Annotated in this window: 47 protein-coding genes (2 of these 47 only partly in view); 22 read left to right on the top strand and 25 right to left on the bottom strand. The window is 70.5% G+C overall.

Annotated features, from left to right (window positions below; all coding sequences use genetic code 11):
• Both AC068D_RS30935 and AC068D_RS30930 read left to right on the top strand, forming a co-directional pair.
• Nucleotides 1-1461 carry the 3' portion of a Pls/PosA family non-ribosomal peptide synthetase gene (locus tag AC068D_RS30935; RefSeq protein ID WP_478826413.1) on the top strand. The gene continues 2985 nt to the left of window position 1, outside the view, so the window shows 1461 of its 4446 coding nt (coding positions 2986-4446); its start codon lies off the left edge, out of view; it ends in the stop codon at nt 1459-1461.
• A 94-nt stretch (nt 1462-1555) separates the two neighbouring features.
• Complete coding sequence (locus tag AC068D_RS30930; RefSeq protein WP_478826412.1) at nt 1556-2863, top strand: M1 family metallopeptidase; 1308 nt, start codon at nt 1556-1558, stop codon at nt 2861-2863.
• A gap of 193 nt (nt 2864-3056) precedes the next feature.
• Here AC068D_RS30930 and AC068D_RS30925 read toward each other — a convergent pair whose 3' ends face one another.
• A complete protein-coding gene (locus AC068D_RS30925) occupies nt 3057-3323 on the bottom strand; it encodes a hypothetical protein (RefSeq protein WP_478826411.1) in 267 nt (88 codons plus the stop codon).
• A 252-nt stretch (nt 3324-3575) separates the two neighbouring features.
• Between AC068D_RS30925 and AC068D_RS30920 the strand changes: the two genes are divergently transcribed.
• The 4 genes from AC068D_RS30920 to AC068D_RS30905 are packed head-to-tail and all read left to right on the top strand — an operon-like array spanning nt 3576 to nt 9949.
• Entirely contained in the window at nt 3576-5102 is a 1527-nt protein-coding gene (locus AC068D_RS30920) for a DUF4331 domain-containing protein (protein WP_478826410.1), read from the top strand.
• Nucleotides 5102-6406 carry a tetratricopeptide repeat protein gene (locus AC068D_RS30915; RefSeq protein WP_478826409.1) on the top strand — a complete coding sequence of 435 codons (1305 nt, stop codon included), beginning with the start codon at nt 5102-5104 and terminating at the stop codon, nt 6404-6406. The genes AC068D_RS30920 and AC068D_RS30915 overlap by 1 nt, the downstream gene beginning before the upstream one ends.
• Nucleotides 6403-8187, top strand: coding sequence for an urease accessory protein UreH domain-containing protein (locus AC068D_RS30910; RefSeq protein WP_478826408.1), 1785 nt, complete (start codon nt 6403-6405; stop codon nt 8185-8187). Before AC068D_RS30915 ends, AC068D_RS30910 begins: the two co-directional genes overlap by 4 nt.
• A 58-nt stretch (nt 8188-8245) precedes the next feature.
• A complete protein-coding gene (locus AC068D_RS30905; protein WP_478826407.1) occupies nt 8246-9949 on the top strand; it encodes a serine/threonine-protein kinase in 1704 nt (567 codons plus the stop codon).
• Here AC068D_RS30905 and AC068D_RS30900 read toward each other — a convergent pair.
• A complete protein-coding gene (locus tag AC068D_RS30900) occupies nt 9933-10742 on the bottom strand; it encodes an SGNH/GDSL hydrolase family protein (protein WP_478826406.1) in 810 nt (269 codons plus the stop codon). The two genes, AC068D_RS30905 and AC068D_RS30900, sit on opposite strands and share 17 nt — an antisense overlap.
• A 765-nt stretch (nt 10743-11507) precedes the next feature.
• Here AC068D_RS30900 and AC068D_RS30895 point away from each other — a divergent pair.
• From AC068D_RS30895 to AC068D_RS30880, 4 genes are all read left to right on the top strand, one after another.
• Complete coding sequence (locus tag AC068D_RS30895; RefSeq protein ID WP_478826405.1) at nt 11508-12353, top strand: glycosyltransferase family 2 protein; 846 nt, start codon at nt 11508-11510, stop codon at nt 12351-12353.
• 8 nt (nt 12354-12361) lie between these two features.
• Nucleotides 12362-13393 carry a glycosyltransferase family 2 protein gene (locus AC068D_RS30890; RefSeq protein ID WP_478826484.1) on the top strand — a complete coding sequence of 344 codons (1032 nt, stop codon included), beginning with the start codon at nt 12362-12364 and terminating at the stop codon, nt 13391-13393.
• Between the two features lie 20 nt (nt 13394-13413).
• A complete protein-coding gene (locus tag AC068D_RS30885) occupies nt 13414-14190 on the top strand; it encodes a polysaccharide deacetylase family protein (protein ID WP_478826483.1) in 777 nt (258 codons plus the stop codon).
• Nucleotides 14191-14264: 74 nt separating this feature from the next.
• Nucleotides 14265-15359, top strand: a complete 1095-nt coding sequence (locus AC068D_RS30880) for a DUF5925 domain-containing protein (protein ID WP_478826404.1) — start codon at nt 14265-14267, stop codon at nt 15357-15359.
• Nucleotides 15360-15486: 127 nt separating this feature from the next.
• Here AC068D_RS30880 and AC068D_RS30875 read toward each other — a convergent pair whose 3' ends face one another.
• Nucleotides 15487-15861 carry a GntR family transcriptional regulator gene (locus AC068D_RS30875; RefSeq protein WP_478826403.1) on the bottom strand — a complete coding sequence of 125 codons (375 nt, stop codon included), beginning with the start codon at nt 15859-15861 and terminating at the stop codon, nt 15487-15489.
• 334 nt (nt 15862-16195) lie between these two features.
• Here AC068D_RS30875 and AC068D_RS30870 point away from each other — a divergent pair, with 334 nt between their 5' ends.
• Both AC068D_RS30870 and AC068D_RS30865 read left to right on the top strand, forming a co-directional pair.
• A complete protein-coding gene (locus tag AC068D_RS30870; RefSeq protein ID WP_478826402.1) occupies nt 16196-17125 on the top strand; it encodes an N-acetyltransferase family protein in 930 nt (309 codons plus the stop codon).
• Nucleotides 17106-17597, top strand: a complete 492-nt coding sequence (locus AC068D_RS30865; RefSeq protein ID WP_478826401.1) for a ribonuclease FAU-1 family protein — start codon at nt 17106-17108, stop codon at nt 17595-17597. The genes AC068D_RS30870 and AC068D_RS30865 overlap by 20 nt, the downstream gene beginning before the upstream one ends.
• Nucleotides 17598-17623: 26 nt before the next feature.
• On the opposite strand, the gene AC068D_RS30860 is transcribed toward AC068D_RS30865, so the two are convergent.
• The 4 genes from AC068D_RS30860 to AC068D_RS30845 are packed head-to-tail and all read right to left on the bottom strand — an operon-like array spanning nt 17624 to nt 21068.
• Complete coding sequence (locus tag AC068D_RS30860; RefSeq protein WP_478826400.1) at nt 17624-18070, bottom strand: GNAT family N-acetyltransferase; 447 nt, start codon at nt 18068-18070, stop codon at nt 17624-17626.
• Nucleotides 18067-19563 (bottom strand): tripartite tricarboxylate transporter permease, encoded by a 1497-nt coding sequence (locus AC068D_RS30855; RefSeq protein WP_478826399.1) that lies wholly within the window; start codon nt 19561-19563, stop codon nt 18067-18069. The genes AC068D_RS30860 and AC068D_RS30855 overlap by 4 nt, the downstream gene beginning before the upstream one ends.
• A 3-nt stretch (nt 19564-19566) precedes the next feature.
• Nucleotides 19567-20088, bottom strand: a complete 522-nt coding sequence (locus tag AC068D_RS30850) for a tripartite tricarboxylate transporter TctB family protein (protein WP_478826398.1) — start codon at nt 20086-20088, stop codon at nt 19567-19569.
• Nucleotides 20085-21068, bottom strand: coding sequence for a Bug family tripartite tricarboxylate transporter substrate binding protein (locus AC068D_RS30845; protein WP_478826397.1), 984 nt, complete (start codon nt 21066-21068; stop codon nt 20085-20087). The genes AC068D_RS30850 and AC068D_RS30845 overlap by 4 nt, the downstream gene beginning before the upstream one ends.
• 230 nt (nt 21069-21298) lie before the next feature.
• Here AC068D_RS30845 and AC068D_RS30840 point away from each other — a divergent pair, with 230 nt between their 5' ends.
• Nucleotides 21299-21979, top strand: a complete 681-nt coding sequence (locus AC068D_RS30840) for a response regulator (protein ID WP_478826482.1) — start codon at nt 21299-21301, stop codon at nt 21977-21979.
• 283 nt (nt 21980-22262) lie between these two features.
• On the opposite strand, the gene AC068D_RS30835 is transcribed toward AC068D_RS30840, so the two are convergent.
• The gene (locus tag AC068D_RS30835; RefSeq protein ID WP_478826396.1) at nt 22263-22706 is read right to left on the bottom strand and encodes a MarR family winged helix-turn-helix transcriptional regulator; all 444 of its coding nucleotides are present in this window, start codon (nt 22704-22706) and stop codon (nt 22263-22265) included.
• Nucleotides 22707-22757: 51 nt separating this feature from the next.
• On the opposite strand from AC068D_RS30835, the gene AC068D_RS30830 reads away from it, so the two are divergent.
• The 3 genes from AC068D_RS30830 to AC068D_RS30820 all read left to right on the top strand — a co-directional run bounded on the left by AC068D_RS30830 (nt 22758) and on the right by AC068D_RS30820 (nt 24631).
• On the top strand, nt 22758-23411 hold the full coding sequence (locus AC068D_RS30830; protein WP_478826395.1) for a TIGR03086 family metal-binding protein: 654 nt from the start codon (nt 22758-22760) through the stop codon (nt 23409-23411).
• A gap of 3 nt (nt 23412-23414) precedes the next feature.
• Nucleotides 23415-23966, top strand: coding sequence for a GNAT family N-acetyltransferase (locus AC068D_RS30825; RefSeq protein ID WP_478826394.1), 552 nt, complete (start codon nt 23415-23417; stop codon nt 23964-23966).
• 380 nt (nt 23967-24346) lie between these two features.
• On the top strand, nt 24347-24631 hold the full coding sequence (locus AC068D_RS30820; protein WP_478826393.1) for a DUF7336 domain-containing protein: 285 nt from the start codon (nt 24347-24349) through the stop codon (nt 24629-24631).
• A 239-nt stretch (nt 24632-24870) separates the two neighbouring features.
• Here the strand turns inward: AC068D_RS30820 and AC068D_RS30815 are convergent, their stop codons facing one another.
• Entirely contained in the window at nt 24871-25269 is a 399-nt protein-coding gene (locus tag AC068D_RS30815; protein WP_478826392.1) for a DUF7919 family protein, read from the bottom strand.
• Between the two features lie 168 nt (nt 25270-25437).
• A complete protein-coding gene (locus tag AC068D_RS30810; protein ID WP_478826391.1) occupies nt 25438-25671 on the bottom strand; it encodes a hypothetical protein in 234 nt (77 codons plus the stop codon).
• A 1109-nt stretch (nt 25672-26780) separates the two neighbouring features.
• Between AC068D_RS30810 and AC068D_RS30805 the strand changes: the two genes are divergently transcribed.
• Nucleotides 26781-27794 (top strand): lytic polysaccharide monooxygenase auxiliary activity family 9 protein, encoded by a 1014-nt coding sequence (locus tag AC068D_RS30805; RefSeq protein ID WP_478826390.1) that lies wholly within the window; start codon nt 26781-26783, stop codon nt 27792-27794.
• 43 nt (nt 27795-27837) lie between these two features.
• Here AC068D_RS30805 and AC068D_RS30800 read toward each other — a convergent pair whose 3' ends face one another.
• The 3 genes from AC068D_RS30800 to AC068D_RS30790 form a co-directional block, all read right to left on the bottom strand.
• Nucleotides 27838-28701 carry an esterase/lipase family protein gene (locus tag AC068D_RS30800; RefSeq protein WP_478826389.1) on the bottom strand — a complete coding sequence of 288 codons (864 nt, stop codon included), beginning with the start codon at nt 28699-28701 and terminating at the stop codon, nt 27838-27840.
• 184 nt (nt 28702-28885) lie between these two features.
• On the bottom strand, nt 28886-29869 hold the full coding sequence (locus tag AC068D_RS30795) for a DNA polymerase Y family protein (protein WP_478826388.1): 984 nt from the start codon (nt 29867-29869) through the stop codon (nt 28886-28888).
• On the bottom strand, nt 29866-33522 hold the full coding sequence (locus AC068D_RS30790) for a DNA polymerase III subunit alpha (protein WP_478826387.1): 3657 nt from the start codon (nt 33520-33522) through the stop codon (nt 29866-29868). Before AC068D_RS30790 ends, AC068D_RS30795 begins: the two co-directional genes overlap by 4 nt.
• 352 nt (nt 33523-33874) lie before the next feature.
• On the opposite strand from AC068D_RS30790, the gene AC068D_RS30785 reads away from it, so the two are divergent.
• Nucleotides 33875-35020 carry an AI-2E family transporter gene (locus tag AC068D_RS30785; protein ID WP_478826386.1) on the top strand — a complete coding sequence of 382 codons (1146 nt, stop codon included), beginning with the start codon at nt 33875-33877 and terminating at the stop codon, nt 35018-35020.
• 34 nt (nt 35021-35054) lie between these two features.
• Here AC068D_RS30785 and AC068D_RS30780 read toward each other — a convergent pair whose 3' ends face one another.
• A complete protein-coding gene (locus AC068D_RS30780) occupies nt 35055-36140 on the bottom strand; it encodes a S1 family peptidase (RefSeq protein ID WP_478826385.1) in 1086 nt (361 codons plus the stop codon).
• 397 nt (nt 36141-36537) lie between these two features.
• Between AC068D_RS30780 and AC068D_RS30775 the strand changes: the two genes are divergently transcribed.
• The gene (locus AC068D_RS30775) at nt 36538-37410 is read left to right on the top strand and encodes an alpha/beta fold hydrolase (RefSeq protein ID WP_478826384.1); all 873 of its coding nucleotides are present in this window, start codon (nt 36538-36540) and stop codon (nt 37408-37410) included.
• A 157-nt stretch (nt 37411-37567) separates the two neighbouring features.
• Here the strand turns inward: AC068D_RS30775 and fxsT are convergent, their stop codons facing one another.
• The 5 genes from fxsT to AC068D_RS30750 all read right to left on the bottom strand — a co-directional run bounded on the left by fxsT (nt 37568) and on the right by AC068D_RS30750 (nt 46127).
• Entirely contained in the window at nt 37568-41497 is a 3930-nt protein-coding gene (gene fxsT, locus AC068D_RS30770; protein WP_478826383.1) for an FxSxx-COOH system tetratricopeptide repeat protein, read from the bottom strand.
• Nucleotides 41481-42869 (bottom strand): FxsC protein, encoded by a 1389-nt coding sequence (fsxC, locus tag AC068D_RS30765; RefSeq protein WP_478826382.1) that lies wholly within the window; start codon nt 42867-42869, stop codon nt 41481-41483. Before fsxC ends, fxsT begins: the two co-directional genes overlap by 17 nt.
• Nucleotides 42870-42942: 73 nt before the next feature.
• Nucleotides 42943-43719 (bottom strand): AAC(3) family N-acetyltransferase, encoded by a 777-nt coding sequence (locus tag AC068D_RS30760; protein WP_478826381.1) that lies wholly within the window; start codon nt 43717-43719, stop codon nt 42943-42945.
• Nucleotides 43700-45922 (bottom strand): radical SAM/SPASM protein FxsBH, inactivated beta-hydroxylase extension form, encoded by a 2223-nt coding sequence (fxsBH, locus tag AC068D_RS30755; RefSeq protein ID WP_478826380.1) that lies wholly within the window; start codon nt 45920-45922, stop codon nt 43700-43702. Before fxsBH ends, AC068D_RS30760 begins: the two co-directional genes overlap by 20 nt.
• Before the next feature lie 40 nt (nt 45923-45962).
• The gene (locus AC068D_RS30750) at nt 45963-46127 is read right to left on the bottom strand and encodes an FxSxx-COOH cyclophane-containing RiPP peptide (RefSeq protein ID WP_478826379.1); all 165 of its coding nucleotides are present in this window, start codon (nt 46125-46127) and stop codon (nt 45963-45965) included.
• Nucleotides 46128-46358: 231 nt separating this feature from the next.
• Here AC068D_RS30750 and AC068D_RS30745 point away from each other — a divergent pair, with 231 nt between their 5' ends.
• Nucleotides 46359-47261, top strand: a complete 903-nt coding sequence (locus AC068D_RS30745; protein ID WP_478826481.1) for a DUF4231 domain-containing protein — start codon at nt 46359-46361, stop codon at nt 47259-47261.
• Between the two features lie 180 nt (nt 47262-47441).
• Here AC068D_RS30745 and AC068D_RS30740 read toward each other — a convergent pair whose 3' ends face one another.
• From AC068D_RS30740 to AC068D_RS30730, 3 genes are all read right to left on the bottom strand, one after another.
• Nucleotides 47442-47921, bottom strand: coding sequence for a hypothetical protein (locus AC068D_RS30740; RefSeq protein WP_478826378.1), 480 nt, complete (start codon nt 47919-47921; stop codon nt 47442-47444).
• 153 nt (nt 47922-48074) lie between these two features.
• Nucleotides 48075-48980 carry a S1 family peptidase gene (locus AC068D_RS30735; RefSeq protein WP_478826377.1) on the bottom strand — a complete coding sequence of 302 codons (906 nt, stop codon included), beginning with the start codon at nt 48978-48980 and terminating at the stop codon, nt 48075-48077.
• 1860 nt (nt 48981-50840) lie between these two features.
• Nucleotides 50841-52085, bottom strand: a complete 1245-nt coding sequence (locus AC068D_RS30730) for a DUF5685 family protein (protein ID WP_478826376.1) — start codon at nt 52083-52085, stop codon at nt 50841-50843.
• A 298-nt stretch (nt 52086-52383) separates the two neighbouring features.
• On the opposite strand from AC068D_RS30730, the gene AC068D_RS30725 reads away from it, so the two are divergent.
• Complete coding sequence (locus tag AC068D_RS30725; RefSeq protein ID WP_478826375.1) at nt 52384-52818, top strand: cell division protein SepF; 435 nt, start codon at nt 52384-52386, stop codon at nt 52816-52818.
• Between the two features lie 83 nt (nt 52819-52901).
• On the opposite strand, the gene AC068D_RS30720 is transcribed toward AC068D_RS30725, so the two are convergent.
• Both AC068D_RS30720 and AC068D_RS30715 read right to left on the bottom strand, forming a co-directional pair.
• Entirely contained in the window at nt 52902-54092 is a 1191-nt protein-coding gene (locus tag AC068D_RS30720) for an acyl-CoA dehydrogenase family protein (protein WP_478826374.1), read from the bottom strand.
• A gap of 79 nt (nt 54093-54171) precedes the next feature.
• Complete coding sequence (locus AC068D_RS30715) at nt 54172-55869, bottom strand: MFS transporter (protein ID WP_478826373.1); 1698 nt, start codon at nt 55867-55869, stop codon at nt 54172-54174.
• A gap of 422 nt (nt 55870-56291) precedes the next feature.
• On the opposite strand from AC068D_RS30715, the gene AC068D_RS30710 reads away from it, so the two are divergent.
• Nucleotides 56292-57332, top strand: a complete 1041-nt coding sequence (locus tag AC068D_RS30710) for a phosphatase PAP2 family protein (RefSeq protein WP_478826372.1) — start codon at nt 56292-56294, stop codon at nt 57330-57332.
• A 138-nt stretch (nt 57333-57470) separates the two neighbouring features.
• Here AC068D_RS30710 and AC068D_RS30705 read toward each other — a convergent pair whose 3' ends face one another.
• Nucleotides 57471-57671, bottom strand: the 3' portion of a protein-coding gene (locus tag AC068D_RS30705) for an I78 family peptidase inhibitor (protein ID WP_478826371.1). Its footprint extends 15 nt past the window's final position; 201 of the gene's 216 nt are visible here — the last part of the coding sequence; its start codon lies beyond the right edge, outside the window; its stop codon occupies nt 57471-57473.

Raw genomic sequence — 57671 nt, 5'->3', positions numbered from 1 at the left:
CGGTGGGCAGGTGCCCCCGCGTCCCGGAAGGGCAAGGCCAACCGTCGTCTCCCCGAGGGCCGACCGGTGCGCAGACATCGCTGGACCCTTCTCTATTCGGTGACCTCGCTGGTGCTCGGGTTGCTGCCCGCGCTCGCCGCCCTGCCCGGTCTGCTGGTGACCGGCGCCTTCGTGAGCGGCCGCTCCGGATTCGCCGATGTGCTGACGGCCGCGCTGACCGCCGTCCCGGTCGCGACCGTCACCGCGCTGATCGCCTATGCGCTGCTGATCCTCCTCGGTGTCCGGGCACTCGGTATCGGGCTGCACGAGGGCTATCACCCGGTTCACGGCCGGGTCGCCTGGCAGGCCTGGGCGACCGAACGTCTCATGGACATGGCACGGGTGCACCTCTTCCCGCTGTACGCGAGCCTGTTCACCCCCGTGTGGCTGCGGGCGCTCGGTATGAAGGTCGGGCGCGGGGTCGAGGCGTCGACCGTCCTGGCACTGCCCGCGATGACCACGGTGGGCGACGGGGCGTTTCTCGCCGACGACACCATGGTGGCGTCGTACGAGCTCGGCGGGGGCTGGCTGCACATCGCCGAGGCGCGCGTCGGAAAGCGTGCCTTCCTCGGGAACTCCGGGATGACCGCCGCGGGCCGCAGGGTGCCGAAGCGAGGTCTGGTGGGCGTGCTGTCGGCCGCCCCGAAGCGGGCCAAGGCGGGCTCCTCGTGGCTCGGCATGCCGCCGATGAAGCTGCCGCGGGCTGCGGAGGAGTCCGACCAGAGCCGTACCTTCGCCCCGCCGCTGCGGCTGAAATGGGCGCGGGCCGGAGTCGAGCTCTGCCGGGTGGTGCCGGTCATGTGCAGTGTCGCGCTGGCCGTGCTGGCCGTCGTGGCCTTCACCGGGCTGGCGGGGCGGTACGGGTTAACGCTCGCGGTGCTGCTCGGCGGGCTCGTGATGCTCACCGCCGGTCTGGTGGCATGTCTGGTGGCCCTGACGTTGAAGTGGCTGCTGGTCGGCCGGTTCAGGGCCGTCGAACATCCGCTGTGGTCCTCGTTCGTGTGGCGCAACGAGCTGGCCGACACGTTCGTGGAGGTGCTCGCCGTGCCCTGGCTGGTCGGCTCGATCGCCGGCACGCCGCTGATGAACCTGTGGCTGCGCGGGCTCGGTGCCCGTATCGGCCGCGGTGCCTGGTGCGAGTCGTACTGGCTGCCGGAGCCCGATCTGGTCACGGTGGGCAGCGGCGCAACCGTCAATCGGGGCTGTGTCGTGCAGACCCACCTCTTCCACGACCGGATCATGCGCATGGACAATGTCGTCCTCGGAGCTGGTGCGACACTCGGTCCGCACGGCATCGCGCTGCCCGGTGCGGTGATCGGCGACCGGGCGGCGATCGGTCCGGCCTCGCTGGTGATGCGAGGCGAGCGGGTGCCCGCGGGCACCCGGTGGCTGGGCAACCCGATCGCGGCGTGGAACCGGTGAGCGCGGGCGCGGCCACCGGAGCACACGACAGCGCGGCGGACATCGGCACCGGACAGCAGGGCACGGGACGGGCAAGACCGGAGGACGCACCACGGTGACGGATTCGTATCTGCCGCAGCACGGCGACGGTGGCCACCGGACGACGGCGTACGACCTGGAGCTGGACTACCGTCCGCACTCCGGCCGGCTCGCCGGCCGGGCCATGATCCATGCCGTCGCCGAGCGCACGCTGCCCGAGGTCGTCCTCGACCTCGGGCAGTTCCGCCTCAACAAGGTCCTCGTGGACGGCGGCCGTCCGGCGCGGTACACGCATCGCGGCGACAAGCTGCGCATACGTCCGGCGCGGCCGCTGCGCGCCGGAGCGTCCTTCACCGTGGAGGTTCGCTACACCGGCGTCCCGCACCCCGTCCGCACCCGCGACTGGGGAGATCTGGGCTGGGAGCAGCTCGACGAGGGGGCGCTGGTGGCCTCGCAGCCGAGCGGCGCGCGGTCGTGGTTCCCGTGCAACGACCGCCCCGACGACAAGGCCGCCTACCGGATCGCGGTGACCGCGCCGTCGCCCTTCACTGTGGTCGCCAACGGCTCACTGGTCTCCCGTACGATCAACGCCTCCACCACCACCTGGGTGTACGAGCAGCCCGCTCCCATGGCGAGCTATCTCGCAACCGTCCAGATCGGCCCCTACGAGCTGGTCGACGTGGCGCATGCGGGTACGGTGCCGCAGCCCGCCGCGGTGCCGCAGGCCCTGCTCGGCCGGTTCGAGCACGACTTCGCCCGGCAGCCCCAGATGATGACCTTGTTCTCCGACCTCTTCGGCCCCTACCCCTTCGACGACTACGCGGTGGTGGTGGTCGACGAGGAGCTGGACGTGCCCGTCGAGGCACAGGGACTTTCGATCTTCGGTGCCAACCATGTCGACGGCCGGCGCGGGAGCGAGCGCCTGATCGCGCACGAACTGGCCCACCAGTGGTTCGGCAACAGCCTGACCGTTGCCGACTGGCGGCACATCTGGCTGAACGAAGGCTTTGCGAAGTACGCCGAGTGGCTGTGGTCGGAGATGTCCGGCGGTCCGTCGGCGACGGCCATGGCGGTCAAGTCGCGGGCCCGGCTCGCGATGATGCGGCAGGACGTGCGGATCTCCGACCCGGGACTGCGCCGCCTGTTCGACGACCGGGTCTACGAGCGGGGCGCCCTCACCCTGCATGCGCTGCGCACCGAGATCGGCCACGCGGCCTTTGTGCGGATCCTGAGGGAGTGGGCCGCGGCCCACCGGCACGGTGTGGTGACGACGGAGCAGTTCACCGCACTCGCCCAGCGGCACTCCGCGCAACGACTGGACAGGCTCTTCGCCATGTGGCTCCACGAGACGAGGCTGCCTCCCCTACCGGTCCGGCGTCGCTGATCCGGGTGGGTGCTCCGGGGGTACGGGGTACGGGTGCGGGCCCCGCACACACCGGGGACTCGGGAACCGGTACGGGTCTCGGGAAGGGGACACGTCAGGGGTGGTCGGGCCTCCGGACCGGACGGGCGCGGGGGACGGGTGCGCGTGAACGGTCACGCGAGCCCGGCACCGGCGGCCGGCCACCCCACCGGGGCTACTGGCGGCGGCTGCCGAACAGCGAGCGGCGCAGCCGGCGCAGCGGTGCGAAGAGCGAGACGCGCGCGCTCTTGCTCCCCCGGGTGTGCGCAACATCACGTGTCGTCAGCTCGAGCATCAGTGAAGTCGCCTCGGCTGCCTCGCGCTGCGGAACGGCAGGGCCGCCCAGCACCGCCAGATGGCGGTCGAGACGTGTGCTGGTCGCGCTGTTCCCGCATGTGATCGCAGGCACTCGTGGCCTGCTGCGCACTGTTATCTGTTCCATTTCACTCCCCACCCGTACGAGGGCACCCGGCCCGGGCAGATTAACCCTATCGCCCCTCGGTGACACCCGTGTATCCCGGCCACAGGATTCACCACCCCTGTACGGGTGTTGACGGTCACTCAGCGAATCCATCTGATTCCAGGGCGAGTTGGACAACTTTGAATTCAGGCCAATCCACGGGCCCCGCCGCCCCGAACACCTGTCACCAGGCAGTGCTGAAAGAACCTCTCAGGACAGGACGGGATGGACGCGATGACCGCTATCAAGTGGAGCGCGCGGGGGCGCAGGAGTCTCACCGCGCTCGTATGTGGCGCGCTGGCAGCCGGGGGGCTCGCGGCCGCCGGTGTCACCACCACGCTCGCGCCGGAATCGGCGAACGCCTCCAGCCACCGTGAGGCCCCGCTGATCTCGGGGCAACCCCAGTTCGACAACACCGATGTGTACGCGTTCGTCAGCCCGGACCGGCCGGACACCACGACGATCGTCGCCAACTGGCTGCCGTTCGAGGAGCCCGCGGGAGGGCCGAACTTCTACCGCTTCGCGAAGGACGCCCGCTACGAGGTCAACATCGACTCCGACGGGGACGCCCAGGCCGATCTGCTCTACCGCTGGACCTTCCACGACCAGATCAAGAACGGCGACACGTTCCTGTACAACACGGGTCCGGTCACCAGCATCGACGACCCGGACCTCAACATCACGCAGACCTACGACCTCGAACTGATACGGATGCAGAAGCATCATGTGATCTCGCACACGAAGATCGCCGACAACGTCCCGGTCGCCCCGTCGAACGTGGGCAAAGCATCCATGCCGGACTATTCGAAGCTTCGTGCCCAGGCGATTCACCGCATGGAGGACGGCAGTTCGGTGTTCGCCGGCCAGGCGGACGACCCGTTCTTCCTCGACCTGCGCGTCTTCGACCTGCTGTACGGAGGCGATCTCTCCGAGGTCGGCCGGGACACGCTCAAGGGGTACAACGTCAACAGCATCGCGCTGCAGGTGCCGTCGGAGCACATCCGGCAGTCGGCCGGACAGCCGGTGGTCGGCATCTGGTCGACCACGCAGCGCAAGAACGCGAGCGGCGACTGGACCCAGGTGTCGCGGCTCGGGATGCCGCTGGTGAACGAGGTCGTCGTACCGCTCAAGGCCAAGGACAAGTTCAATGCGTCGTCGCCGTCCGACGACGCGCAGTTCCTGCCGTTCGTCACCGAGCCCGAGCTGCCGAAGCTCATCGAGGCCATCTACAAGATCGACGCTCCGAAGGAACCGCGGAACGACCTGGTGTCGGTGTTCCTGACCGGGGTGAAGGACCTCAACCAGCCGCCGAACGTCAAGCCGGCCGAGGCGCTGCGCCTCAACACCTCCATCCAGCCCACGCACGAGCCGAAGCGTCTGGGCGTGCTCGACGGGGACAACGCGGGATTCCCCAACGGCCGGCGGCTGAGCGACGACGTCATCGACATCTCGCTCCAGGCCGTCGAGGGCGAACTGCTCGGACAGAAGAACGACCTGGGTGACGCCGTGAACGCCAACGACCAGGCCTTCGAGAAGAAGTTCCCGTACGTGGCGCTGCCGACCTCTGGTTCGAACGGCCCGCTGGCGGAGGGCCAGGCCGGCGGCAACCGCAGCCAGCTGAAGGGCGGCGCGGCCGAGCTGACGTCGGCCACCGGCGGCAACGGCAGGCTGGTGGCCGTCTCGCTCGCGTCCGCCGGCGCAGGAGTCGTGCTCGTGGGCCTCGGTCTGGGGTGGTGGCGCATGCGCCGCCGCAGCCTGTGATGCCGGAGGCACGCGGCCGCACATGGCGGCTGGGTGCCGGAGTGGCGGGTCTCGCACTCGTTCTGACGGCCGTGGGAGCGGTCGTCGGTGACGGGGGCGAGGTGCCCGCCGCCCCGGCGGCCGCCGCCGGAGCAGTGGTGGGCGAAGGCGTGCGTCCGCTGCAGGCACATCTCAGAGCGCAGCCCAAGGACGCGAGCTCCTGGGCGGCGCTCGGCTCCGCGTACGTCGAGGAGGCGAGGACCAGCGGCGACCCGTCGCGGTATCCCAAGGCCGACGAGGCGTTCGCGCGTTCCCTCCGGCTGCGCCCGGACGACAATGCCGAGGCGCTCGCCGGACGTGCCGCCCTGGCCGCCGCCCGGCACGACTTCCCGGCGGCCCTCCGGGACGCACAGCGCGCTCTCGGCATCAACGCCTACAGTGAGCGCGCACTCGCAGTGAGGGTCGACGCGCTCGTCGAACTCGGCCGCTACTCCGAGGCGTTGTCCGCGGTGAAGCAGGCCGATGCGCGTCGGCCCGGCCTTCCGGTCTTCATGCGTTTCGCCTACGTGCAGGAGCTGCGCGGCAATGTGCCGGAGGCGCGACGGGTGCTGGAGCTCGCCCGGGGTTCGGCGGCCCGCCGCGCCGACATCGCGTACACCTCCACCGCACTGGGCCAACTCGCATGGAGCCAGGGTGACTACGCGGAGGCGCTGCGGCGCTGCGAGCATGCCCTGAAGGCCGAACCGGGCAATCTGGAAGCCGGTGAGTGCCGGGCGCGCGCCCTCGCCGGCAAGGGCGATCTACCGGGCGCGATCAAGGAGTTCGAAGGCGTCGTCGAGCGGTCGCCGCTGCCGGGCAGACTCGTCGCACTGGGCGAGCTGTACGAGGCGAGCGGACAGCGGAAGCGGGCCGACGAGCAGTACGCCGTCGTCGGCACCTGGACCGGACTCGCCCGCGCGGGAGGAGTCAATGCCGACCTGGACACCGCACTCGCCGCCGCGGACCACGGTGACCGTACCGAGGCGCTGCGGGCCGCCCGGGCCGAGTGGCAGCGCCGCCGGACCGTCCACACGGAGGACGCCCTCGCCTGGGCTCTGCACCGCTCCGGCAAGTCCGAGGAGGCGCTTGCCCATGCCCGCCGGGCCACCGCGACCGGCTACCGCAGCGCCGTGTTCCTGTACCACCGCGGAATGATCGAACGGGCGGCCGGCGACGCCACCGCCGCACGGGACTCACTCTCCCGTGCACTTCAGCTCAACCCCGGTTTCTCGCCGGTTGGTTCACGCGAGGCGCGACGCGCGCTGGATGCGTTGGAGGGGTCATGAGAAGGCGCATCGGACACGGTGCCGCGTCGGTGTCCACGTTCACCCGGATCGAGGAGGTGGCGGCCGGGGCACTGGGCTGTATGTCGCCTGCCCGGCGGTTCGACGTCCGTTCCCTCAGGCGTGTTCGGCGAACACCGCGGGCCTGCGGGGGGCGAGGCCTTGCACGCACCGCGGTCGCCCTGTGCCTCGCCGTCCTCGCACTGCTGGCCGCCGGTGCGTCACCCGCTGCGGCGCACCCGCTGGGGAACTTCACGGTGAACCGCTACGACGGACTCGTGGCCGGTGAAGGTGAGTTGAGGATCGATCATGTCGAGGATCTGGCGGAGATCCCGACCGCGCGGATCCGGCCGCAGAAGCTGCCGGCGGGCGGACTCGAGGCATGGGCGAAGGAGCGGTGCGCAACAGCCGCACGTGAGTCACTGCTGCGCGTCGACGGACGGCCGGAGGCGCTCGATGTGGCGTCCGCGCGGGCCGATGTCCGTCCGGGGCAGGCGGGGCTGCCGACGCTGCGCGTCCAGTGCGCCCTGACCGCTGCGCTGCCGGACCGCAAGGTCGCTGTCGACTTCCGGGCCGGTGGTGCGGACGGACCTGGGTGGCGGGAGATCACGGCACTGGGCGACCGCAGGACCCTCACGTCGTCGGACGTTCCCCGGGACTCGGTGTCACGCCGGCTGACCGCGTACCCGGAAGGCCTGCTCGACTCGCCGCCGGACCGTACGACCGCGGCTCTCACCGCAGTGCCGGGCGGTCCCGCCCTGGCCGAGGACTCCGGTGCGGCGGCGCCCGCGTCCGTGCTGCCACGGGGCGTCGACCGCTGGACGCAGGCGCTGACCGAGCTCGTCGAGCGGCGCGAGCTCACGCTCTCCTTCGCCGCGCTCGCCCTCGCGATCGCCGTCGGTCTCGGCGCCCTGCACGCTCTCGCCCCGGGGCACGGCAAGACCCTGATGGCCGCGGCAGCGGCGGCGGGCGGCCGGAGCTCGCTGCGGGACGTTCTGGCTCTGGGCGCCTCCGTGACCGTGACCCACACCCTCGGTGTCTTCGCCCTGGGTGCTCTCGTGGCGACGGGTTCGGCCGTCAGCCCGTCCGTCGTGGGCTGGCTCGGGGTGGCGAGCGGGTCCCTGGTCACGGTGGCAGGGGCGCTGCTCGTGCGCCGGGCGTGGCACAACCGGGCGCATGCGCAGGGGCACACCCACACCCACTTCCCCTGGCCGGGCAGGCACGGCCACAGCCACGGCCATACCCATGAGCACGGCCACGGCCATGCCCACGGTCACAGTCACAGTCACAGTCACACCGACGGTCACAGTCACACCGACGGCCATGGCCACACCCACGGCCGTACCCACAGCCACGAGCCGGCCGGAGAACCGGAGGAGCCCGCACTCGAGCATCCTCACGAGCACCGGGGCGCCCCCGCGCCCAAGCGTCTCCAGCCGCTCCGCCGCACCGTCCTCCTCGGCTTCGCCGGTGGACTGGTCCCCAGTCCCTCCGCCGTCGTCGTGCTCGTGGGCGCCGCTGCCCTCGGGCACGCCTGGTTCGGGCTGCTGCTCGTCGTCGCGTACGGCGTCGGCCTGGCCCTCACACTCGCCGCCGCGGGCTTCGCCGTCGTACGGCTCGGGGCACGTGCGGCCGAGTGGCTGACCCGTCGGCGGACCGAAGGCCGCCGGAGCGGGCGGCTCGTCGGCTTCATCCATCGCACCGCTCCGCTGAGCACCGCGGTCGCCGTTCTCGTGCTGGGATGCGGATTGGTGTTCAGGGGGGCCGCAGGAGCCATCAGTTGAGCTAGCTTGGAGGGGTTTCCACCGTGATGGTCGCTCTGCTGCGGATGGGGGGCTCGTCATGAGCGTAGTGCCGGGCGACGATCGGGACGACGGAATGCTGGTCGCCGGGCGGTACCGCCTGCTCGGCCGGCTCGGCGAGGGCGGAATGGGCGTCGTATGGCGCGCCCGGGACGAGGCCCTCGGCCGGGACGTCGCGGTCAAGGAGGTCCGGGCGCCGGCGGTGCTCGGCACCAGCGACGAGCAGCGGCTGTACGCACGGCTGGAGCGCGAGGGCTGGGCCGCCGCCCGGATCTCGCACGCCAATGTCGTCACGGTCTACGACGTGCCGTCGCACGACGGCCGGCCATGGATCGTGATGGAACTCGTCAGCGGGCTCTCGCTCTCCGAGGTGCTGGACGCCGAGGGCCCGATGCCCCCGCAACGCGCCGCGCACATCGGGGCGGAGGTCCTGGCCGCGCTGCGCTGCGCGCACGAGGCCGGGGTGCTGCACCGTGATGTGAAGCCCGGGAACGTGCTGCTCGCCAACGACGGCCGGGTGGTGCTCACCGATTTCGGGATCGCGACGGTCGAGGGCACCTCGAATCTCACGATGACCGGCGAACTGGTCGGATCGCCCGAGTTCCTTGCACCGGAGCGGGCCCTGGGGCGCACCCCGGGCCCGGAGTCGGACCTGTGGTCGCTCGGCGTGCTGTTGTACGCCGCGGTCGAGGGTCAGTCGCCGTTCCGCCAGAACACACCGCTCAGCACGCTACGGGCCGTCGTCGACGAGGAACTGCCGCCGCCGCGCCGGGCGGGCGCCCTGGCACCGGTCATCGCGGGACTGCTGCAGAAGGATCCGGCGGAGCGACTGCCATCGGCGGAGGCCGAGCGCCTGCTGCGGATCGTGGGTGCGGGCGGTGCACCGCGTACGGGCTCCGCTCCCCCGCCACCGTCCGGCCCCGATGCCCGGACGGTCACATCGGCCGCACCGACGACGGTGCCCCGGGGTTCGGGACCGTCCATGCCGGTGGGCGGCTTCGGCCCGCCCACCCCTCCGACGGGAGCGACCACGGTTCCGTCGGGCCGACCGCGGCGCGCCGCGGTCGCCCTGGTCGTGGGTGTCGCCGTACTGCTTCTGTCGATCGGCGGTCTGACCTACGCCCTGATGAACGCCGGCAAGCCGGGTGACTCAGGCAACGGCAGGGGCAACGGGGGCGCGAGCGGTGGTGCGGCGAGCGGTGGTGCGGCGAGTGGTGGTGGGACCGGCGGCTCCGGCACAGCCGGCGGCGGCCCGTCCGAAGACGCGTCGGGCAAGCCGGGAACCCCTGGCGCCGGGGACACCGCACCCGGCGGCGGCCACGACTCCGCCACGGCTGATGCTCCGCAGACCGTCCAGGCGTACGCCCGGGCCGTGATCGGCAGCTACAGCGGCACCTGCCCACCACGGGAGGCCGAGGCCCCCGCTTTCCGGGCGACGGTCACCGTGGGGCGCACGCCCGCCTCCGTGACCTACCGGTGGGTGACCGAGAGCGGCAGGAGCTCCGACGCGCACTGGAGGACACTCGACTTCCCCTCCGGTGAGGGGAAGTCGCAGCACGTCGATCACATCGAGCGGACCTACGAGGAGAACGCGAGGCACCACGACCGGATCCGGCTGGAGATTCGGCGTCCGGTCGAGGCGCGTTCGAACTGGGTGGCGTTCTCGGTGACATGCCGGCAGGAGTCCCCGTCCCCGACAGGCGGGCCCTCCTCTCCGACGGAGTCCCTTACACCGCCGTACTGAGGGCGGGCAGATATCCGCCCGACTGTCCGGAGGAGGTGGGGTGGTACGACTCGCTGATGTTCAGCCAGTTGACGCTGTGCAGCCAGGCCGATCCCGAGCAGATCTCATGCCCGGTGAAGGTCGGGACGACATCGGCGAAGGTGAATCCGTGGTCGGCCGCGCGCTTGGCGATCGCGGCGTTGAGATGGTCGGCGCCGCCGTTGATCGCGGCGCGTTCCCTCTCGCTGAGTCCGGAGAGGCAGCTGCCGCTCAGCCTGTAGAAGCGGGGGTAGCCGAGGACGACGACATGCGCCGCCGAGGCACGGGATCTGATCGCCGAGTACACCGAGTCGAGTCGCCCCGGCAGAGTGGTGTCGACGAACCGCTTGGCTGCCTCGACCCGGGCGACGCAGGTGCTCTCCGACTGCAGGACGCAAGTGGTCATGACGTCGGCGAAGCCGGCGTCATTGCCTCCGATGGTGATCGAGACGAGGTCCGTCGCCGAGGTGACGGGGCCGAGCTGGCTCGCCGTCACATCACCCGTACGAGCGCCCGAGCAAGCGGTGAAGGCGAATGAGGAGGGTGAATGGGCGGCTGCCCAGAGTGCGGGGTAGGCCCGGTTGGTGCGCTTGCAGTCGCCGCTGGAGCCGATGTACGCGCCGGCCCCGAGGCCCGACGAGTACGAGTCACCGAGGGCCACGTAGTCCAGTGCTGCCGCGCCCTGGGCAGCCTGTGCCTGGCCCGCTCCGGAGAGAGCGAGGGCGGCGCCGAGTAGGAGTGAGGACGAGAATGCCGCGATTCGGGACAGTTTCATGGAACCTCCCTTTAGCAGGATCTCTGCCTCAACTGTCGTAGCACGCACCAAACTTCACCGGAAGTGTCCATGCCAAGAACAATCGACCGGCGGACGCCGTCTCCTGACGGACCGTCGACGGACACCGGCACAGAGACCTCCCGTCCGGCACCCCCGGAGCCGCACTCACCCCCGGCCGAACCGCCAACGCCACGGCGGCCACGGGGGGGCGCCGACGGCGCACCACCCATTTCCCGCACGGAAAGGATCATCCTTTCGAGCACCCGAGCACCGGTGATCGAATTGACCGCTGCGGATTTACCCCGTGCCAAAGACCAGGCCCGCAAGGGAAATCGGCGCCACAGGCGTCGCAGCAATCACTTTCCTTCCCTTTCTCACCCGGATCCGGAACAGGCTTGCGCATTTCCGCCCGGTAGGGGAAAAGATGCAAAAACAGTGCGCCCCCGTTCCAGGTCTTGCCATACAGTCCTAATCATCAATACCGTCGTACATCCACCCGCAACGGCCCATCATGCAAAGCGACTCCAGGGGAGGGGTCCAGCGTCGCGATGGTCCTGAGCGGGGCGCGGTAGGGGGGTGCCGTGTTCGGCCGTGCCTTTCGGCATGCGCCGGTTCACGGGCCGCGCAGTCAGCAATGCCAGCTCACCCGACCAGCACGGAGTTCCATGCCGTCATGGCCGGGGTGAGAACCCCCCTTTCGAACCGGACACTCAATCCGGACCGCCCGGGGGTGGGCGGTCCACCGGACGAGAGGGAAACCGACTCATGAGCTCGTTCCTGCGCCCGGCGGTCCCGGGGAACACCGCCACGGCTCCGGCCAAGGCCACCGCCACACTGGGCCGAATACCGGCCCAGTACCGTCCGATCTCCACCCATCTCGCCATCACGCCACCGGTCAGCGTCGTGATCCCCGCCATGAACGAGGCGGAGAACCTTCCGTACGTCTTCAAGACGCTGCCCGAATGGATCCATGAGGTCGTACTCGTCGACGGAAATTCCACGGACGACACCGTGAATGTGGCCAGGGAACTGTGGCCCGACGTCAAGGTCGTCAAACAGGCCGGAAAAGGCAAGGGAGACGCCCTCATCAGCGGCTTCGCCGCCTGCACCGGTGACATCATCGTCATGGTCGACGCGGACGGCTCGGCCGACGGCCATGAGATCGTCAGCTATGTCTCCGCCCTCGTCGGAGGTGCCGACTTCGCCAAGGGCTCCCGCTTCGCCAACGGCGGCGGCACGGACGACATGACACCCATCCGCAAGCTCGGCAACCGCGTCCTGTGCGCTGTCGTCAACGCGAAGTTCGGCGCCCGCTACACCGACCTCTGCTACGGCTACAACGCCTTCTGGCGCCACTGCCTCGACAGAATCACCCTGGACTGCACCGGCTTCGAGATCGAGACCCTCATGAACATCCGGGTGGTCAAGGCCGGCCTGCGCGTCCAGGAGGTCCCCAGCCACGAATACCTGCGTATCCACGGCGTCAGCAACCTCAGCGCCGTACGGGACGGTCTGCGGGTCCTCAAGGTGATCCTCACGGAGAAGGGCGTCCGCCGCACCGCGCGCCGCGCGCCCGCCCTCACGCTCAAGGCCCCGGGAGGGCTCTCTTGAGCCGACGGGTGAACCACCGGACGTTCTCCGTGGTGATCTGCGTCTACACCGAGGACCGCTGGGACGACATCCTCGCGGCGGTCGACTCGGTCCGGCGCCAGTCGCTCCCAGCACTCGAGACGCTCCTGGTCGTCGACCACAACCCCGCGTTGCTGGAACGCCTCACCCGGGAGTTCAAGGACTGCGGGCCGTCCGGTGCCACGTCCTGCGGAGAGGAGGTGCGGGTGCTCGCCAACGCGGGCCCCCGCGGCCTCTCCGCGGGCCGCAACACCGGCATCGCCACCTCGCGCGGAGAGATCGTCGCCTTCCTCGACGACGACGCCGTGGCCGAGCGCGACTGGCTCGCCTGCTTCGACGAGGGCTACGACGACCCCCGGGTGATGGCGGTGGGCGGCAGGACGATTCCGGCCTGGGCGTCGGGCCGGCGGCCAGCCTGGTTTCCCGAGGAGTTCGACTGGGTCGTCGGCTGCACGTACCGGGGCCTGCCGCCCGGGCGTGTGCGCGTCCGCAATGTCCTCGGCGGCAACGCATCCTTCCGGCGCACGGCCTTCGACGCCTCGGGCGGCTTCGCCACGGGCATCGGACGGGACGGCGACAAGCGGCCGCTGGGCTGCGAGGAGACCGAGCTGTGCATCCGGCTCGCCCGGGCCGTCCCTCATGCGGTCCTGCTCATCGACGACCGTGCCGTCATCCACCACAAGGTCCCCGCGGCCCGTGAGCACTTCGGCTACTTCCGTACCCGCACCTACGCCGAGGGGCTCTCCAAGGCCCTCGTCGCCCGAAGCGTGGGCAGCGGCAAGGGCCTGGAGTCCGAGCGCCGTTACACCACCCGGGTACTCCCCGCGGGTGTGGCCCGGGGACTGCGCGACGCACTGCTGGGCAGACGGGGAGGGGCAGGCCGGGCCGGCGCGATCGTGGCCGGTGTGGCCACGGCGGCCGCGGGATACGCGCTGGCGAACGTCCGCACCCGCTCCGGGGTGGCCTTCTCGCACGGTCCGATCGCCGCGTACGCACCCGACGCGGGAGGTGACAAGCGGTGAGTCGGGCCGTGCCGATCCTCATGTACCACGCGGTGGGCCACCGGCCCGCACCCGCCGCATACGGGCTGTCCGTGTCACCGGAGGCGTTCACCGAACAGATGGGGCTCCTCCAGCAACGCGGCTTCACTCCGCTCACCACCGCGGAACTCGGGCGGGCGTGGCGCGGTGCGGCCCCACTGCCGCCGCGCCCCGTGCTGATCACCTTCGACGACGGCTACGAGGGTGTGCACCGCCACGCCCTCCCCGTACTCGCCGAGCACGGCTTCGCGGCCACCCTGTTCGTCTCGACCGGATGGATGCGCGGACCGCAGGGGACGGACGGCCAGGCGGCCGGCGCACCGGACACGATGCTCGACTGGGACCAGGTCCGGGAACTGGCCGCCGGGGGGACGGAGATCGGCGGTCACAGCCACACCCATCCGCAGCTGGACCAGCTCGACGACCGGCGGCTGCGTGACGAGACCCTGCGCTGCAGGGAGATCATCGCCGCCGAGCTGGGGGCGCCACCGGTCTCCTTCGCCTATCCGTACGGCTACTCCAGCCGGCGCGTACGGCAGATGGTCCGTGCGGTGGGATTCGCCCAGTCCCTCTCCGTGGGCAATGCACTTGCCCGGCGCGGCCAGGGCCCCCATGCGCTGGAACGCGTGACCGTGCGGCGCTCCACCGGCATCGAGGAGTTCGAACGACTTGTCGAGGGTCGTGCCATCGCCCGCACTTTCGCGGCGGACCGGGTGCTGACGAAGGGGTATGCCGTCGTCCGCAGGACTCGGGCCGTGGCGCGGCTGCTGCGCGCATGAGCGCACCAGGCATACGGGGGGTCCCACAGCAAAACGTCGTGCGCACGGCGCCCTCGTGCCGGATCATGGGCGCCATGTCTGCCAACCCTGAGGACGCGCTGCCGGTCCGGCTCAACGTCGACGACAGCGATTCACCCGCGGACGTCGTCGACGCGCTGTTCCTCGGCCGCTTCGCGACGGGCGAGCAGCCGTATTCGCACAGTTCGACCATCGACCGGGTCAAGCCCGGTGCCACACTGCTGCCGCCCGATGCGTCCGTGCTGCGTGCGGCCCGTGACGACGACCGCAGCGCAACGCTCGCCGAGGGCGACGGCTGGACCCTGCTGGTCTCCCGGTGGAACAGGGGTGCCGACGTCACGGTCACCGCCGTCAGCTCCGAACTCGCCGAGAGCGTCCACAAGCGGGCGACGGACGGCGTCCAGGACGAACCGGAGCCTCAGCCCGAGAACGTGACCATGGGCTTCTGGTACGTGTCCCCGCGCCGTGGCCCGCACCGCACCACCCGTCAGATCACCGCGGGTACCTGGGAGGAGGTACGGCCCAACTACACGACGCCGGTGGCCGAGGCGATGGACCGGCTGATGAAGGTGACCCCGGACGACATCGCGGGCCGGCTGCTCCTGCTGCACGGTCCGCCGGGCACGGGCAAGACGTCCGCGCTACGGACACTGGCGCGCTCCTGGCGGGACTGGTGCCAGGTGGACTGCGTGCTGGACCCCGAGCGGCTCTTCAACGACGTCGGCTATCTGATGGACATCGCGATCGGCGAGGACGACGGCACGGCCCAGGGCCGCTGGAGGCTGTTGCTGCTGGAGGACTGCGACGAGCTGATCCGTGGGGAGGCCCGGCACACGGCCGGCCAGGCGCTGTCCCGGTTGCTGAACCTGACGGACGGACTGCTGGGCCAGGGCCGCAATGTGCTGGTGGGGGTCACGACGAACGAGGACCTGGAGCGCCTGCACCCTGCGGTCGTCCGGCCCGGTCGCTGCCTCGCCCGTATCGAGGTCGGTCCGCTCACCCGCACGGAGGCGGTCACCTGGCTGGGCACGGAGGAGGGCGTGGGCCGCGAGGGCGCGACACTGGCGGAGCTGTACGCACTGCGACGGGGCACGACGCCGGCCTCGGTGCCGGCCCAGCACGACGGGGCGGACGCGGGCCTCTATCTGTGACCTGCGGCGGGACCGGCGTGTGGGCCCGATTCCCGTGCCGGGTGCGCGGCTGCCCGATGCGCCGATTCCCGTGCCGGGTGCGGCGGATGGCCGATGCCACGGGCCCCGGCCGCCTGTTCGCCCGCCGTCACTTCCCGTACGCCGCCCGCAGCGCGTCCTCCACTGCCGCCGCCGCATCCGCGCGCGACAGCCCCAGCCGGCGTACCTGCTCGGCGTAGATCTGCGCGGCAGTCGCGGCCTGACGCTGCGCCGCATCGCCTGCGGCGGCGATGAAGGTGCCGTTGCGGCCACGGGTCTCGATCACCCCGTCGCCCTCGAGAGCGCGGTACGCCTTGGCGACGGTGTTGGGGGCGAGCCCCAGCTCCTGGGCGAGTCCGCGCACGGTCGGCATCTTGTGTCCGACGGGCAGCGTGCCCGAGCGGGCCTGCGCGGAAATCTGTGCCCGGAGCTGTTCGAAGGGCGCGGTGGCGGAGTCCGTATCGATGACGATCTTCAAGGTCACGGGCCGATTCTCCCCCACGGCTCCGCCGGCGGGCGGAAAGGGGACTCGGCGCTTCGGTCGGCGGCAGCACCTCACGACCGGGATGGATGCCGGCCTGGGCCGTGCCGACCGCGCTCACCGTCACCGGATCGGGCAGGCTCCTCCTCGAAACCGCGACGGGAGGGATCCTCCTCTGCTCGACCATGACATGACGATCCTCGCGGTGGCGCCGTACCGGTGCCGGCTCCGGGCGTTCGGCCGTCCCCGAGCATGTCGGCCGGTGAAGCCCGCCGGCCGAAGTGCCGCACGAAAATGGGAGGCAGCCGCGGTGATGCCGCACGTAATGTGCCGTTCCATGACTGTGCTGGTGCGTGATCTTCGTCCTGATGACAGCCGGGACACCGAGGGCTTCGCCCTGGTCCGGCGGCTGGCCCTGCCGTTCATGCTGGCGAGTGCCCAGTCGGTGGCCTTCGACGTCGCCCATGCCCATCCCGACGCGCGCTACCGGCCGCTGGTCGCCGTGGCGGACGGCGAAGTCATCGGCACGGCCCAGGTCGGGATCGCCCACGACAGCCCGGAGCCCGGTGTCGGCTACGCCAACGTCTATGTGCACCCCGAGCACCAGGGGCGCGGGGCCGGGTCGCTGATCGTCCGGGCGGCCGAGGAGCATCTGGCCGGCGCGGGCGCCTCCACGGTGTACTCCTGGGTCCTGGACGAGCCGCCGAACCGCGCCTTCGCCGAGCGGCACGGCTACCGTCCCAGCCGCTCCGCGCACTTCCTCCGCCTCGATCTCGCACAGGGCGCGCTGCCGCCACTGCAGCAGCTCCCGCCCGGAGTGGAGATCGTCTCCGGTGGGCATTTCGCGGACGATCCCCGGCCGCTGTTCGAGCTCGACGCGGAAACGACGGCGGACGAGCCGAGCGATGTGGACACCGAGTTCACGGACTACGAGCACTGGCTGGTCGAGACCTGGAACCATCCGCTGCTCAGTCACGAGCTGACCTCCGTGGCGCTGGTGGACGGCCGCCCGGCCGCCTTCACCGCGGCCCGGACGGACGGCTCGACCCGCTACGGCACGGTCATGACGGGCACCGCACGCGGCTTCCGCGGCAGGGGCCTGGCCAAGCTGGCCAAGAACGACTCGCTGCACCGCGCCCGGGCCGCCGGATACACGGAGGCAGTCACCGGCAACGATGCGGGCAACGAGCCGATGCTGGCTGTCAACAAGTGGTTCGGCTACGAGATCTGCGCCACCGAGGTGCGCCATGTCCGCACGCTCGGCTGAGCCGATCGACGTCGTCCTCGTCAAGGCGGGGCTGACGAAGATCCGCTATCCGGCAGAGGTCGTCGCGGACGACGGCTCCCGGATCACGGTCCTGGCGCCCTGGGCGGGCGACGGCGTCCGGGACTTCGGCTTCGTGCGCTTCGAGCCGGGGGACGTCTTCACCGAGCACTACTGGCGGGACCGGTGGTACGCCGTGAAGGAGGTGCGCGCGGTCGACGGCACGCTGAAGGGCCGGTACTGCGACATCACCCGGCCGGCGGCCGTCTCGGACACCGAGCTGGTCGTCGAGGACCTGGACCTCGATCTGTGGGTCTCGGCGGACGGGAAGGACATCCTCCGGCTGGACGAGGACGAGTTCGCCGCCAGCGGACTCGCGGAGGCGGACCCCCGAGCCGCGGAGGAGGCCCGGCGCGCCCTGGACGCTCTTGAACTCCTCGCCCGCCAGGGGCGGTTCACGGAGCTCCTCGAGTGACCGGGAGCGGCACCGCCCGCCCGGTGTCAGGGCAGCGGCTTGCGGTAGTGGAAGTGGTCGTAGGGGCCTTCGATGCGCCGCTCGACGAACTCGTAGCCGTATCGCTCGTACATCTTCTGGTTCTCCCACATCATCGCGTTCGTGAGGAGCCGGACCTCGGGCACGCCGAGCCCACGGGCGTACGACTCCACGAACGCCAGCAGCCGGCGGCCCAGACCGGTGCCCTGTGCGTCGGGGTGAACCGCGATCGAGTCCAGCCAGAGGTGATCGGCCTCGGGGACCAGCACGAGCACGCCCCTGACCGGCTCGCCCGTGACGAACACCCGCCCCGCGGCCACATTCGCCGCGTGGTCCGCCTCCATCGGAGCCGGTACGCGGCCGATCCGCTGGATGCAGTGGTGGTAGGCCGCGTCGGTCAGGGCCTGCACCGTGAGCACGTCGGCGGGCAGGGCGGGGCGGATGTCGTCGGTCATGCCCTCACGTGACGACCGTGGTTGACCAGCTTCTTCAGCCAGTGCCATGCGAGCAGCACCACGATGACCGCGTAAACCGTCACCGAGAAGGGCGTGTTGACCAGTCCGGTCATGCTGCCGTCGCTGATCTGCAGTGCCCGCCGCAGCTGTTGCTCGGCGGCGGGGCCGAGGATGACACCGATCACCGCGGGCAGCACCGGCAGTCCGTAGCGCCGCATCCCGAACCCGATGAGCCCGATGACCAGCAGGATCACCAGGTCCAGGGACTCGCCTCCCACCGCGTACGCTCCGACGGCGGCGAAGAAGAGGATGCCCGCGTAGAGGTACGGGCGCGGGATGCGCAGCAGCTTCGCCCAAAGGGGCGCCAGCGGCAGATTGAGCGCGAGCAGCAGCACCATGCCGACGAAGAGGGAGGCGATCAGGCCCCAGACCAGCTCGGGTTCGCGCTCGAAGAGCAGTGGGCCCGGCTGGATGCCGTACTGCTGGAAAGCGGCCAGCATGACGGCGGCGACCGCGGTGGTCGGCAGGCCCAGCGTCAGCATGGAGACGAGGGTGCCCGCCGCGGAGGCCGAGGCGGCCGACTCGGGCCCCGCGACACCCTCGATGGCGCCCTTGCCGAATTCCTCCTTGTGCCGGGAGAGCCGCTTCTCGGTGACGTACGACAGGAACGTCGGGATCTCCGCACCACCCGCCGGGATGGCGCCGAACGGAAAGCCGATGACGGGTCCCCGCAGCCACGGCTTCCAGGTGCGCTTCACATCGGACCCGGCGAGCCACGGTCTGCCCACCGGAACGGCATCGCCCGTCGTCCGCCGCAGATGCGCCGCGACCCACAGCGCCTCGCCGATCGCGAAGAGCCCGACCGCGACGATGACGACGTCGATGCCGTCGGCGAGCTGGAGCGATCCGAAGGTCAGCCGCTGCTGCCCGGTCATCTGGTCCAGTCCGACCAGCCCCAGGGTCAGTCCGATCAGCAGTGAGGCGAGCCCCCGGATCCGCGACGAGCCGAGCACCGAGGTGACCGCGATGAACGCCAGCACCATGATGGCGAAGTAGTCGGGCGCGCCGATGTCCACGGCCAGTTCGGCGACCGCCGGGGCGAGTGCGACCAGCAGGATCGTGCCGATCATGCCGCCGGTGAAGTGACCCACGGCGGCGGCCGCAAGTGCCTGTGCACCGCGGCCCGCCCTGGCCATCGGGTTGCCTTCGATGGCGGCGACGACGGCGGCGCTCTCACCTGGCGTGTTGAGCAGGATGGACGTCGTCGATCCGCCGAACATCGCGCCGTAGTAGACGCCCGCGAACATGATGAACGCACCGGTCGGCTCGAGGCCGTAGGTGACGGGGAGCAGCAGCGCGACGGCCATGGCGGGCCCGATGCCGGGCAGCACACCGACCGCCGTGCCGAGCAGTACGCCGAGGGCCGCCCAGAAGAGGTTGACCGGAGTCAGTGCGGTCCCGAAGCCGTCGAGGAGGGAGTTGAGGGAATCCATCGGTCAGAGCACTCCCATCAGCGGGCCGCCTGGCAGTGGCACCCCGAGCAGGTTGTTGAACACATGGAAGGTGACGAGGGAGAGCACCGCGGCGATCAGCGGATCGCGGTGATGGTGACGGCTGCCGAGCGCGTACGCCGAGCCCCAGAAGAGCAACGCCCCCGAGACGGGGAAGCCGAGCGGACCGATGAGGACGGCGCTGCCGAGGAAGACACCGGCGAGGAGCAGCACCGTGCGCCAGTCACTCGGCTCGGACAGGTCGATGTCCTCGCCGCTCTCCGATTCCCCGCGCCCACCGCGCAGCACGTCCACGGCAAGGAGAACGGCCAGGACGAGAAGACCTGTCCCGACGACGACCGGCACGGTCCTCGGGCCGATCGGGCCACGTTGTGCGATGTCGACGTCCATGGTCAGCGCGTCGGTGAGGACGAGGATTCCGATGAGGAAGAGGAGCAGACCGACGCCCAGTTCGGAGTGCTCGCGGACCCAGGAGCGACGCGCCCGCGTCGTGGTTCCCGTGTTCACAGCCCCAGCTCCTTCAGTACAGAGTCGACGCGCTCGTTCTGCTCGTCGAGGAAGTCACCGAATCTGTCGCCGGTGAGGAAGGCGTCGTCCCAGCGGTTCTTCCGGAGCGATTCCTGCCATTCGGGCGAGTCGTGCAGTTTCCGGACGAGCGTGACGAGCTTGTCGCGTTCGGCGTCGGAGAGGCCGGGCGGGGCGACGATGCCGCGCCAGTTGGTGAAGTCGGTGGCGAGGCCCGCCTCGCGGAGGGTGGGTGCGTCCAGACCGGGGACCCGCTCCGGTCCGGTCACGGCGAGCAGCCGCAGCTCCCCCGACTCGATCTGGTCGAGGTACTCGCCGACGCCCGAGACTCCGAAGGCGACCTTGTTGCCGAGGATCGAGGCGAGCAGTTCGCCACCGCCGTCGAAGGGGATGTAGTTGACGGATCCGGGGGCGATACCGGCCGCCTGCGCCATGAGCATGGGGGCGAGGTGGTCGGGTCCGCCGGGCGAGGAGCCGCCGCCGACGGGCAGCTTGCCCGGGTTCCTGCGCCAGGCGGCGAGCAGGTCCTGGATGGTCCGGTACGGGGAGTCCTTGGCGACGACCACGATGTCCTGCTCCTCGGTGAGCCGGGCGATCGGGGTCGTGTCGGACAGGGTTTTCGGGGACTTGTTGGTGTGGACGGCGCCGACGACGCCGAGCCCCATGGACATGGCGAGCCTGCCGTTGCCGTGTTCACCGACGAGGCGGGTCAGACCGACCGTGCCTCCCGCACCGGGGAGGTTGAACACCTCGATGTTGTGGGTGAGGCCCGCGTCCTCGGCGTTCTTGGCTGCGGTGCGGGCTGTGATGTCGTATCCGCCACCGGGAGTGTTGGGGACCATGAAGCGCAGGCCGGGTATCCGTGTGCCGGTGTCGGCGCCGCTGCGCGGGGTGAGCAGCGGCGGCCCCACAAGCACCAGCAGCGCCGCCCCGAGCAGGGCGAGGGGAGTGCGCGATCGCACGTGAGCCGCCTTTCGGGCTGAACAGGGGGGTGTGAAGTGGCCCACATGTTGCCCGCGCGTCAGGAAACTGTCTCTCTTCCGGAATCAACGGACGTTGTGGTCCTTGTGGTCGCCGCCTAGCGTGTCGTCGTGATGCTGTGCCTTCCCGGGGGACGCCCCCCGGACCTCCGGCGGAAGAGCGGCGACCCAGGCCTGAGCGAATGGCCCTCGCGAGGTGACTCCCGGTGAACGTGCTGGTGGTGGACGACGACTTCATGGTCGCGAAGCTGCACTGCCGCTATGTGTCCGCCACGGACGGTTTTGCGGTGGCCGGCGTGGCGCACAGTGGCGCCGAAGCTCTGCGCGCCGCGGACCGTCTGCGACCCGATCTGGTGCTGCTCGACATCTACCTGCCCGACATGGACGGACTCGCCGTGCTGCGCGAACTGCGCGCGGCCGAGGAACACGACCGGGAGGGCCGGGAGCCGGCCGACGTCCTCTTCATCACGGCGGCCCGGGACGCCGGAACGGTCCGGTCGGCGCTACGGGCGGGCGCCCTGCACTACCTCATCAAGCCGTTCAGCCGGACGGCGCTCCAGGAACAGCTGCGCCACGTCGCGTCCCTGCGCACCCGGCTCGACGCTCTGGACGAGGCCCGCCAGGAGGACGTCGACCAGATCTTCGGCCCCCGGCCACCCGGCTCCCGAGGACTGCCCAAGGGCCTGGCACCCCACACGGCCGACCTGGTCGACCGCATCCTGCGCGCCCGTCCGGAGGGCCTCTCGGCCACGGAGTGCGCCGAGGCCGGCTCCCTGTCCCGGGTCAGCGCCCGCCGCTACCTGGAGTACTTCGCGGAGACGGGACGGGTGGAGGTGTCACTGCGCTACGGGGGGACGGGCCGGCCGGAGCGGCGTTATCGGCGGATCCGCTGAGGGCGCCGGGCAGGCACGAGCGCATCAGCCGCGGCGCTGAGCACGGGTGGCCTGTCGCACGGCGCCGGGGTTGCGCCTGCTGACAACCGGCCGGGCGGCCTCCCGCGCTGCGGCCCGCTCCGCCGACCGTGCCCCACGGTCACCGCGTGGGTGCCGGTGTCCGTCCTGTGAGATGACTGCGCCCCTCGCGTGCCCGCCGACCGGGGGTCACGCAACGCCGTGCCATCGATGAAGTCATGGTCGGCGATGGCCGTTTCGGCTGAGCAGCCCAGTCCTCCGGGCCTCATCCACGGCGTCGGGCGTCCGTCGAGTCGGCCAACGCGTTCAGCGCACGCAGAAAGCCACGGCGGTCGGCCGGCGGGAGTGCGGCGAGGACGCGGTCCTCGCACACGCGGATGGCGGCGCGCACCGAGTCGTGGACCCTGCGCCCGTCCTCGGTGACCGACAGAAGGCGGACGCGACGATCGGCCGGGTCCGGCAGCCGGGAGATGAGCCCGTCCGCCTGGAGCTTGTCGAGGGTGGTGATGATGCGCGTCCTGTCCGCACCGATGGCCTCGCACAGCGCCGATTGTGTGCGCACCGGGCCGTCACCGAGGGCGCCGAGCACGGCGTAGCCCCACATGGAGAGCCCGTGCTCGGCCAGGACCGGCAGTTCCGCATCGACCAGGGAGCGGAGCAGTGGCTGGAGCATGGCGGCGAGGTCGCGGCTCCGGTAGTCGATGGTCATGGCCGAACGATACTCGTTGACGGATAATAGGCACCGCGCGATCATAGGTGCATGCATATGAATAACGAGATCCGGTCCCAACGGTCCGCGTGGCGCGGTCCTTTGTCGCCGCCGACGGGCGCCGAGCTCCTCGCACTCGATGCCGACGCCGTGCGCACCAGCCTCGATGTGGTGTCGCGGGTGACCGCGACGGATCTGGACCATGCGACCCCGTGCGCCGCATGGACGCTGCGCGACCTGCTGGCCCACATGACCGCCCAGCACCACGGTTTCGCGGCAGCGGCACGAGGAGAGAACGGCCCTGAGCCATGGCGGCCGCGGACCGGCGAACAGCACCCCGTCGACGCCTACCGGCGTTCAGCCGAACATGTCCTGGCGGCCTTCGCCGAGGCCGGCGCCCTCGACCGGCCCTTCTGCCTGCCGGAAATCGACACCGAGCGGGCCTTCCCCGCAGCCCGCGCCGTCAGCTTCCACCTGGTCGACTACGTCGTCCACTCCTGGGACGTGGCACGAAGCCTGGGCACCACGGTGGACTTCGGCCCCCAACTGCTCGACGCCGCTCTCGCCGTGGCCCGGGCGGTCCCCGACGGCTCCGTCCGCACCGCTCCCGGCGCCGCCTTCGCCCCCCGGATCCCGCACCCGCACGGGACACCCCTGGACGAGATCCTCACCCTCCTCGGCCGCTCCCCCACCTGGCCGGAGTGAGCCATGGACGCCTTCCGGCCCTTCGACACCGACCGCCTCCATCTGAGGCTCTTCACCCCCGACGACATCGACGCGATGCACGCCTACCAGGGCCTCTCCGACGTCGCGCGCTATCTGTACCGCCCACCGCGCACTCGCCAGGACTGTGCGGACGCCATCGCCAGGATCTCGACGGCCACCAGCTGGGCGCACGAGGGTGACACCCTGACCCTGGCCGTCTGCCGCAGGAACGCCCCGCACGTCATCGGCGAGACCGTCCTCAAACTCACCGATGCCCGGGCCCGCCAAGTGGAGATCGGCTGGGTCTTCCACCCCGCACACGGCGGCCGGGGCTATGCCACCGAGGCAGCCAGGGCGGCAGCGGTGACAGCCTTCGGCCCACTCGGTGCGCACCGCCTCTTCGCCCGCCTCGACACGCGCAACGTCTCCTCCGCCCGACTGTGCGAGCGCCTGGGGATGCGCCGCGAAGCGCACCTCCTCGAGAACGACTTCGACGGAACCGGCTGGGGCAGCGAGTACATCTACGCAGCCCTGTCCCACGAACTCACCCGATGACCACATCCGGTGTCCCGGACACCGCGCCCGGCCTGCATCACCGCGGCGCGGTGCCGGCATCGCCCAGCCCCGGCCGTTCACCTGCGGACTCCGGCGCATCCATGGATCCGGCACGTCCGGCGTTCACCAGCGTTCCTTCTCCGCAGTCCAACGGCCATCCACCTCGGCATCGGCGCCAGGGGCTGCCTGCGGCAATCCCCCCGGTACCGCAGCCCGACGGCCACATCATGGGTGTTGCTCGCCAACGCGTCGGAAACGGAGCGGGGTTCAGCACGCACTTCGGGAATCCGCACATCGTCGACGACTGCATGGAGCGACTACTGACCGCTGTGTCCGACGTGCGGAGAGCCGCCTGCGCCACCCATCAGTAGCATGACGTCGTGATCGTCTACCCCCTGTGGCACATCGGCCACCAGAACGAAGCTGGTGACAACGGCACCACCGTGCACACTGACGACGGAGGCGTCCATATCGATGAGCAGGACGGCGACGACGTCAAGCTCTTGGGCATCTACTCCAGCGTGGACAAGGCCGAGGCGAGCAGGCGTCGCGCTCGGCTGCTTCCCGGGTTCAGGGACGAGCCGGAGTGCTTTGTGATCGTCCCTTACGAAGTGGACGAGGACACGTGGCCGGAGGGCTTCGTGCGCGTTCCCCCTGGCGAGTAGCAGGCCGTACCGACCCGTGTCTTCCTTTGCTCATCGCGAGCAATGCTCAAGACGTGCGGATCGGCCTCGGGCAGGGCGCGAAGGGCGCGCCTTCCCCGAGTGATCGATTGATGGTCGTCGACGAGGCCGAGGTGGCTGCGTCGGTCGGGACACCATGCCCGCGTGAGAACCGTCTACGGCCGGGCCTCCTGCACGCCCCTTCGGACCCGGATCCGCGCCCAGCCGTGAAACAGCCGAGTTCAGGCTGTGGCGAGAACTGCCGTGGTGAAGGCGGTTGGCGGCGAGTAGTCGTGTGTCTCGACGTAGTGAGCGACCAGTTCAGGGGCGGCGTAGGCGACACCATCACCCATCAGCCATATCTCTGCACTGCCCTGCGGGTGGCCGGCGCGCTCGCCGAGTACTTGCGAAGTGCAAAACGGACACGAGTGGTAGCCGCGAGTCTGCTGGGCTCGGTGCGTGCGGCTCATTCGCTTCAGCGCTTCAGCCAGCCCGGAGGGAGCAGTGCCCTTCTCGTAAGGCTTGCCTCGGTCGAGCCAGCCCACGTTGGTCAAGGGGACGCCACGCCAGAGACCTGTCGCGTCTCTCGCCCAGTTGTCCTTGTCATACGTGTATGGCGTCAGGTCGGCGTAGTACGTCACGGCCACTGTCTACCAGGCGTACCGATGGCGCAGAAAAGGGGTCGGGACCTGACGCCGCCCAAGGGATTCACTCACGGAACTCCGATCAGAACCGTTCTCAAAGGTTCTCATCACAGCCGGTCGCCCGCCGCTGTAAGGGCTGCGGCGCGCTGTGGTCGGAGCGGGGCATCATCGCCGCACAGACCGGCCCGGCGGCTCAGGCCACACCTCTGGACCGCCGCCCTGCCAGTCGATCAGCTCCGGATCATCGATGGTCGTGTCTGCCTCCGGCAGGCCCGCGCGGCGCAGGAACTCGATCACGTCGAGCAGGTGGAACGCAAGGCCGACCGACTCACCGCGGATCGTCACCCGGCGGCCGCCCTCTGGCGACACCGGATGAACGATCACAGGTTGTCCGGCCATGATCCCAGCGTCGCTCCGGACGGGCCCTGACGCATCCGGACAGCACAAAGCCCCCACCCGAACGGGCGGGGGCCCTGGCAATCACACCGTTCAGCACAGGTTGGAGAACGCACAGGGGCGGCGGGTTGGTCCACACTTCCGGGCCATCCCGCCGCCAGTCGATCAACCCGGCACTGGCCGGATCCACATCGTCCGGATGGAGCCCCGCCCGGCGCCATCGGTGCCCCCACCGAGCCGCTCACCCCCTACGGCCTCGCCGTCGCCTGGGGATACGGCCAGGCTCTCGTCGCCGAAACCGAGTCCTGCGGCTGCTTCACCGACCGCGAACCTACGCGGCCCTCCCAGCAGTCCGGTTGACCGAGGACACGGGAACGACGGTGATAATCCGCTGATGGAGCACGGAACATCAGGGCCCCTGACCGGTCCGGCTGGAGCCACGTTGGTCGTCACGGGGGTGCGTCGCGCAGGTCCCGGGTATACCAGTTGAACCGTGCGGCGTCGTTGCTGTGCGGCTGCCTGCCGGGTGTGAACCCTGCGCGCCGCGCGACTGCAGCGGATGCGGGATTCTCCGGATCGACCTGGCTCACCGCCTCCTCCCGCCCTCAGTGGCCGCGTACCGGGACGCCAGGAGGAATGCGCGGGTAGCCAGGCCACGCCCCACGCCGACCAGCGGGGCGCCTCCCGGGTCCTGTCGCGATATCAGTTCGCCAGCGTCTGCGCGCCACTGAAGGAACCAGGGACCAGTGGGGAGCCAAACAGGGAGCCAAACAGGGAGCCAAACCGGGAGCCAAACTGGGAGCCAACGGAGGCGACACAAGGTGGCTCCCCGTGGACGGCCACGGACGATGACGCCCCGAACCCCGTGGTCAGCCGCGCACGCTCCGCATCGTTCCTGAGCCCCCTCTTACCCCCTCCTTAAAGCGACCATAAGGATCGCCTCCACCTGCTCCCAGCAGGCGATTCCGCCGATTTCGGGGGCTAGTTTGCTGCTCGTCGGGGCGGGGCTCGTGGCGTCGGTGCAGTGGTTCGGGGGGCTGTGCCGCCGGGCGAGCCCCGCGATCCGGCTTTCCCTCCCCCACGGATGCTGCTGCTCGAAGGAGAACCTCACCATGACCGCTGACACTCGCCGCCGGACCGCCGCCGTCGCCGTGCTCGGGATCGCGCCGCTCGCGCTGGCCGGGCTGGCTGCTTCGCCGGCCGTCGCGCACGGGTCGATGACGGATCCCGTGAGCCGGGTCTCCGCCTGTTACGCCGAAGGGCCGGAGAGCCCGAAGTCGGCTGCGTGCAAGGCTGCTGTCGCCGCCGGCGGTCCGCAGGCGTTCTACGACTGGAACGAGGTCAACATCGCCAACGCCGCGGGCAATCACCAGCGGTTGATCCCTGACGGGAAGCTGTGCAGCGCGGGCCGGGACAAGTACAAGGGGCTGGATCTGCCGCGCGCCGACTGGCCGGCGTCGAAGCTCTCCCCGGGCCGTCACACCTTCCACTACAAGGGGACCGCCCCGCACAAGGGCTCCTTCGAGCTGTACATCACCAAGGACGGATACGACCCGTCGAGGCCTCTGAAGTGGTCGGATCTGGAGGCGAAGCCGTTCGCGAAGGTCGCCGACCCGAAGCTGGTCAACGGTGAGTACGTGTTCGACGGCACCGTCCCCGGCAAGTCGGGGCGGCATCTGATCTACTCGATCTGGCAGCGCTCCGACTCCCCCGAGGCGTTCTACACCTGCTCGGACGTGGTGCTCGGCAAGGACTCCGGCGGTTCCGCGCCGGACGGTGGCGCGCCTGCCCCGACGGCGTCCGCACCGACCGACGAGCAGATCGAGGACGGTTCGGACCAGTCCACGGTGGACCACGGTGGGCATGGCGGCGACGGTCCGGACGACCACACCAAGGAGCCCGCGGCTCCGGCGGGTTCGGAGACGGGAGGCACCCCTCGGCCGGAAGGCACCTCGAGGACGGAGCCCCCGGCCGGTAACTCCCCGCAGGTCAACAGCGCGAAGGAGAACCTCGCCGAGACCGGCGGCAGTGGCTCGACCCCGTATCTGGCCGTCGGCGGCGCCGCGGTGCTGGCGCTCGGTGCCGCGGTGGTGTTCGGCACGGTCCGCCGCAAGGCCGCCCGCTGAGCCGTCGGGGGTGCCGCCTGTGGGCGGCACCCCCGACCGACGCCTACTCGAAGACCGACGAGCAGTTCGTCCTGGTGGCACGCGCCGGGTCCAGCGCGTTGGTCACCTCGTGGTAGGCGATCCGGTCCCACAGACCGATCGCCACATGCTCCGAGAGGTCGATGGCACAGAGGTCCTGGAGCGTCACGTTCTTGACGTCGGACCCGGTCAGGAAGGCCGACCGGTACGGCGTGACCACCTCGTCGTACTTGGTGGCGATGACCGTGTAGCGCACACCCGGAACCGTGTCTCCGCCCGCGTTGAGCTTGGTGAGGAACGCGGACCCGGCGATCTGGTCGGCGAGGCCGGGAGTGGTGGACTTCATCAGATCCGCGGCGCCCGGGAAGTACTTGAGCAGACCGGTGAGCCCGTTCAGGGTGGTCCCGTGGTTGTCGGGTGCGAGACCGACGAGGGCGTTCACCTTGTCCGCGCCTCCGAGGAACTTCAGGTAGTGCCGCGGCATCATTCCGCCCTGCGAATGCCCGACGAGGTCGACCTCGTCGGCACCGGTGGCAGCCAGGACCTTGTCGACGTACGCGTCGAGCTGTTCCGCCGACTTGTCGATGGGGCCGAGGCCGTGGAAGAAGGGAACGCCCGGCAGTTGGCCGTAGTCGAGCGAGAAGACGCAGTAGCCACGGTGGACGAGGTAGGGCGCGAGGGCCAGCCAGTTGTCCACGGAGTTGCCGAAGGTGCCGTGGACGAGGACGACGGGGCGCGGGTGTGCGGTGGAGGGCTTGCACGAGTAGTTGTTCCAGCCGCTGGTGGGGGCGGCGGCCGTGGCGCTGGCGGTGGCTGCGGGAGTGAGGCCGATGGCGGCGGCCAGCAGCAGGGCTGCGAGGGGTCTGAGGGCACGTTTCCAGGACAGCATCGAGCGTTCTCCTTGCGGCTCAAGGGAGTAGCGATGACTGGGGATGTGGGGATTCCCTGCGGCCCGGACCACAAGTGAGAGTCGTGCTCATGCCAACGTACGCACGAGTAACCAGGAGTGGGAAGTTACGCGTCGGTAAAAACTGATGGCTGGTCAAAATCCGCCATCTGCAAGGAAAGGTCCCCTACGCGGCGAGCGAGCCCGGAATGACCGCCCTCGGGCCGAATCTGGCGCGTGCGCGGTCCGCCACCGCCTCGATCCTGCGGGCCTTCTCATCGGCCGGGTCGAAGGTGAGCTGGTGCGCGGCGCGGTCGGCCGGGATCAGCCCCTCGGCACGCAGGGCGAGGGCACGGACACGGGCGCGCTGCAGGCCGAGGCCGTCGAGGAGCCTGTATGCGGTGCCGGTGAGGGACGCGGAATGGGCGGTCGGTTCGGAGAGGGCACGGGACCTGGTGGTCGTCGTGCGGTCGGCATAGCGCACGGTGAGGCCGAGGGAGCGGCAGACCTGGCCCTCGGCACGCATCCGTGCGCCGAGTTCCTCGCTGATCGAGAGGAGGGCGCGGCGGTGCCGGGCGTGGTCCAGTTCGTCACGGGGGAAGGTGCGCTCGGCCGCGACGGAGCGGGCGGCGGCGTTCGGGACGACCCGGGTGCGGTCGGTGCCATGGGCCTTCTCGTACACCTCGCGCCCGGCCCGCGCGCCGAGGATCCGCTGGAGCACGGCCAGGGGCGCGGCGGCGACCCGGTCGACGGTGTCGAGCCCGTATCCGCACAGGGTACGCGCGGTCGCGGGGCCGACTCCGTGCAGCGCCGCGACCGGACGTCCGGCGAGGAACTCCGCCGCGTCACCCACGACCAGGGTGCTGCCCGGCCCGGCCTCACGCGCCGCCATCCTGGCCAGCAGCGGATTCGGACCGGCCCCGATGACGCAGTCGGCCCCGTACAGAGCGAGCGCCCGTACCCGTATCACCGCGGCCAGCCCGGCGGCGTCCCGCCCGAAGTACCGCAGCGCACCCCGCACATCGGCGAGCGCCCCGTCCGGCGGCGCCGCTTCGACGACCGGCGTGAACGCACCGAGCAGCGCGAGCAGCCCCGCATAGGCGGCCCCGTCCGGCGGACCCCCGCCGACTGCGCGGAACCGCAGACAGAGCACCGACACCGCTTCCGTCATCCCGCGCTCCCCGGACTCCGGTGCCACAACTTCCTTGCCGGCGCGGCGCCTTCACCAGCCGGCCGGAGGTCGGCCCAGGCGTTCATCTCGTAGCCGGTGGACATACGGATGCTGCGGCCTGCTGCGGAGGCGGCGGGCGCCGCGTCCGCCGTGTCCGTCTCGTCGGCCCCCTCGGCCCCCTCGGACCCGTCGGACTCCCCGGACCCGTTGCCCGCGAGCCGCTGGGCCACGGCGTCCAGGCCCCCTTCCCGGCGCACCTCGATCAGGTCCGCGAGGTTCCAGGCCGCCGAGCCCACCACGCTCAGGCTGCGCGGGCCGCGGCGCTGGACCACGCCCCGCACCAGGAGCAGCCAGGAATGGAAGACGGTGTGTGCGCACCTCTCGTGGCTGTCGTCGAAGAAGGCCAGGTCGACCAGGCCCGTACCGTCGTCCAGGGTGGTGAAGATGACCCGGCGGCCGGAGCGGACCGGCGGGGTCTGGGTGGCCGCCTTGGCGCCCGCCACCAGCACGGTCGCACCGTGTTCGGCGTCGCGCAGCCGCCGCGCGGGGATGACCCCGAGCTCGTCGAGGAAGGCGTGGTGGTCCACCATCAGATGGCGGGACGCGTCCATGCCGAGGACACCCAGCTCGGCACTGAGCCGCTCGGCATCGCTGAGGTCGGGCAGACCGACGGATGCGGTTCCGCGGCCACCGCCCAGCGGAAGCTGACCGCCGCGGCCACCACGACCGCCGCCGTGCGGTGCCAACCCCCGCTGCGTACGGTGGAGTTCGGTGAGGTGCAACAGCAGATCCCGCCGGTTGGCGCCGAACGCGTCGAGCGCACCCACCTGTGCGAGCCGTTCCGCCACCGGGCGCCCCGGCCTCGCCCGCTCCCAGAAGTCCAGCAGGGACGCGTACGGCCGGCCTTCCTCGATCCGCGCCGCCTCGGCCTCGCTGATGCCGTGCACATCGGCGAACGCCAGCCGCAGGCCCCAGACCGCCCCCGAGCCGCTGCCGTTGCCGTTTCCCTTGCCTGTGTCCGGGCCGGCATCCGAGCCGACATCGGACACCAGTTCGATGCGATGGGCGACCGCCGACCGGTTCACGTCCAGCGGCAGCACCGGCACCCCCCGTCGCCGCGCATCCGCCAGCAGCAGACGCTTCGGATACATCCCGGGATCGTGCGTCAGCAGCCCGGCGTAGAAGGCTGCCGGATGGTGCGCCTTCAGCCACGCCGACTGGTACGTCGGTACGGCGAAGGCCACCGCGTGCGCCTTGCAGAAGCCGTACGACCCGAACGCCTCGATGATCTCCCAGGCCCGCGCGATCACTTCGGCCGCGTATCCCTTCCGCTCCGCCTGCTGCGCGAACCACTGCCTGATCCGTACCTGCGACTCCAGGTCGGAGAGCCCGCGCCGCACCCGGTCCGCCTCGTCCCTGCCGCACCCCGTCATGATGCTGACCATCTCGATGATCTGCTCGTGGAACACGACGACCCCGTATGTCTCCCCCAGGGGTCCGGCCAGATCCGGATGCGGGAAACGGACCGGCGCCCGCCCGTGCCGGGCCTCGATGAACGGCCGCACCATGTCGGCGGCGACCGGCCCCGGCCGGAAGAGCGAGATGTCGACGACCAGATCGTGGAAGTTCGCGGGCTGCAGCCTGCCGATGAGATCGCGCTGGCCCGGCGACTCGATCTGGAAACAGCCCAGCGTCTCGGCCGAGCGGATGAGCCGATACGTCGCCGGGTCGCCCGGTGGCACCTGCTCCGGGTCGTCCAGGTCGATCCGACGGCCCGTCGCCCGCTCGACCTCCGCGACGGCGTGCGCCATCGCGGACTGCATCCGTACGCCCAGCACATCGAGCTTGAGCAGACCGAGGTCCTCGACGTCGTCCTTGTCGAACTGGGACATCGGGAAAGGGGAACCTCCCGTGCCCGGAGAGCTGAGGGGGATCTCGCCACTGGTCGGCATCACGGGTGTCCGCCGCAGCAGCGAGGAGTCCGAGATGAGCACCCCGCACGGGTGCATGGCGACACCGCGCGGCAGCGCGTCCAGCTCCTCCACCAACTCCCAGAGCCTGCCGTACGCGCCCTTCCGCCGGGCCACGTCGCGCAGTTCGGGCAGCTCATCCATCGCGGCGCGGGCGTCGCGGGCGCGGATGTGCGGGAACGCCTTGGCGAGCCGGTCGATCTCGGCCGGGTCCATGCTCAGCGCGGCGCCCACGTCCCGGATCGCGTGCCGCACCCGGTATGTCTCGGGCATGGCGACGGCCGCGACCCGCTCCTCGCCGAAGCGGTCGATGATCGCGCGGTAGACCTCCAGCCGGCGCGCGGACTCGACGTCGATGTCGATGTCGGGCAGCGCGAACCGGCGCTTGGACAGGAAGCGCTCCATCAGCAGATGCTGCTCGACCGGGTCGGCGTGCGCGATGCCGAGCAGATGGTTCACCAGGGATCCGGCTCCGGAGCCGCGTGCGGCGACCCGGATGCCCATCCGCTTGACGTCGTCGACGACTTGAGCAACCGTCAGAAAATAGGTGGCATTGCCGTGGAAGGCGATGATGTCCAGTTCGGAGTGCATCCGCTCCCAGTAGGCCCTGGCCTGCCCCGGCGGCAGCCGGTCGTAGCCGTGCAGCACCATCCCGGCCGCGGCGCGTGAGGCGAGGACACGCTGTGCGGTGCGCCGGCCGGCGCCGACGAGATGCGGCTCGGGGTAGTAGGTGTATCCCATGCCCAGGTCGCCCTCGGGGTCGACGAGGCACTCGGCGGCGGTCTCCTCGGTGACGGCGAGCAGCCGGTGTGCGGCATCCCGCCGCCACCCGGCCGCCTCGGCGATCCGCTCGGCGGCGTGGTGCATCGCGTCCGCGCCCTTGAGCCAGCGTTCCCCGCCGTCCAGGCCTCCGGCCGGGTCGACGGGGACGAGCCTGCGGGCCGCGTCCAGGACGTCCGCGACCGGACCCTGGCCGGGGTCGGCGTATCGCACGGCATTGCTCAGCACGGCCCGTACGCCCTGTTCGGCGGCGAAACCGGCGGTACGGGCGGCGAGCCGCAGTGAGCCCGGCCCGGTGCCCCCGACCCCGTGGTGCACGATCTCGAGACGCAGGGCGTCGCCGTACCGCTCCCGCCAGGGAGCGAGCAGCCGGGCGGCCCGGTCGGGGCGGCCCGCGGCCAGTGCCCTGCCGACGCCGGAGTCGGGACCGATCAGCACGGTGAGTCCACCCGGGCCGCCCAGGGCGTCCCACTCGACGACCGGCCGGCCGTTGCCGCGGGAGGCGCCCCCGGACGCCCCGGCATGGGCGGCGGTGACCAGCCGGCAGAGCTCGGCCCAGCCGGCCGCGCCGTCGCGGGCGAGGAAGGTGACCCGTGGGGCCGACTCGTCGATGAAGGCTCCGCCGCGCACCGGTGTACGCCGGCGGCCGCCATGGCCGGACTCCTCGCGGTCCCGCTCGCCCCTTCCCTCCCTCACGGCGAGCTCGGCCCCGAACAGCGGGCGCACCCCCTCCCTGGCACAGGCCTTGGCGAAGCGGACCGCGCCCGCGAGGGTGTCCCGGTCGGTCAGGGCCAGCGCCTCCATACCCCGCGCGGCGGCGCGTTCGGCCAGCCGCTCCGGATGCGAGGCTCCGTAGCGCACGGAGAACCCGGACACGGTGTGCAGATGCGTGAAACCGGGCATCCGCACCTCCTGGCTCAATCCGCTCTCACCTCCCCCTCGCCATCACCATAGACCAAGTTTCGAACATTCGTACGATAGCGGCGGCACGCTTGCCCCCCTCCCTCCACTCCACCCCGCCCCACCTGCGCAAACGGCCTTCGGGACAGCTCGCGGCCGCTAGGCAGGGCCGACGGCCTCATGCCCACGGGCGGCCGACAGCGCCCCGGCCTGCCGCGCCCGCCGCTCATGCCGTACGCCCACCGTCCGACTGCTCATGACGCGGGTGCCATCGGGGGAATGTCGCGCCGTACGCGTTGGACACCTCGCACCGGGTGGTACGAGTCGGGGCGTACCGGGAGGTGGTGACGGGCAGATGCCGCGATCCGCACGATGGCGCGGAAGCGGCCGGCACCGACCGCTGCGCACCGCGCGACGCGGGCCCGCACGCCCCGCACCGGGCGGCGAACCGCCGGTCTCCCCCGCCCTGCGCACGGCTGCCGCCTACTCCTGGCGGCTCCTGGTCGTCGGGACCCTCGTGTATGCGGTCTTCTCGGCCCTCGGGCGCTTCCACGAGCTCGGAGTGGCCGTCTTCCTCGGTCTCGTCGGTACGGCGATGCTGCGACCGGTGACCGATCTGCTGGCCCGCCGACTGCCACGACCCCTCGCCGTCACCCTCGCACTGATCGGCAGCATCGTTGTCGTCCTCGGCGTTCTCGCCCTCGTCGGAGAGACGGTCGCCAGGGAATGGGACATGCTGCAGCGGGAGTTCGCAACCGGCATCAACAGGATCGAACGCTGGCTGGAGCAACCGCCGTTCCGGGTCGACCCGAATGCGCTCACCGACGTCCAGTCACGGATCGGACGGTTCCTGTCCGAGCACCGGTCGACACTCATCAGCAAGGCCCTCAGCGGCGCCGGGCGACTGGTGGAGGTCCTGACGACACTGGCGCTGGCGCTGTTCTGCTCGGTGTTCTTCCTGCACTCCGGCGACCGGCAGTGGAGCTGGTTCTGCAACCAGCTCCCGGGGCCGGCCCGGGGCCGGGTGTCGGTGGCGGGCCACGCGGCCTGGCGGACCTTCACCGGATACACACACGGCATCGTGCTCGTGGCGGCGACCAACGCGGTACTCGTCGGCCTGGCGCTCTGGGCCCTGGGTGTGCCGCTCGCCGTTCCCCTCGCCCTGCTCGAGTTCTTCGCCGCCTTCATCCCGCTGATCGGCTCGCCCATCGCCCTTGCGGTTGCCGCGGTGGTGGCCCTGGCCGTCAAGGGCCCGGTCGTCGCGGCCGTCGTCGTCGCACTGATCGTGATCATCGGACAGATCGAGGGGCATGTGCTGCACCCGATCGTGATGAGCTGGGCCGTCCGGCTGCACCCGGTGGTCGTGGCGCTCACGGTCATCGGCGGAGCCATCGCGGCGGGGGTGATCGGTGCGATCGTGGCCGTGCCGCTGGTGTCGGTCCTCTGGTCGGTGCGCCAGGCACTGCGCCGGGCGGACGCACAGGGCCCGGTTCGCCCCTGAGGGACGAACCGGGCCCGGAAGGCGCAGGAGCGCGTCAGCCGATCTCGGCGCCGAGGACCTGGAGCGCCTCTGTGACCGGCTGGAAGAACGTCTCGCCACCGGCGGAGCAGTCGCCGCTTCCGCCCGAGGTCAGACCGATCGCGGAGTCGCCGGAGAAGAGCGAACCGCCGCTGTCACCGGGCTCGGCACAGACGTTCGTCTGGATGAGACCGTTGACGACCTGGCCGTCGCCGTAGTTCACGGTGGCGTCGAGACCGGTGACCTCACCGTCGTGCACCTGGGTGGTGGACCCGCTGCGGGTCACCTTCATGCCGACCGTCGCCTCGGCCGCCTGGGCGATCTCCTGGGTGCTGCCGTTGTAGAGGTTCACGGCGCTCGGGTGCTCGGTGTCGCCGTTGTACTTGACGAGGGCGAAGTCGTTCTCGGGGAACTGGGAATCGACCATCGAGCCGATCGCCTCGCCTCCCGCGGACTCGGACCACTCGCTGCCGGTCTCACCGCAGTGGCCGGCCGTGATGAAGTGCGGCTGGCCGTCCTTGACGACGTTGAAGCCGAGCGAACAGCGGCCACCGCCGCTGTGGATGGCGTCACCACCGGCGATGTACTTCTTGAACTCCCCCGCCGACTTCTTCAGTTCCGCCTTCTCGCCGAGCCCCTTCACGACCGTCTGGAGCTTGGCCCAGTCAGCGCCCTTGACCGTGCGGTCGGCGGTGACGACGACCTTGTTGGTCACCGGGTCGGTGGCCCACGACGTGCCCGGGATGGTCGCGCGGTCGGTGAGGGCCTGCCGGGCGGACTTCAGCTCGGACAGGGTGTTCTGCACGACTCTGGCCTTGCCGCCCGCCTCGCGAACGGACTGTGCGGCTTCCTCGTCCACCACATTCATCACGAGGGCCTTGGCCTTGGCGTCGTAGTACGCGCCCGCGGCATCACCGCCCAGATCCTTGCCGAGCGTCGATGCGAGGTTTCCGGCCGCCGTCGCCGACAGGGTCTTCACCGTGAACTGAGGGGTTTCCTCACTGGCGTTCGCAGTCTGGAAGGTGACTCCGGCAGCCACGAGCGCGACGACGGCTCCACCTGCCATCGTCGCGCGCTTCTTGGATATGCGTCGGTGCTTCAACGTTGACCTCCTGTGGGGGCCGCGCACGGGCAAGTGGGGTGACCCGCACACGGAGGATGAGGCGCCCACTATTCCGAGACTCGCGGGTAACACACAAGGTCGACTTCAGGACGCGCACACGAACGGCAGAACGCGCCCCCGGTTCGTTCACAACCTCCGGCCACCACCGCCGGTTCCGTTTGCGAACACCCGTTGCAATCGAGCCGTGAGCGGCGGGTGAGGACTAGTCCTGTCCGGAATTCATTGCCTCCGGACGCTCCGCTTCCGGCTCGCTGATGGGTAATCATCTGGATGGCGGGGAATGCCAGGACAGTATTGCTGCACACAGCACATGGGGACGGATACACGGATATCGGGATATCCCAAGTCATGGACCGTATGTGAAGGAGGCGGGGGGTTGCGACGTCGCGTGCGCGCGTCGGACGGGCGGCATCTGATGGTGGAGCGGCTCGGGGATCCGCGGGGCAGGCCTGTCTTCCTCATGCACGGCACCCCGGGCAGCAGACTGGGCCCGGCGCCGCGCGGCATGGTGCTGTACCAGCGCGGAATGCAGCTGATCGCGTACGACCGCCCCGGCTACGGCGGTTCCGACCGGCTGCAGGGGCGCAGTGTGGCCGATGTGGTGGAGGACGTGAGGGCGATCGCGGACGCCCTGGGGCTCGACCGCTTCGCGGTGGTGGGCCGCTCCGGCGGCGCCCCGCACGCCCTGGCCTGTGCGGCGCTGCTGCCCGACCGGGTGACCAGGGCCGCGGCCCTCGTCACCCTGGCGCCACGGGACGCGGACGGTCTCGACTGGTTCGAGGGGATGGCCGCGTCCAATGTGCTGGAGTACTCGACGGCCAGCGCGGACCCCGACGGGCTCACCGCGCGGTTCATCATGCGCTCCGACGAGATCCGGCGGGATCCGGTCAGACTCCTCGACGATCTGCGAAGGGAGTTGACGGACTCCGACCGCATGGTCGTCGCCGATGCCGGTGTGCGGGCGATGTTGCTGCGCAACTACCAGGAGGCGTTGCGCACTTCGGCGTACGGCTGGATCGACGACGCTCTCGCCTTCTCCTGCCCGTGGGGCTTCGACCCGGCCGAGATCAAACCACCCGTGCTGTTGTGGCACGGCGTGAAGGACGTCTTCTCTCCGGTCGGCCACTCGCGCTGGCTGGCGGAGCGCATCCCGGGCGCGACAGCCGTACTGGAGCCGACCGCCGCGCACTTCGACGCGCTGCACGCCCTCCCCAGGATCCTCACCTGGCTGCTCGAGCCGGATCACTGAATCCGGTTCGCCGTCGGCGACCGGCCGAAGGGTCTCGCGACCGTCGGCGGGGAGAAGGCGCGAAAGGTCCTCCCCCGGAACTCGTCCGGGGGAGAACCGGGCGCGATCGGCCGCCGGCGGCGGCCGAGGCGCACCGCCGGCGAACGGATTTTGGTGACTACACGGCCAGCGGCTCCAGATCGCGGTGGATCCGCCGTTCATCCCTGGCGATCCGCGTCATGTTGTGGTCGTCGCCGAGCAGTCGGCCGAGCTCCTCCACGGTCTCCGCCCGGAGTGCCGCCGCCTCGTCCTTGCGGCCCAGCGCGCCCAGCGTCACGCACATGTTGGAGGCGACCGCGAGCGTTTCGGGGTGGTGTGCGCCCAGGACTTCACGGAGCTTCATGACCGCCCGCCGCTCGGTGTCCAGGGCCGCGTCCAGTTCACCCAGGTCCGCGCGGGCGTTGGCCAGGTTGACCGTGCAGAAGAGGGTGTGCGGATGGGCGCTGCCGAGGACGTCCGTCATCCTCCTGATGGTGGGCTGGAGCAGCTGCTCGGCGAGCTCGGGGGCCCCGCAGCCCCAGTGGTAGATACCGAGGTTGTTGATCGCGGCGAGGGTGTAGGGGTGCTTCTCGCCCGGCACCTCCATGTACTGGTCGACGACCTCCTGAGCCAGATCCCTGGCCGCGACCGGCTCCCCGGCCGCGAACAGGTCCGCCGCCAGATTGAGGTCACAGGCCAGTGAGTCCGGGTGGGCATAGGTGTACTTGGCGCGGTAGCGGTTGCGCGTGGCCGTGGTGAGCCGGCGCGCATCCTCCAGCCTGCCCGCCCTGCGCAGCGAAACGGCGAGGCTCTTGGCCGCGGCCAGCGTGCCGGGGAAGGCCCGGCCGAGGGTCTCCTTGTAGCTGTCGTACGTGCGCGAGAGCAGCGCCACGGAGTCCTCGTACCGTCCGACCTCACGCAGGTCACGGGCGAGCGAGGTGGCCGAGGAGAGGGTGTAGGGGTGCTCGGGGCCGAGCACCTCCGTGCGCCGGTCGAAGACGTCCTGGTCGATCTCCCGGGCACGCGCGTACTGACCGACCATGCGCAGGTTCAGCGCGAGGTTGTTGGCGGCGGCCAGGGTGCGCGGGTGGGACTCGTGGAAGATCTGGCTGAAGCCCTCGTGGGCCTCGGTCGCCAGTTCCATGGCCTTTCCGTACTGGCCGAGCGTGCCGAGGTCCATCGCGAGACCGCTGGTGGTCATGTACGTGTGCGGGTGGGAGGCGCCGAGCACTTCCCGCTGCCGCTCCAGGGTCACTTCGTCCAGTTCCCTCGCCTCCACATAACGCCCTTGCGAGCGAAGGATGTTGGAGAGGTGGAAGCGGAGGTACAGATACTGCAGATCGTCGTTGCCGAGCATGTCGCGCCAGACGTCGCGCAGTTCCTCGGCGAGTACCCCGGCGGTCTGCCAGTCGCCGCGCTTCCACAGATAGCGCACGCGGTCGATGAGCAGGCGCCGGGTCTCCGGCTCCTTGCAGAAGCGGGCCTCGGAGGGACCGAGGTGCGGCCAGATGGTGTTGAACCGCGGCCAGGTCTCGGGGTTGTCGATCGGTTCGTCGTCGTCGGGGCGAGCCCCGGCGAGGATCCGGTGGACGGCATGCCGCGCGTCCATCTGCTCCTCTTCGGTCAGCTGGGCCCGGATGACGGCCTGCACCAGCCGGTGGACCTGGATGGAGTTGGAGACCTGGTCGACCTTGGCGAGGGCGAACCGGCCGATCTCGCGGATGACCCGCCCGAGGACCAGCTTCTCCTGGAGGGACGAGTCGTAGGGCTTGAGGGCCTCGATCATCTCCTTGCTGTAGAGCAGGTTCGCGGAGATCGGCTCGGGCGCGAAGAAGGCACAGAGCTGGAGGAGCCGTACTGCGGCGGGTGAGCGTTCCTTGAGCCGCTCGATCGAGACGTTCCAGGTCGCGGCGACCGGCTCGGGATAGCCGGCCGGCTGGTTGAGCGCGAGGACGCTCGGCGCCTGCTGGGCGAGCTGCTCCAGATACGCGGCGACGGGTGTCGCGGTCTCCGCGATCCATGCCGCGGCCTGCTCGACGGCGAGCGGCAGGTCTCCGACGGCGCTGGCGACCTGGTCGGCGTCGTCCGTGGTGAGTCCGGGCGCGCGGCGCTGGAGGTGCTCGACGGATTCCTCGCGCAGAAAGACGTCCACGGGCAGCGCGTCGCCGTACTGGGACCAGGTCTGGTTCCTGGAAGTGACCAGGATGTGTCCGCCGGTCGGGAAGAACCGCTTGAGCTGCTCGGGATCGTCGGCGTTGTCGAAGACCAGCAGCCAGCGCGACGTCGGCACTCCGCGCCGCAGCAGATCGACGGCCTCCTGCGATGCGGCGGCCATGTCCTCGCCGCCCTGTGCGCCGAGCCGGATGGCGAGTTCGGCGAGGCCGGCGACGACGTCGTCGGTCTGCTCGGAGGAGATCCACCACACCAGGTCGTAGTCGGCCATGAATCGGTGCACATACTCCAGCGCCACCTGCGTCTTGCCGACGCCGCCGAGTCCGTACAGCGTCTGCGGCTGCGGGAGGACGACCGCCATTCCGCCGCCGAGCTGGTCGCGCATCCGCTCCAGGACGACGGAGCGGCCGGTGAATCCGGGGTTGCGGGGCGGCGCGTTCCAGATTTTGGGGACGGTGCCGGGGAAGCGCGGTCCCGGCGAGACTCCGTCGGTGAGCTGCACCGGTCGGTCGAGGGCGCGCAGCAGCGCGGTGGAGGCATGCACCTCGTCGAGCCGGAAGAGGTCGACGGGATTGCGGTCGATGTAGGGGGTGGTGAGGCGTACGTCGCCGACGCGCAGCGGCAGGAGGTGACGCCGGCCACCACCGGGGTCCTCGGACGCGGCGCGTTCCCACACCTCCACGGCCCGTGCGGACTTGAGGTAGGCGCTGGAGAGCAGCACGACGGTGCGGGCGGCGGTCTCGGCGGCCTGCGCGGCACTGCCGTCCTGGGGCGGTTCGGCGGAGACGTCACGCGGGACGACGCGGAAGCCGGCCCGGGTGAGTACGGACTCGATCCAGTCGGCCCACATCCGGTTCTCGGCGACATAGCTGAGGAAGAGGTCGGCTGGCAGGGCGGGGCGGCGGCGGGTGAAGGCGTCCCTGATCCTGAGCCTGACCTCCTCGCCGACCGCGGGCATGGAGGTGGTCTCCCCTTCGGTGATGACGGCGGTGAGGCGCTCGAAGGCGGAGAGCAGGGAGTTGGTGAGGCCGGCCTCGTCGCCGAAGGTGGCCAGGGTCTCCTCGTATGCGTAGTAGGGGCGGTACGGAATTTCCACCGCGCCCCAGTAGGAGGTGAGTTCTTCGCCCGCGAGCCCGGTGGGGAAGCGGTCGAACTTCAGCCGGGCGAGGGCACGTCCGGCGTCCGCCTTCTCCTTCTCGCCCTCGTCGATGCGCATCGGGACGGGCAGGATGCGGATACCCCGGCCGCCGTAGCGCTCGTCGATCTGCCGGGCGACCGAGGCCGCGCCGTCGATCGACTGGTCGCTCAGGGTGAAGCAGTCGACGAGGACGTCGGGCAGATGGACGGTGCAGATGTCGGCGATGTCGCTGAGTCCGGTGCGGCTGTCGATGAGGACGTAGTCGTAGTTGGCCTTCATGTCGTCGCGCAGGGCGTCGAAGAAGTGCCCGCCGCCGAGGCGGTCGTAGAAGTTGTCCCAGTCGAAGGTGGAGACGGTCGCCGAGTACTCGCGGTTCTGCTTGCCTGCGGAGACGAAGTCGAGGGTGCCGCCCTCGGGGAACTCCCAGCCCAGGCTCTCGGGTGTGAGGGAGACGGCGTGCGGCTGGATGCGCGCGTAGTCGCGGTGCCAGTCGTCGGGGCGCTGCACGGGGCTGGTGGCGGCCCAGGCGTACTCGGTGATCAGGTCGATGACACCGGTGGTGGCGCCGAGCGTGGACGGGTCGAGGAAGGGGTGGAAGAAGCGGTGCAGGCCGGGAGCCTCCAGGTCCCAGTCGACGGCGAGGACGCGCTTGCCGTTCGCGGCGAGTATCCAGGCCGTGTTGGCCATGGCCATCGTCCTGCCGGTACCTCCCTTGTAGGAGTAGAAGGTGACGATGCGTCCGTCACGACTGGCTGTCATCCGTGTCCTCCGCATCGGGCGCCTGCTCGAGCATGTCGTGGATGAAGTGGGTGGTGGCGTACTCGACGGCCATCGGGCCTCGCAGCCGGGGGCGTTCGGTGTGACTGCCGCCGGCCGGTGGATAGACCTGCGCATGTCTCAGGTACTGCTGGGCGGCCGCCTCCACCACCTGGGGGAGGATCTGGCCGAAGGCTTCCATGCTGGGTACGCCGCGGGCGGCTGCCCGGGAGGCGGCCCGGCCCTGGCTGAGCTGGGTGGGCAGGGTCGCCTCGAGTTTTGCCGTGAGCTCGGCGTCGGCGGCGCGGCTCTGGTGGTCGTCGCGGTTCCAGGGGACGATCACGCTGACCCAGGGGCGGTGTTCCGCGTCGAAGGCGGCGAGCCTTTCGCGCCGTTCGTCGTCCTCCAGGGCCCAGCGGTCGATGAGCAACAGCTCCGGTTGCACCGGGGGCTGTTTGGCATCGAGCGGCGCTGCCTCATGGTCGAAGGAGGAGACGGTGGCCTGGTAGTTGAGGGAGCGCACCAGGTCCTGTGCGACATAGGCGAGGGGCCTGGCGGAGTCCGGGTAGTACGGGTTCCAGTCCTGCGACATCTCGCCGTAGTAGGCCGGGTCGCGGCCCTCGGGCAGATCGTGCCTGGTGGGTGCGGCGACGGTGACCCTGATGGGGCGGGGGCCGCTGCTGCGGGAATCGGCCGGATTCGGTTTGCCGAAGGCGCTGGGGGCCTGCCGGTAGTCCAGCGGCCTGCTGGGGCCGACTCCGGCGGTGTCCGCCACGCTGACGATGCGTTTGGCGAGTTCGTAGACCGCGCGTTCGTACTCCTCGGCGAATATGCGGAGTTTGATGAGTCCGTAGAGCCCGTCGGTGACGTAGCGGTCACCGAAGGCGCGGTGGTTGAACTGCAACCGCTCGGCGGGGCCCGGGAGTTGTTCCGGTGGCATCGGCACCCAGAGCGCCGGCACGATGGCGTCGGCCGGCCGGTTGCTCTTGGCCTGGTGATAGATGGCCCGCTGGGCGAACGCGTACCACTCCTTGCCGCACATCTCGCTGGCGAAGTAGCGGGGCGAGAAGAGCGGGACGAAGACACGGCAGGTGGCGAGTACTTCGCCGAGCCGCTCCGACCATCCCTCCCCCGAGCGTATCTCCCGGTCCATGAAGCCGGCCGGGGCTCCGGCCGGCAGATCGGTCATGGCCATCACGTGGCCGCACAAATCGCGGAATAACCGCTCGACCCACATATCGGGGTCGGGGCCCCCGGCTCCGTACCTCGGTGTGTGCGCATAGCTCAAGAAGAAGTACGGCCGATGGTCCGCCGCTCGCTGCTGCGATGACGCGTGCACACGACCCCCGTCCTGGTCCTGTGTGAACACTCGCACTCACGCCTGATGAAGTACGAGCGAATTAATCATTCCGGAGCAGACCGTGCTCCATCCCACCACCGTCAGTCAATCAGGGCCGTTTTTCGGTCATCCACGTCACGGCATGGTCCACGGCATCCCTGATCGAGAACAATCTCGCAGTCCTTCCTCCCAGTTGTCCCTTGTGTTCCAGATGTGCATCGAACGTTTCTCCGATGGCCGCGAAATCGCTGTCGTCCAGCGAAACGTCCTTGTATTCCTTCCATTCAGCACCATGCACACCACGCACCACACAGCGATAACTGCGCAGGGGCGCGCCGGTTCGATATTCGGCCAGGTGGAAGGCGGTACAGACGGAGAACCCCACATTGATCATCAAAACCCTGGCATCCGCCCGGTACAGGGCCGCCAGTGGGGACGCCTCACCGAAATGGGAGTCGAGCGGGTGGGACGCCAGCAGTTCCCCTGCCCGCCACCCCAGCGCGGCGAAGGAAACCTGTGGATGGGCACTGCGCACCGCGCCCGGAGTGGTCCGAACGGACTCGGCCAACCGGCCCATACCCGGGCAGGGTGTGGTGGCCGGGTCGAAGGCCGGCATCGTGGCCCGGAAGGCCGCCGCCTGTGTGGGTGTCATACCGGCCACCTGCCGCAGATGGGCCGTGGAGGTGTCCGAGTTCTCCGGAGTGAATGCGGGCACGATCAGCGTGCCTTTCCCGCCCAGTGCCGTCAGCAGCGCGTCACGCAGGACGGCGGCATCGAGGCCGGTGCCACCGAGGGAGGCATGGACGAGTACCACGTCCCCTGCCGACAGACCCAGCTCCCTCAGACCCTGCGCGAGTCTGCGCCGTTCATCCACGGCATCGGTCACGATCCGCCTCTTCCCCCAGCCGGGCCAGCAGGCGCTTGCCGCCGACCGTCAGTTCCGCCGCACCTTCGAGGGTCTCCAGCGCCCGCATGGCCTGCTCGGCACTGTGGTGGTCGAATGCGGCGAGCCCTGCCCGTTCGTAGGCCCCCGCCAGCAGCTCCGACACCGGAATGAGCTGCTCCGTCCAGGGCGCCGGATGGGCCCACCAGCCGTCCGCGGCATAGAGATCGGTGACCTCCAGCAGGGCGCGCAGCCGCGCCCTGCGCCGGCCGCGCAGCAGTGCGAGCGCCAGCTCCCGGGCATCTCCGTGCAGGGGCAGTCCGAGCGCGCCGAGACCGTGCCGGCCGACGGCGGGCCCGGCACGGCCGGCCAGCGGGGTCAGCGTGGACAGCGCGGCCTCGGCCGCCGAGGCCTGCTCCGGCACCCGCTCGCGCAGCAGGCCCCAGGCACCGGCCAGCCGGCCGGTCCAGTCGGCGGCCTCGTCGAGGCCGAGCCGGGGAAGCACCGTTGCGCCGAAGCAGTCCCGGTACGGATCGAGGTCCTCGATCGCAAGATCCGGCGCCCCGTCCCGGCCGAGCCTGCGTACCGGCAGCCACTCGGAGGCCGGCTCGGCGGGCCGGCTGATCCGCCGCTCGACGCCTCGGACCCGTACCAGGAAGCCCTTCTCGACGGGCCGCACCTCCGCGGTGCCGCGCTCGCCTCGCCCGCCGAACCGCAGCTCGCCGAGCGTCGGCAGCAGCAGCACACCGTCCCGGTAGGGGACGTGGACGGCGAGGTCGCACCCGCTCCGTACGGCGGCGGCGGCGACCGAGGCGGACAGCCGGGCGGCCGGGGCCGCGGTGGCACCGGGCCGCTCCTCCTGGAGCGCGTCCAGGGCGTCGTGCAGCCAGCTGGGCGTGTACGGATGGGCCAGCACGTCGTCGAACCCGTCGGACTTTTCGACGGCTCCCGTGAGCTCCCAGGCGCGGTCCCACTCCTCACCGCCCCGCCCGGCCAGTTCGTCGTTGAGCCCGGCGAGCAGCAGCCATGTCAGCTCGTGCTGTTCGGTGCCGAGCGCCGCATCGTCGGTCACTGCGGGAGACACGGAGGCGGAGGCGGTGCGCAGCTCGATGCCGCGCACCAGCGCCTCCAGATCGGTGCAGTACACCGAGGTGTTGTCGAAGTCCGTGCCGGTGCGGTAGCGGTGGGTGTAGAGGCCGCCGCCGCACGAACGTACGACGGGGCATCCGCGGCAGGTCTCGCTGACACCGTCCAGGCCGAGCTGACGGGCCCGGACTCCGGGATGGGCGGCGACCTCGTCGAAGGAATGGGCGAACACATCGAAGCCGGTCGCCGCGGCCCCCTCGTAGGCGCTCTTCAGGGAGTCGACCTGCTCCAGGGTGCCGTCCGTCTCGACGACGACCAGATCGGTGGGGGCGAGGCCGAGCGACTCGGTGAGGCTGGGCCCCCCGGAGAGCGTGGACAGGACGGAGTCGAAGAGCCGTACGGGAACCCGCCGGCCCTGCCGGTCCCAGCGGTCGAAGACCGTGAGGAGCCAGTCGGCATAGGCGGTGGGTGAGCCGTCGGGCCTCGGGGGCGGCTCGTCCCAGGTGGCGTGCGGCAGCAGGAAGTCGATGCGCGGGGGGTCGAGTTCCATCAGCGCGTCGTGCACGGCGACGGGGTCGTTCTCCACGTCGATCGTGCAGAGCAGGCCGAGGTCGAGATGGCGGTAGCGGTCCTGGCGGAGGAGTTCCACGGCACGGAGGACCAGGGGGTGGCTGCTGCGGCCGTCGGCGAAGCGGCGGTGGCGGTCGTTGGCCGTCCTGTCGCCGTCGAGGGAGATGCCGACCTTGACGTCGAACTCGTCGAAGAGGTCGAGGTAGCGGGGGCTGAGCTGCAGCCCGTTGGTGTGAATCCGCAGGTCGAGCGCGGCGACTCCGGCGAGGGCGGCCGTCAGCTCCTCGCAGATCCGTCGTAACCGGGCGGGACCCGCCAGCAATGGCTCCCCTCCGTGCAGGATCACTGACACGGAGGGCAGTGCATGGTGCTTTGCATGCTCGGCCAGTCGCCGAGCAGTCGAGATAATCGCCTCGTCAGAGATTGTCTTGGGGCGTGTGCGCCAGGTTTGATCTGCGTGTTCGTAGATATAGCAGTGGTCGCATGCGAGATCGCACCTGCTGTGGACCTTGAGCACGATCTCACGGAATGGGACCAGGGGTCCTGTCATTCCACCAGTCTAGGGTCAGGCCCGGCAGCCTGAAGCCAGACTAGAGAGCCGAGTTGAAACTGGCCCCCCGCAGAGTGCGGTCGACGGCAGCGGGGCGCACGCGACCCAGCTTCCTGGCGGCATCGTCGCCGCGCACGTCGATCTCGGTGACGGGCACACGATTCTTCTTCGCGGCGGCGAAGGTGGCTGAGGTCTGGAAGGTCACGACGGCCGTCCTAGGGGATCTTGTGCGAACAGGGGGAACCGCACCGTTGCAGTGTCGGCGGCACGACTTTACTCTCATGGCCACCCACAGCAACTCGGCACGTAGAGCTGAAACAAAAGCGTTGCGCGAGTATTCCCCACTCCGTACGGAACAAGCCATTCCATCGAACGAGTGAAGCCAAATCCGCAGAGGGGGGTGCGCATGACCGGGGTTCCCGGACATCTGCAAAGCATGGTCTTCCGAAACGCTGATCTGCCGGTTCTCTTTCACCGCACGGACGAGACCGCCATCGCGCGCCAGCGCGAGGCGGTCAACGGTACCCGGCTGCAGCTGCTCCTCCTCGTCCTGGGCGCCGCCCTGGCCGCGCTCCCGTGGCGCGGATCGATCGGCAGCTCCTTCCAACTCATCGGAGCCTTGAGCGCGTTGAGCTATGCGGGGGTACTCGCCGTCAGCTTCCGCGGATCACGCCATCGAGCAAAGTCGCATTGGCAACTCAACCGCTCCGCAGCCGAGTTCATCCGATCCATGTGCTGGCGGTACGCGGTCCACGGCGCGCCCTTCGACTCCGACTCCCCCGATCCGGACCGGCTGTTCACCACCCGCCTGGAAGAGGGGCTGCAGGAGCTGAGGAAGGTCGGCTGGACGGATCCGCGGGAGAACGGTGGGAGCGCGGCAGGCACCGAGCTCATCACCACCCCGATGCGGCTGCTCCGGGAGAAGGTCTTCAGCGTACGCAAGGAGACATATGTACGAGACCGGCTGATCGAACAGCGCAACTGGTACCACCGGCGCGCGGAGATCTCGCGACGCGCGACTGCTCTGTGGCAGGTCACGATCGGCCTGCTCACCCTGCTCGCCCTGTTCTTCGGGACCTTGCGCACCTTTTCGGTGACCGGGTCGGCCGAACCGGCCGGGCTGCTGTCGGCGGCCGCCGCGGCGTGTCTCGCGTGGAGCGAGATCCGCAGGCACCAGCCGCTGATCGCCGCCCATTCGCTCGTCGAGGAGGACCTGGCGGCGATCCACATCGCCATGGAGACCTCGGTGACCGAGCAGCAGTGGCCGTCGGCGGTGTACGAGACCGAGCGGATCGTGTCGCCCCAGCACACGGACTGGCTTGTGCAGCACCGCAGTTGACCGGTCGGTGGGACCGTGTCGCCCGCGCTTCGGCCGAGCGGGCGGGCGACCGGTCGGCCGGGCCGACGGACGGGTGGACACGAGGGGCAGGTCGACGGACGGCGGACACGGAAGGTGCGGGGGCGACGGGGAGACAGCCTGCGGTGTGCGGCCGGACGGTGGCCCTCGCACGCGGAGGCATCAGGCCCGCTCGACGCCCGCCCGCCAGATGACGGTGACCGGCTTTCCGGCCGCGCGTGCATACTGCACGATGTCACCCGTCCCGCCCAGGCCCCGGGCGGGACGCCCGTCCCAGATGGCAAGCAGCCGGTCGCAGTTGTCGGCGATATAGGCACCGGCGGCGTAGTACGCCTCGTCCGTCGAGCGGCCGAAGGCCATACGGATCTCCTGAGTGGCACGCCCCCGCAGACTGCGGAAGCGGGCCAGTTCATCCGGATGGTCGAAGCCGTTCTCGTAGTCGTCGCTGGGAATGACCACGGTGAGTTCGGCCCCGCACTCCAGGGCGATGTCCGCGAACATCTGGTCGGCGCCCGCGGCGAGACTCGACAGGGCCTCGAGCGAACCCTCGTGTCCACGGAGCAGCGCCCGCATCGCCGTGCTGATGTGCGCGACAGCCTCGGGGGGAATGTTTCGGTGGCCGGTCACTCCGATGCGCTTCACAGACCGCAACCCCCCAGGCGTCTCGGTGCACGACCGTTCTGACATCCTCTCAAATCCACGCAAGACGTCGAGCCCCCGTCCTCGATTCAGGACGGGGGCTCGACTCGGGCTCCGGCCGCTGGTGCCGGAAAGGGTCCCCGATGTCGCGCGGGATCAGTAGACGCTGACTCCGTAGGCGCTCAGCGCCTCGGTGACCGGCTGGAAGAAGGTCGTGCCGCCGGAACTGCAGTTGCCGCTGCCGCCGGAGGTCAGGCCGATGGCCCGGCTGCCGGAGTAGAGCGGGCCTCCGCTGTCGCCCGGTTCGGCGCACACGTTGGTGCGGATCATGCCGTAGACGATGTCACCGCCGCCGTAGTTGACCGTGGCGTTGAGCCCGGTGACGCTGCCGCTGTGGGTGCCGGTGGTGGAGCCGCGGCGTGTCACGGACATACCGACGGTGGCATTGGCCGCGCTGGTGATGTCGACGCTGCCGACGGTTCCCGGTTTGGCGATCGAGGTGTTGGTGTAGCGGACGATGCCGTAGTCGTTGCCCGGGAAGCTGGAGCCCGCGGTCGGGCCGAGGACGGTGGTACGAGCGGAGTTGGCGTACCAGGTACCAGCGCCGTCGGTGCAGTGACCGGCGGTCAGGAAGAACGACGTTCCCGCGCTGTTGCGGACGTTGAAGCCGAGGGAGCAGCGCCAGCTGGTGGCGTAGATGGCGTCGCCGCCGGAGATCAGCTTGGAGAACTTGCCGGACGTGCGCTCGATGCGCAGAGCGCCGGCGTTGGCTCCGGCTTCCTGCTTGATCCGGGCGACCTCGCTCTTGGAGACGGTGGAGTCGGCGGTGACGACCAGGGTGTTGGTCGCCTTGTCGATGTGCCAGGCGGTACCGGCCACGTCGGCGTCGAGCACGGCGTCGCTCGCGGCGGAGAGCTGGGTCGCGCTGAAGGTGCGGGGTGCCTCATCGGCGTTGGCGGTGGGGACGGCCAGGGCTGCGGCTGCTACGAGGCCGGTGGTGACGGCGAGCAGACGGGTTCGTCTCGCCACGCCGTTGCGGGGGATGGTGCGCTTGATCCTCACTTCTCGTTCCTCCCGAGGGGAATCGGGGGCCCGACCGTGGGGTGACGGGCCCGTGAGGCGCAGTCAGCGGGTCACGGGGGGATTGGTCCGGATATCGGACTCACCGTGCCCCTGACAAGCGCTGTTCGGAGTATTCGCGGCGTCAACTACCGGGCGCAAGGGCTCCTTTCGGCCGCCTGCGCGAACCGGTGCAGCAGCGCCGTGGCCGGTGGCGTCCACCGGCCACGGCCGAGAAGCCGAGCGCCTGTCCCGCCCCTGGGACGGGTCCATGGCCGAGCAGGTTCCGCTCACCCTGCCGTGCCGCGACGAGCACGTTGCACGGGTCGGGGGTGAAGGACGAAGTGGCGGACCAGGGGGCACGACAGTGCCGGGCGCACCGGCGGTCGACGTTCACAGGGCGGTCGTCGGCGGTCCCGCCGGACCGGGGAAGCGGTGGCTGCCGTTCCTGCTGGTCGCGTCGGTGCGGACGGCCCTGAGCGAGCCGTGGGACCCGATCGCGGCCCGCGGTCCTGGTGCGTCGCCCCCGTCGGCGGGCAGATCCGCCCCCACTTCCGCCGGTCGGGGTTCAGCGCGCGCTCGGTGCGGTGTCGGCGTATACGCGGAAGGTTCCCCTGCCGCGTCCGGCGCGAGTCGTGGGCCGTACCCGTGAAAACCCGAACACCCGGGTCCGCCGAGCGGTCCGGGGCGAGCCCCCGGGCCGCAGGGCTGCCTGCACCCTGCGGCCCGGGGTTTCGCTCGCGCACACGCCAGGTGCCGGACCAGGACACCGGGGAGGGCCCGCCGTGAGCCCGACCGGGCCGGTCAGGGACGCGGCGTCGGCCAACCTCCCGTGCTCCGCCCGGAGCCCGGGCACCGGCTCCCCTCTCCTCCGGCCGATCGGCGTGGACGGCCGGAATTCGACCTTCCGGGTAGCCCGGGGCCGGTTCCGGCGCTGCAGGGCCGGCCCTGGGGCACGCCGAGAACACCCGATGCCCGAACTCGCGCCGGAGCCACCGGTCCGCGCGTCGCAACCGCTCCGTCGCGTGGGCACGACGTTCACTCCTGCTCGTGATTCCGCCGACCACGCTGTTGACGCGACACGGTCCGTGCGCCGTACCGCGCTCGATGCCCCCTGTGCGCCCCTGCCGACGAGGGGTGACACCAGGTGGCCGGGACCCGTGCTGTGACCGAGAGGTTCAGCGGCCCACTCGCCCGGGACGGCGCCTCACCACGCCATTCGGAGACCCGGGCACGCCGGGGCAAGGGCGCGCCCTGACGGCCCCCGTACCGGGCACCGCATGCATCCCGGCACACGAGGACCGGCCCGCGGCGTCGGACGCCTGGGGTCTCCCCGGGCCCCGGAGCCGAGGGGAAACACCGCAAGGCGGTGGAGCCACTCCCCCTGGCTCCGCCGGGGGTACCCCACCGACCGGAGACCGGGGGAGATCGCCCTCGTACCGGACGTACTCGGGCGACGCCGACAACGCAGCGTGGGATGCCTCCCAGCGGTGGCCGGTGGAACCGTTGGCTGTCGTCACCGGCCCGAGAAGAACGCCAGGACAGGACCTGGGGTCTTTCGTTTGGGTCGGGCTGGATCGGTGAGCCGGGTCCGGTGCGAGCGATCGCAAGGCGGAGGAAGGAGCCCACGCCGAGCGTGGGCTCCTTCCTCCGCCGACAACCCGGCGAGCGTGCGTGCCGGGGCACACGATCCCGGCAGGATCCGAACGAGAGGCCCTATCGGATGCCGCCGACCTGCGGCGATGCGGCGGGCCCGACGATCGGTCGGCGCGATCCGCGCAACGTTCGTCGCAGGTCGCGGGCATCCCCCGGGACCATCCGGCAGCGGCACCCGCGCAGCGGCCCGGACCCGACAAAGCACAACTAGCAGCCGTCGCACGGGCAGCAGCAGTCGCAGCCGCAGTCGCCACAGTCGCACTTGTGGCAGCAGCCCTCACGCTTCTTGCGGGACCAGGGCCCTTCGTACTCCTCGGCGCAGCAGAGTCTGCATGTGCAGCACAGGCCGATGAAGGCCGCGCATCCCGCCCAGAAACCGCGCGGCTTCGGCTTGTGCGGATCCCCTCCACCGAACTGCGGCGGGAGCCCGCCGGGCCCTCCCGGACCGCCCGGCAGGCCGCCTCCGGGCACACCCGGGGCGCCGCCGTACGGGTTGGCCGCCCCGTACGGTCCGGGGGCTCCCGCACCACCGTAGGGATTGCCGTGGCTGTTGTGCCCCTGCGGCGGCTGCTGCCCGTACCCCTGGTGTGAGCATGTGGTGGTTCCAAAGACCCGGTTCACCGACTGCCGCAGCTCATGCGCGAGCAGCACGTGCAGCAGCCTGTCGTCGACGAACTCGGCGTCGCGCAGCGCAAGCCTGATCCCGTGCACCGCGTCGTCCGCGAGCCGCCGTGCCTCCTCCAGCGACGTGCCGGTGACGGTGAGCGGGTTCCAGGCACCCGATGCAGCGTCAGTTTCCTTGTCCTCCACGGCATCCAGAAGATGCGCGAGCCTCCCGAAGAGCCGTCCCGCTTCGGCGAGCGGGGCCGTGTTCTGCGGCCGTCCGGCGAGTACGGCGGTGTGGGCGAAGGCCGCCGCCGTGGCCGTCTCCGTGGGTTCGGTGATCGTCAGAAGCGGGGTACCGGGTCCGGCGAGCGCCTCGATTCCGGTCTGGCGGTCGACGGCGTCGACGAGTACGGCCGTGTCGAACCCCAGCTCACGCCCGGCCCGTGCACCTGCCCTGTCCCAGCTCAGGGCGACCTTTCGGGCTGCGACGGCCACCGGCCTGCGGGCCAACACCCCGTCCCGGTCGGCGACGTGGTCCCGCACCTTCGCCGACGCGAGCACCAGTGACACGGCGGCTGCCAGACGTGCGCCCTCGCCACGGGCCACGGGTGCGGTGCGCATCGCGCGCAGTGGACAGGGTCCGGCCTTGCGCCGTAGTTCCGCCGTCCGTTCGGTCTGAGCCTCCGTCAGAACCGACACTATGAGCCCGTCGTAGTTGGTGACGACCCTGGCGAACTGGCCGTGGTCCTGCCGAAGTGCCAGGCACAGGCCGCAGAGATGGGCCATCCACTCCGTCTTCAGCCCGTCGGTGAGCCGGTGGGTGCAGGGCCTGACGATTCCGAACACGACGTTCTCCCGGAGAGTCGTTCTGGTGTGCGGCCCGCATCGTACCGGCCGGTTGCGTTAGCCCGGACGCGCCCGACGTCACCCATCCGGCACGACTTTCATATTTTGCTTCGATATGAGGCTTCTGAGCAGCACTCATACCCGCTGTGCAGCAAGAATCTTGACGAATCGCCACATCTTCTGCACCAGTACCGTCACGAAACCCCTGCGCGGCGACTATCCACTTGGCGCACGATCCGCATCATGGACGACCATAGGGATGCGGAACGACAAGTGACCGCGGTGAAAGGAGGCGTCCATGGCATCGGTGCGCAAGGCGAGTGCATGGCTGGGACTCGTCGAGGACAACGACGAGCGCTACTACGACGACGAGTACGCCGAGGGTACGGGAGCGGCCGACCAGTGGGTGACCGACCCGCGGGTCAGGGTGGCCTCCGAGTCGGCCGAGGAGCAGGGCCGCCGGATCGCCACCATCTCGCCGGACAGTTTCCGTGATGCGCGAGGCATCGGCGAGCTCTTCCGGGACGGTGTCCCGGTCATCGTCAACCTCACGTCGATGGAGCCCACCGACGCCAAGCGCGTGGTGGACTTCGCGGCGGGGCTGACCTTCGGCCTGCGCGGCTCGATCGAGCGCGTGGCAACCCGGGTCTTCCTGCTGACCCCGGCCGACACGGAGATCGTCAGCGGGGAGTCCGCCGGCCGCGACGGCGACGGCTTCTTCAATCAGAGCTGAGGCGGGGGTGGTCTCGGGCCGGGGGCCCGGGGGTTGCCCCCCGGAAGCCACCGCAACCAGAGCCGTGCAGGGCGCTCGCCGGTCTACCGGAAGGCATCCAGACCGGTGAGTGCCTTGCCGAGCACGAGCTGGTGCATCTCGACGGTGCCCTCGTAGGTGAGCACCGACTCGAGGTTGGTCGCATGCCGCATCACGGGGTACTCGAGCGAGATCCCGTTGGCGCCGAGGATCGTGCGTGAAGTCCGGCAGATCTCGATCGCTTCCCGTACGTTGTTGAGCTTTCCGAAGCTGACCTGTTCCGGGCGGAGGGTCCCGGCGTCCATCCGCCGCCCGAGATGATGGGCGAGCAGGATCCCCTTGTGCAGTTCGAGCGCCATGTCGGCGAGCTTGGCCTGGGTGAGCTGGAAGCCGCCGATGGGCCTGCCGAACTGCTCGCGCGTCCGCGCATAGTCGAGTGCCGCCTCGAAGCTGGAGCGGGCCGCGCCCATCGCACCCCAGACGATGCCGTAGCGCGCGTGCGACAGACAGCCGAGCGGGCCCTTCAGTCCGGTGACCTCCGGGAGTACGGCATCGGCCGGCAGCCGCACCTCGTCGAGGACGAGTTCGCTCGTGACGGAGGCCCGCAGCGACCACTTGTGCTTGATCTCGGGAGCCGAGAGTCCGGGGCTGCCCGCCGGGACGACGAAGCCACGGATGCCGTCGTCGGTCTGCGCCCAGACGACGGCGACCCCGGCGACCGAGCCGTTGGTGATCCACATCTTGCGGCCCGTCAACACCCAGTCGGTGCCGTCGCGCTTGGCATACGTGCGCATTCCCGCCGGATCGGAACCATGGTCCGGCTCGGTCAGACCGAAGCAGCCGATGATCTCGCCCGACGCCATTGCAGGCAGCCAGCGCTGCTTCTGCTCCTCCGAGCCGTACTTCCAGATCGCGTACATCGCGAGCGAGCCCTGGACGGAGACGAGCGAGCGGATGCCCGAGTCGGCCGCCTCCAGCTCCAGACACGCCAGCCCGTACTGCACGGCGGTGGCCCCCGCGCAGCCGTAGCCGGTCAGCGACATGCCGAGTGCACCGATCGAGCCGAGCTCGCGGGCGAGCTCATGGATACCGGGGAGTTCGCCGCGTTCGTACCAGTCGGCGATCTGCGGCAGCACACGATCGGCCGCCCACGAGCGGACCGTGTCGCGGATCGCGAGGTCCTCGGGCTCCAGGAGGTCGTCGATGCCGAGGGGGTCGGCGGGGTCGAAGGGTGGCAGCTTCGAGGGTGCGGACATGAGGGTGCCTCCGGCGGCTCACACGGCGCTGAGTCAAAACCTAGCAGTGTTAGTTAATGCTGGGCGCTGACGTTACGGCTCAGTGTGCCGTGCGTCCAGAGCGTGCCCTGCCACCGGCTGTCCCGGCCGTCGCGCGCCGCGCCGGAACCGTGATGTGCTCGGGTACTTCAGGTGCCGCCGACCGCTCCGACACCTCACGAGCCAGGTGGTCCGGCTGCTCGGGAAGCTCGGCGGACGGTGCCGGGCACTCCATCACCTTGGGCAGCTTCAGCGCGGCCAGCGCCCCGAGCAGCAGCAGGCCCGCGCTCACCACGAGCGTGACATGCAGACCGTGGACGAACGAGGCCCGCGCCGCGTCGCGCAGCGCGTCCCCGGCCGGGCCGCCCAGTGCGGCCGCCACCTGGTAGGCCTCGCCGAGCGAGTTGGTCGCGGCAGAGCGTGCGGCGCCCGGGACTCCGGAGGTGGCGGTCAGCCCTGGTGCGTACGCGGCGTTCATGACGCTGCCGAGCAGCGCGATGCCCATCCCGGCCCCCAGCTGGTACGACGTCTCCCCTATCGCCGCGGCCCCGCCGGCCTGCGCCGCGGGAGCCTCGCTGAGCATCGACTCGTAGGCGCCGAAGAGGGTGGTCTGCAGCCCGAATCCGAGCAGCACGAACCCGACGGTGAGCAGCAGCGGCCGGTCGTGGTGTCCCATCAGCGTGAGCAGCAGCACGGCGACGGCGGTCAGCACGAAGCCCCAGCCGACCATCCGGCGCGGGCCGATGCGGCGCAGGGTGATCGATCCGGTCGCGCCCGCGGCCATGGCGGCAAAGGTGAGGGGCAGCAGCCGCAGTCCGGTCTCCAGCGGGCTCAGCCCGAGGACGAGCTGGAGGTACTGGACGGCGATGAGTTCCAGGCCGACCAGCGCCAGCATGGCGAGGACGATGCAGCCCACCGAGGTGGAGAAGGTCGCCCTGGCGAACATGCGCATGTCGATGAGGGGATGCTCACGGCGCTTCTGGCGGCGCACGAAGAAGGCCACGAGCAGCGCTCCGGCGACGAGCGGGGCGGTCGTGGGAATGTCCAGCAGCCCATGGCCCACGCCCAGCCGCTTCACGCCGAAGACCACGCCGAGCACACCGGCCGCCGCCGTCAGCGCACCGATGACGTCCCACGGGCCCTGGCCGCTGCCCCTGGACTCCGGGAGCAGCCAGCGGCCGATCGGAAGGATCAGGGCCATGAGCGGGATGTTGACGAGGAAGACCGAGCCCCACCAGAAGTGCTGGACCAGGAAACCGCCGAGCACCGGTCCGGTGGCGGCGCCGACGGCGGCGACCGCGGTCCAGATGCCTATGGCGGTGGCCCGCTCGCGGCGGTCGGGGAAGACCGCGCGAAGTATCGAGAGCGTCGCCGGCATGATCATCGCGCCGCCCACGCCGAGCAGGGCGCGGGCCGCGATGAGCACCTCGGGGGTGGTGGACAGCGCCGCGACGGCGGAGGCCACGCCGAACAGTGCATAGCCGATCAGCAGGACGCGGCGGCGGCCGACCCGATCGCCCAGCGTGCCGAAGAGGATCAGCAGTGAGGCGCAGACCAGCGGGTACGCGTCGACGATCCACAGCAGCTCGACACCGCTCGGGCGCAGGTCCTCGGTGACGGCGGGTACGGCGACATGGAGCACGGTCGCGTCGAGGGCGACCAGGAGCAGGCTGACGCAGAGGACGAGAAGGACGACCCAGCGGTTGGTACCGCTGCCGGTGGCACGCGAGCGCGCTCCGGCCGTGGTCGTCCCGAACATGTACGTACCTCCCGATGAGTCTCGCGTCGGTGGGCCTGCCGGGGGGCGGGGCCCGGTGGGCGGCCCGGCATCGACGGGCGAGTGATCAGTCAGCGTACGCGAGTCCGGGCCGGCGGCGCGTGGTACACCTCTCACCTCGACGGACCGGGTGGTGTGGTGTACGCCACGCGGGCGCGCCGCAGGCGTGGCACCGGGCGCGTCACGAGCAGCCGTGGAATTCCCGGTGCAAATCGCATCAGCTGTTTTCCTCACACAAACACGCTGACAAAGAACACCACCCCCGCAATTACCCCCGAGGTCGCTTCCCATTTCACGGCCGACCGCGAAAGAATGCCCGAGTGAGACGCGTTCCACATCACATCGTCATCACGAAGAGCCTGGATCGGCCTGGCCCGACACTCACTCGCTGTAACGTCGATTGGGTGCGTACCGACATCTTTGCCCGCCTGGACCGGGAGCCGGAGCCGCCGAAGATAGAGATCCCGCGGATGAGCCGCACCCGTCTCGCACTCTTCGGCGGGACGTCGGCGTTCTATCTCGCCATCGTCGTCGCCGTGCTCGCGTCGTCCTGGCTGGTGACCCTCGACTGGAAGGTCATGCTCTTCCGGCCGTATCAGCAGTGGCCGGAGCTGCACGCTTTTCTGGACTACTTCGTCGTGCTCGGTCAGCGTGGCCCCACCGCCGTGATGGTGGCGGCCTGGCTGGGCTGGCGCTCCTGGCGGCAGCACACCCTGCGGCCCTTGCTCTCGCTGGGCGCCGCGCTGCTGCTGCTGAACTCGACGGTCGGCTCGGTCAAGCTCGGTCTCGGCCGGCTCGGCCCCCACTACGCGACGCAGATCGGCTCCGCCGAGCTCTTCGCCGGCGGCGATATATTTCCTTCGGGTCACACCGCCAATGCCGTGGTGACCTGGGGAATCCTCGCCTATCTGGCCACCACGCCACGCGCCCGCCGCTATCTGTCGGCGCTGTCTGCCGTGGTCGCGCTGGGCGTCGGACTGACCACGGTCTACCTCGGTACGCACTGGCTGAGCGACGTCCTGCTCGGCTGGGCGGCAGGGCTCCTGATCCTGCTGGCGCTGCCCTGGTGCGAACCGCTGATCGGGCGGGCCGAGGCGTTCATCCTGTCGCTGCGCGACCAGCTGCGGGCACGCCGACTGCCGGCACCTTCGCTTCCGGTCGCCTCGGGTGGCCCGCGGCCCGCCATATACCCGCAGCGGGCTCCGTCGGACGACGGCGAGCCGGTGCGCAGGCCGGTGACGGCCGGCAGTACCGGTGGCCGGATGGCGGGTGCGGGGGCAGCGGGGTCCGCTGCGACCGCACAGCTGACCCAGGCGCGGCCGCACGCGGTCGCACGTTCCGGCCACAGCGGGCCCGGGCACACGCCACACGCCCCGCACCCCGCTCCGGTCGTCCCTGTCGGCAGCCGTCGCCCACCGCGTTCGCGGCCGGTGCCGGGCGGCTGACGACCCGGAACGATCGGGGGCGGTACGCAACAGCCTCTCCCCCGTCACGGCGAAGGCCCCGACCTCGGTCGGGGCCTTCGCCGTACCGAGCGCGGACGCTCGGGGCGGCACTGCGGGAGCACGGCCGCCGAACCGGTGTCAGCCCTTCCAGCAGCGGCGGACCGTGCCGTCGGCGACCTCGAGGTTGAGCCGGCCCGCCAGGTATTCCATGGTGACGACGGCCCCGGGCGGCAGCGATCTGACGGTGCTCCAGCCGCGGCGGCGGGCCAGCCGCTCGGCGCTGTCGGCGTCCAGCCCGACATAGGCCTCGGGGGCGTCATCGGGCTCTTCGGAAGGTGT

The organism is Streptomyces sp. NPDC043861, assembly GCF_056435905.1.
This window is presented reverse-complemented; position numbering and strand designations above follow the sequence as displayed.

Excerpts from the sequence above, each read along its gene's own strand:
- AC068D_RS30925 (WP_478826411.1), bottom strand. The coding sequence starts at position 3,323 with ATGGAACAGATAACAGTGCGCAGCAGGCCACGAGTGCCTGCGATCACA.
- AC068D_RS30910 (WP_478826408.1), top strand. The coding sequence starts at position 6,403 with ATGAGAAGGCGCATCGGACACGGTGCCGCGTCGGTGTCCACGTTCACC.
- AC068D_RS30715 (WP_478826373.1), bottom strand. The coding sequence starts at position 55,869 with ATGTTCGGGACGACCACGGCCGGAGCGCGCTCGCGTGCCACCGGCAGC.
- AC068D_RS30860 (WP_478826400.1), bottom strand. The coding sequence starts at position 18,070 with ATGACCGACGACATCCGCCCCGCCCTGCCCGCCGACGTGCTCACGGTG.
- AC068D_RS30880 (WP_478826404.1), top strand. The coding sequence starts at position 14,265 with ATGTCTGCCAACCCTGAGGACGCGCTGCCGGTCCGGCTCAACGTCGAC.
- AC068D_RS30720 (WP_478826374.1), bottom strand. The coding sequence starts at position 54,092 with ATGTCCGCACCCTCGAAGCTGCCACCCTTCGACCCCGCCGACCCCCTC.
- AC068D_RS30825 (WP_478826394.1), top strand. The coding sequence starts at position 23,415 with ATGGACGCCTTCCGGCCCTTCGACACCGACCGCCTCCATCTGAGGCTC.
- AC068D_RS30920 (WP_478826410.1), top strand. The coding sequence starts at position 3,576 with ATGACCGCTATCAAGTGGAGCGCGCGGGGGCGCAGGAGTCTCACCGCG.
- fxsT (WP_478826383.1), bottom strand. The coding sequence starts at position 41,497 with ATGACAGCCAGTCGTGACGGACGCATCGTCACCTTCTACTCCTACAAG.
- AC068D_RS30800 (WP_478826389.1), bottom strand. The coding sequence starts at position 28,701 with ATGCTGTCCTGGAAACGTGCCCTCAGACCCCTCGCAGCCCTGCTGCTG.
- AC068D_RS30785 (WP_478826386.1), top strand. The coding sequence starts at position 33,875 with ATGCCGCGATCCGCACGATGGCGCGGAAGCGGCCGGCACCGACCGCTG.
- AC068D_RS30790 (WP_478826387.1), bottom strand. The coding sequence starts at position 33,522 with ATGCCCGGTTTCACGCATCTGCACACCGTGTCCGGGTTCTCCGTGCGC.
- AC068D_RS30900 (WP_478826406.1), bottom strand. The coding sequence starts at position 10,742 with ATGAAACTGTCCCGAATCGCGGCATTCTCGTCCTCACTCCTACTCGGC.
- AC068D_RS30835 (WP_478826396.1), bottom strand. The coding sequence starts at position 22,706 with ATGACCATCGACTACCGGAGCCGCGACCTCGCCGCCATGCTCCAGCCA.
- AC068D_RS30905 (WP_478826407.1), top strand. The coding sequence starts at position 8,246 with ATGAGCGTAGTGCCGGGCGACGATCGGGACGACGGAATGCTGGTCGCC.
- AC068D_RS30855 (WP_478826399.1), bottom strand. The coding sequence starts at position 19,563 with ATGGATTCCCTCAACTCCCTCCTCGACGGCTTCGGGACCGCACTGACT.
- AC068D_RS30915 (WP_478826409.1), top strand. The coding sequence starts at position 5,102 with ATGCCGGAGGCACGCGGCCGCACATGGCGGCTGGGTGCCGGAGTGGCG.
- AC068D_RS30870 (WP_478826402.1), top strand. The coding sequence starts at position 16,196 with ATGACTGTGCTGGTGCGTGATCTTCGTCCTGATGACAGCCGGGACACC.
- AC068D_RS30865 (WP_478826401.1), top strand. The coding sequence starts at position 17,106 with ATGTCCGCACGCTCGGCTGAGCCGATCGACGTCGTCCTCGTCAAGGCG.
- AC068D_RS30795 (WP_478826388.1), bottom strand. The coding sequence starts at position 29,869 with ATGACGGAAGCGGTGTCGGTGCTCTGTCTGCGGTTCCGCGCAGTCGGC.
- AC068D_RS30885 (WP_478826483.1), top strand. The coding sequence starts at position 13,414 with ATGTACCACGCGGTGGGCCACCGGCCCGCACCCGCCGCATACGGGCTG.
- AC068D_RS30805 (WP_478826390.1), top strand. The coding sequence starts at position 26,781 with ATGACCGCTGACACTCGCCGCCGGACCGCCGCCGTCGCCGTGCTCGGG.
- AC068D_RS30725 (WP_478826375.1), top strand. The coding sequence starts at position 52,384 with ATGGCATCGGTGCGCAAGGCGAGTGCATGGCTGGGACTCGTCGAGGAC.
- AC068D_RS30810 (WP_478826391.1), bottom strand. The coding sequence starts at position 25,671 with ATGGCCGGACAACCTGTGATCGTTCATCCGGTGTCGCCAGAGGGCGGC.
- AC068D_RS30830 (WP_478826395.1), top strand. The coding sequence starts at position 22,758 with ATGCATATGAATAACGAGATCCGGTCCCAACGGTCCGCGTGGCGCGGT.
- fxsBH (WP_478826380.1), bottom strand. The coding sequence starts at position 45,922 with ATGACAGGACCCCTGGTCCCATTCCGTGAGATCGTGCTCAAGGTCCAC.
- AC068D_RS30895 (WP_478826405.1), top strand. The coding sequence starts at position 11,508 with ATGAGCTCGTTCCTGCGCCCGGCGGTCCCGGGGAACACCGCCACGGCT.
- AC068D_RS30745 (WP_478826481.1), top strand. The coding sequence starts at position 46,359 with ATGGTCTTCCGAAACGCTGATCTGCCGGTTCTCTTTCACCGCACGGAC.